Annotated in this window: 44 protein-coding genes and 2 pseudogenes (2 of these 46 only partly in view); 17 read left to right on the top strand and 29 right to left on the bottom strand. The window is 70.9% G+C overall.

Annotated elements, in window-relative coordinates:
- Together RV986_RS08910 and RV986_RS08905 are read left to right on the top strand one after the other, a co-directional pair.
- Positions 1 to 351 carry the 3' end of a class I SAM-dependent methyltransferase gene (locus tag RV986_RS08910; RefSeq protein ID WP_475924221.1) on the top strand. It extends 588 nt beyond the left edge of the window, so 351 of the gene's 939 nt are visible here — the last part of the coding sequence; its start codon lies off the left edge, out of view; its stop codon occupies positions 349 to 351.
- 17 nt (positions 352 to 368) lie between these two features.
- Positions 369 to 1634: pseudogene (locus tag RV986_RS08905) on the top strand (lysylphosphatidylglycerol synthase transmembrane domain-containing protein); the annotation flags it as partial.
- A 164-nt stretch (positions 1635 to 1798) separates the two neighbouring features.
- Here the strand turns inward: RV986_RS08905 and RV986_RS08900 are convergent.
- The gene (locus RV986_RS08900; RefSeq protein ID WP_475916870.1) at positions 1799 to 2614 is read right to left on the bottom strand and encodes a creatininase family protein; all 816 of its coding nucleotides are present in this window, start codon (positions 2612 to 2614) and stop codon (positions 1799 to 1801) included.
- Between the two features lie 37 nt (positions 2615 to 2651).
- Here RV986_RS08900 and ribA point away from each other — a divergent pair, with 37 nt between their 5' ends.
- The 5 genes from ribA to RV986_RS08875 all read left to right on the top strand — a co-directional run bounded on the left by ribA (position 2652) and on the right by RV986_RS08875 (position 7837).
- Positions 2652 to 3341 carry a GTP cyclohydrolase II gene (gene ribA / locus RV986_RS08895; protein WP_475916869.1) on the top strand — a complete coding sequence of 230 codons (690 nt, stop codon included), beginning with the start codon at positions 2652 to 2654 and terminating at the stop codon, positions 3339 to 3341.
- A gap of 90 nt (positions 3342 to 3431) precedes the next feature.
- On the top strand, positions 3432 to 4421 hold the full coding sequence (locus RV986_RS08890) for an ornithine cyclodeaminase family protein (protein ID WP_475916868.1): 990 nt from the start codon (positions 3432 to 3434) through the stop codon (positions 4419 to 4421).
- Positions 4418 to 5563 carry an NAD(P)/FAD-dependent oxidoreductase gene (locus tag RV986_RS08885; RefSeq protein ID WP_475916867.1) on the top strand — a complete coding sequence of 382 codons (1146 nt, stop codon included), beginning with the start codon at positions 4418 to 4420 and terminating at the stop codon, positions 5561 to 5563. Before RV986_RS08890 ends, RV986_RS08885 begins: the two co-directional genes overlap by 4 nt.
- Positions 5560 to 6681: a saccharopine dehydrogenase gene (locus tag RV986_RS08880; RefSeq protein WP_475916866.1), complete on the top strand. Its 1122-nt coding sequence runs from the start codon at positions 5560 to 5562 to the stop codon at positions 6679 to 6681. Before RV986_RS08885 ends, RV986_RS08880 begins: the two co-directional genes overlap by 4 nt.
- Positions 6674 to 7837: a saccharopine dehydrogenase family protein gene (locus RV986_RS08875; protein WP_475916865.1), complete on the top strand. Its 1164-nt coding sequence runs from the start codon at positions 6674 to 6676 to the stop codon at positions 7835 to 7837. The genes RV986_RS08880 and RV986_RS08875 overlap by 8 nt, the downstream gene beginning before the upstream one ends.
- Here the strand turns inward: RV986_RS08875 and RV986_RS08870 are convergent.
- The 4 genes and pseudogenes from RV986_RS08870 to RV986_RS08855 all read right to left on the bottom strand — a co-directional run bounded on the left by RV986_RS08870 (position 7812) and on the right by RV986_RS08855 (position 10680).
- Positions 7812 to 9038, bottom strand: a complete 1227-nt coding sequence (locus RV986_RS08870) for a serine hydrolase domain-containing protein (protein ID WP_475916864.1) — start codon at positions 9036 to 9038, stop codon at positions 7812 to 7814. The two genes, RV986_RS08875 and RV986_RS08870, sit on opposite strands and share 26 nt — an antisense overlap.
- Positions 9039 to 9077: 39 nt before the next feature.
- Positions 9078 to 9287: a hypothetical protein gene (locus tag RV986_RS08865; RefSeq protein ID WP_475916863.1), complete on the bottom strand. Its 210-nt coding sequence runs from the start codon at positions 9285 to 9287 to the stop codon at positions 9078 to 9080.
- A gap of 5 nt (positions 9288 to 9292) precedes the next feature.
- Positions 9293 to 10105: pseudogene (locus RV986_RS08860) on the bottom strand (MFS transporter); the annotation flags it as partial.
- Positions 10102 to 10680, bottom strand: coding sequence for a TetR/AcrR family transcriptional regulator (locus RV986_RS08855; RefSeq protein ID WP_475916862.1), 579 nt, complete (start codon positions 10678 to 10680; stop codon positions 10102 to 10104). The gene RV986_RS08855 and the pseudogene RV986_RS08860, both read right to left, overlap by 4 nt.
- 105 nt (positions 10681 to 10785) lie before the next feature.
- Here RV986_RS08855 and RV986_RS08850 point away from each other — a divergent pair, with 105 nt between their 5' ends.
- Both RV986_RS08850 and RV986_RS08845 read left to right on the top strand, forming a co-directional pair.
- A complete protein-coding gene (locus tag RV986_RS08850) occupies positions 10786 to 11226 on the top strand; it encodes a PPOX class F420-dependent oxidoreductase (protein ID WP_475916861.1) in 441 nt (146 codons plus the stop codon).
- Between the two features lie 92 nt (positions 11227 to 11318).
- Positions 11319 to 13463, top strand: coding sequence for a tetratricopeptide repeat protein (locus RV986_RS08845; protein WP_475916860.1), 2145 nt, complete (start codon positions 11319 to 11321; stop codon positions 13461 to 13463).
- On the opposite strand, the gene RV986_RS08840 is transcribed toward RV986_RS08845, so the two are convergent.
- From RV986_RS08840 to tkt, 11 genes are all read right to left on the bottom strand, one after another.
- Positions 13438 to 14757, bottom strand: a complete 1320-nt coding sequence (locus tag RV986_RS08840; RefSeq protein ID WP_475916859.1) for a hypothetical protein — start codon at positions 14755 to 14757, stop codon at positions 13438 to 13440. The two genes, RV986_RS08845 and RV986_RS08840, sit on opposite strands and share 26 nt — an antisense overlap.
- 946 nt (positions 14758 to 15703) lie before the next feature.
- The gene (locus RV986_RS08835; RefSeq protein ID WP_475916858.1) at positions 15704 to 16042 is read right to left on the bottom strand and encodes a hypothetical protein; all 339 of its coding nucleotides are present in this window, start codon (positions 16040 to 16042) and stop codon (positions 15704 to 15706) included.
- Positions 16039 to 18924: a peroxidase family protein gene (locus RV986_RS08830; protein ID WP_475916857.1), complete on the bottom strand. Its 2886-nt coding sequence runs from the start codon at positions 18922 to 18924 to the stop codon at positions 16039 to 16041. The genes RV986_RS08835 and RV986_RS08830 overlap by 4 nt, the downstream gene beginning before the upstream one ends.
- Positions 18925 to 19197: 273 nt before the next feature.
- On the bottom strand, positions 19198 to 19653 hold the full coding sequence (locus tag RV986_RS08825; protein ID WP_168531046.1) for a tellurite resistance TerB family protein: 456 nt from the start codon (positions 19651 to 19653) through the stop codon (positions 19198 to 19200).
- Between the two features lie 82 nt (positions 19654 to 19735).
- A complete protein-coding gene (locus RV986_RS08820) occupies positions 19736 to 20341 on the bottom strand; it encodes a histidine phosphatase family protein (protein WP_475916856.1) in 606 nt (201 codons plus the stop codon).
- 5 nt (positions 20342 to 20346) lie between these two features.
- A complete protein-coding gene (gene gnd, locus RV986_RS08815) occupies positions 20347 to 21225 on the bottom strand; it encodes a phosphogluconate dehydrogenase (NAD(+)-dependent, decarboxylating) (protein ID WP_475924220.1) in 879 nt (292 codons plus the stop codon).
- Between the two features lie 15 nt (positions 21226 to 21240).
- Positions 21241 to 22890 (bottom strand): glucose-6-phosphate isomerase, encoded by a 1650-nt coding sequence (gene pgi, locus RV986_RS08810; protein ID WP_475916855.1) that lies wholly within the window; start codon positions 22888 to 22890, stop codon positions 21241 to 21243.
- On the bottom strand, positions 22883 to 23818 hold the full coding sequence (opcA, locus tag RV986_RS08805) for a glucose-6-phosphate dehydrogenase assembly protein OpcA (RefSeq protein WP_475916854.1): 936 nt from the start codon (positions 23816 to 23818) through the stop codon (positions 22883 to 22885). The genes pgi and opcA overlap by 8 nt, the downstream gene beginning before the upstream one ends.
- Positions 23815 to 25470 carry a glucose-6-phosphate dehydrogenase gene (gene zwf / locus RV986_RS08800; RefSeq protein ID WP_475916853.1) on the bottom strand — a complete coding sequence of 552 codons (1656 nt, stop codon included), beginning with the start codon at positions 25468 to 25470 and terminating at the stop codon, positions 23815 to 23817. Before zwf ends, opcA begins: the two co-directional genes overlap by 4 nt.
- Entirely contained in the window at positions 25467 to 26612 is a 1146-nt protein-coding gene (tal, locus tag RV986_RS08795; RefSeq protein ID WP_475916852.1) for a transaldolase, read from the bottom strand. Before tal ends, zwf begins: the two co-directional genes overlap by 4 nt.
- A gap of 19 nt (positions 26613 to 26631) precedes the next feature.
- Positions 26632 to 28725, bottom strand: coding sequence for a transketolase (gene tkt / locus RV986_RS08790; RefSeq protein ID WP_475916851.1), 2094 nt, complete (start codon positions 28723 to 28725; stop codon positions 26632 to 26634).
- A 146-nt stretch (positions 28726 to 28871) separates the two neighbouring features.
- On the opposite strand from tkt, the gene RV986_RS08785 reads away from it, so the two are divergent.
- Complete coding sequence (locus RV986_RS08785) at positions 28872 to 29783, top strand: helix-turn-helix transcriptional regulator (RefSeq protein WP_475916850.1); 912 nt, start codon at positions 28872 to 28874, stop codon at positions 29781 to 29783.
- 104 nt (positions 29784 to 29887) lie between these two features.
- Here the strand turns inward: RV986_RS08785 and RV986_RS08780 are convergent, their stop codons facing one another.
- The 4 genes from RV986_RS08780 to RV986_RS08765 form a co-directional block, all read right to left on the bottom strand.
- Complete coding sequence (locus RV986_RS08780) at positions 29888 to 31273, bottom strand: glycoside hydrolase family 16 protein (protein WP_475916849.1); 1386 nt, start codon at positions 31271 to 31273, stop codon at positions 29888 to 29890.
- A 210-nt stretch (positions 31274 to 31483) separates the two neighbouring features.
- A complete protein-coding gene (locus tag RV986_RS08775) occupies positions 31484 to 32761 on the bottom strand; it encodes an Ig-like domain-containing protein (protein WP_475916848.1) in 1278 nt (425 codons plus the stop codon).
- Between the two features lie 503 nt (positions 32762 to 33264).
- On the bottom strand, positions 33265 to 34059 hold the full coding sequence (locus tag RV986_RS08770; RefSeq protein WP_475916847.1) for an IclR family transcriptional regulator: 795 nt from the start codon (positions 34057 to 34059) through the stop codon (positions 33265 to 33267).
- Positions 34056 to 34484: a MarR family winged helix-turn-helix transcriptional regulator gene (locus tag RV986_RS08765; RefSeq protein ID WP_475916846.1), complete on the bottom strand. Its 429-nt coding sequence runs from the start codon at positions 34482 to 34484 to the stop codon at positions 34056 to 34058. Before RV986_RS08765 ends, RV986_RS08770 begins: the two co-directional genes overlap by 4 nt.
- A 273-nt stretch (positions 34485 to 34757) precedes the next feature.
- Between RV986_RS08765 and RV986_RS08760 the strand changes: the two genes are divergently transcribed.
- The 4 genes from RV986_RS08760 to RV986_RS08745 are packed head-to-tail and all read left to right on the top strand — an operon-like array spanning position 34758 to position 38536.
- Entirely contained in the window at positions 34758 to 35675 is a 918-nt protein-coding gene (locus tag RV986_RS08760) for an SDR family NAD(P)-dependent oxidoreductase (protein WP_475916845.1), read from the top strand.
- Positions 35675 to 36568: an amidohydrolase family protein gene (locus tag RV986_RS08755; RefSeq protein WP_475916844.1), complete on the top strand. Its 894-nt coding sequence runs from the start codon at positions 35675 to 35677 to the stop codon at positions 36566 to 36568. Before RV986_RS08760 ends, RV986_RS08755 begins: the two co-directional genes overlap by 1 nt.
- The gene (locus tag RV986_RS08750) at positions 36558 to 38066 is read left to right on the top strand and encodes an acyl-CoA synthetase (protein WP_475916843.1); all 1509 of its coding nucleotides are present in this window, start codon (positions 36558 to 36560) and stop codon (positions 38064 to 38066) included. Before RV986_RS08755 ends, RV986_RS08750 begins: the two co-directional genes overlap by 11 nt.
- Before the next feature lie 14 nt (positions 38067 to 38080).
- Positions 38081 to 38536, top strand: a complete 456-nt coding sequence (locus tag RV986_RS08745; protein ID WP_475916842.1) for a MaoC family dehydratase — start codon at positions 38081 to 38083, stop codon at positions 38534 to 38536.
- A 24-nt stretch (positions 38537 to 38560) separates the two neighbouring features.
- On the opposite strand, the gene RV986_RS08740 is transcribed toward RV986_RS08745, so the two are convergent.
- The 7 genes from RV986_RS08740 to RV986_RS08710 all read right to left on the bottom strand — a co-directional run bounded on the left by RV986_RS08740 (position 38561) and on the right by RV986_RS08710 (position 49565).
- A complete protein-coding gene (locus RV986_RS08740; RefSeq protein WP_475916841.1) occupies positions 38561 to 40231 on the bottom strand; it encodes a PHP domain-containing protein in 1671 nt (556 codons plus the stop codon).
- A gap of 64 nt (positions 40232 to 40295) precedes the next feature.
- Positions 40296 to 42140: a LamG-like jellyroll fold domain-containing protein gene (locus RV986_RS08735; RefSeq protein ID WP_475916840.1), complete on the bottom strand. Its 1845-nt coding sequence runs from the start codon at positions 42138 to 42140 to the stop codon at positions 40296 to 40298.
- Positions 42141 to 42258: 118 nt separating this feature from the next.
- Positions 42259 to 45177 (bottom strand): glycoside hydrolase family 2 TIM barrel-domain containing protein, encoded by a 2919-nt coding sequence (locus RV986_RS08730; protein WP_475916839.1) that lies wholly within the window; start codon positions 45175 to 45177, stop codon positions 42259 to 42261.
- Positions 45177 to 46064: a carbohydrate ABC transporter permease gene (locus tag RV986_RS08725; RefSeq protein ID WP_475916838.1), complete on the bottom strand. Its 888-nt coding sequence runs from the start codon at positions 46062 to 46064 to the stop codon at positions 45177 to 45179. Before RV986_RS08725 ends, RV986_RS08730 begins: the two co-directional genes overlap by 1 nt.
- A gap of 11 nt (positions 46065 to 46075) precedes the next feature.
- Positions 46076 to 47038, bottom strand: a complete 963-nt coding sequence (locus RV986_RS08720) for a carbohydrate ABC transporter permease (protein WP_475916837.1) — start codon at positions 47036 to 47038, stop codon at positions 46076 to 46078.
- Position 47039: 1 nt separating this feature from the next.
- Entirely contained in the window at positions 47040 to 48326 is a 1287-nt protein-coding gene (locus tag RV986_RS08715) for an ABC transporter substrate-binding protein (RefSeq protein ID WP_475916836.1), read from the bottom strand.
- Between the two features lie 201 nt (positions 48327 to 48527).
- Complete coding sequence (locus RV986_RS08710) at positions 48528 to 49565, bottom strand: carbohydrate kinase family protein (protein ID WP_475916835.1); 1038 nt, start codon at positions 49563 to 49565, stop codon at positions 48528 to 48530.
- 125 nt (positions 49566 to 49690) lie between these two features.
- Between RV986_RS08710 and RV986_RS08705 the strand changes: the two genes are divergently transcribed.
- The 3 genes from RV986_RS08705 to RV986_RS08695 are packed head-to-tail and all read left to right on the top strand — an operon-like array spanning position 49691 to position 54880.
- Positions 49691 to 50458 (top strand): DeoR/GlpR family DNA-binding transcription regulator, encoded by a 768-nt coding sequence (locus RV986_RS08705; RefSeq protein ID WP_475916834.1) that lies wholly within the window; start codon positions 49691 to 49693, stop codon positions 50456 to 50458.
- The gene (locus RV986_RS08700; protein ID WP_475916833.1) at positions 50455 to 51792 is read left to right on the top strand and encodes a 6-phospho-beta-glucosidase; all 1338 of its coding nucleotides are present in this window, start codon (positions 50455 to 50457) and stop codon (positions 51790 to 51792) included. The genes RV986_RS08705 and RV986_RS08700 overlap by 4 nt, the downstream gene beginning before the upstream one ends.
- Positions 51793 to 51835: 43 nt before the next feature.
- A complete protein-coding gene (locus tag RV986_RS08695; RefSeq protein WP_475916832.1) occupies positions 51836 to 54880 on the top strand; it encodes an alpha-mannosidase in 3045 nt (1014 codons plus the stop codon).
- Between the two features lie 75 nt (positions 54881 to 54955).
- Here the strand turns inward: RV986_RS08695 and RV986_RS08690 are convergent, their stop codons facing one another.
- Positions 54956 to 56659, bottom strand: coding sequence for a carbohydrate binding domain-containing protein (locus tag RV986_RS08690; RefSeq protein ID WP_475916831.1), 1704 nt, complete (start codon positions 56657 to 56659; stop codon positions 54956 to 54958).
- A 179-nt stretch (positions 56660 to 56838) separates the two neighbouring features.
- Positions 56839 to 57671: the 3' portion of an ATP-grasp domain-containing protein gene (locus RV986_RS08685; RefSeq protein ID WP_475916830.1), read on the bottom strand. Its footprint extends 361 nt past the window's final position; 833 of the gene's 1194 nt are visible here — the last part of the coding sequence; its start codon lies beyond the right edge, outside the window; it ends in the stop codon at positions 56839 to 56841.

Here is a 57671-nt window from a genome sequence, read left to right as displayed (position 1 = left end):
GCCGACCCGCTGGACGCCGAGTTCGCCGAGGCGTTCAACGCCCACCAGCGGCGCGGCGAGCTGCTCGGCCCGGACGCGATCACGGCGGCCTGCGAGGCCTTCGACCGGCACGGCGCGACGGTACGGGTGCATCCGAGTCCCTGGCGGCTCGGCGCCGCCGAGGCCGACCTCACGGCGGAGTGGCTGCGCGGCTGGGTCGGCGCGGCCGTCGAGCAGCGCCCTGCGCTCGCCGCGAGCGCAGAGTCGTATCTGCAGTCCCGTCTCGCGGCCTGCGCCGCGGGTGAGCTGCGTGTGCTGGTGCACCACAGCGACGTACTGGCGCTGCCCAGGCCGACGGGCGGTGCGGTGTGAGCACGGGGGTTGAGGCGATGGGGGCGCCGGTCGGCGTGGACGCGGACACGGCCCGTGCGCACGGCACGGCGACCGCCGTGCTGGTGCACGACGACGCGGACCTGATCCAAGTGCGCGACGAGGTGACCGCGGCGGATCCGGTCCCGGCCGGTGGCGCGGCCGAGCTCATCGGTGCCCGCCCGGCGGCGGACTCCGACCGCGGCAGGCTGGCGGTCATACCGGCGCGCGGCGAGACCACGCGGGGTACGTCGACCTCGGTGCCGGCCGGCACCGAGACGGACTCGACGCCCGTACGGCGCGATACGGAGACGGAGACGGATTCGGCCCCCGCTCGGCGTGACGCCGAGGCGGGCCACGCCTCGCGGGGGTCCGATGTGGGCCACGCCTCGCACGAGGCCGGCCACAGTTCCACTCAGGTCGAGGGGGCGCGCAAGGCAGGGCCCCTGCGTGGCTTCCTCACCTCCCGTCTCATCCGTACCCACCTCGGGTCCGTCGCCGGTGTCGCCATCCTCGGTGTGCTGCTCTGGCGACTGGGCACCGGTGTCTTCCTGGACGGACTGCGGCGGGTCGACGGCCCGACGCTGCTGGCAGGGCTGGGACTCGGGCTGATCACCACGGTGCTCAGCGCCTGGCGCTGGTGTCTGGTGGCACGGGGGCTGCGCATCCGGCTGCCGCTGGGCGCGGCCGTCGCGGACTACTACCGGGCGCTGTTCCTGAACGCGGCGCTGCCCGGCGGTGTCCTCGGCGATGTGCACCGTGCGGTACGGCACGGCCAGAGCGCCGGGGACATCGGCCGCGGTGTACGCGCGGTGGTCCTCGAACGGACCGCGGGCCAGGCGGTGCTGGTGGCCGTCGGCGCGGTGGTCCTGCTCACCCAGCCGTCACCGGTGCTGGCCGACGCCCGCCGGTTCGCCCTGATCCTGGTGATCGTCTCGGTCTGCGCGGTCGTCACGGCGGGCGCGGTCCGCAAGCGCAGGGCGTCGTCGTCCGGCCCGTCCCGGCGGCACCGGGCCGTCCGCGCCGCGCTCACCGAAGCGCGGGGCGCGCTGCTCGCCCGCGGCAACTGGCCGGGCGTGCTGATCTCGTCGGTCGCGGTGCTGGTGGGACACCTGGCGATGTTCCTGCTCGCCGCCCGGGTCGCCGGATCCACCGCGTCCGCGGCCGTGCTGCTGCCGCTGGCGCTACTGGCCCTGCTCGCCATGGGGCTGCCGCTGAACATCGGCGGCTGGGGCCCCAGGGAAGGCGTCATGGCCTGGGCCTTCGGCGCCGCCGGGCTGGGCGCCGGCATGGGCCTGAGCGTCGCCGTGATCTACGGAGTGCTCAGCTTCGTCGCCGCCCTGCCCGGCGTCGTGGTCCTGGTCGTCCGGTGGGTCGCGGCGCTGCGGCGCCCCCGGGAGGAGAACGCAGGAGGACACGATCAATGCCGAGGATCAGCGACCACCGAAGTTCACGCCCCCGAGGTTTCCGTGCCGGTGCCGGTGCCGGTGCCGGTGCCCGAGGCCGCGGGCAGCGTCTTCGCCGTCATCAAGGAGAAGTACGCCCCGAAGGCGTCGGTCAGCCCCGCCAGAAGTTCCTTCCCCTTTTCGGCGGAGGCCTTCGAAGGACGGCCGATCACGCCGGACTCGGTATAGCCGGACATCCCGAGGGTGAGCAGATGACGCCGGTCGTCCGCGATGAAATCGGCGGTCTCGTAACCGGGTTTGACCAATTCCGGATGCGTGTGCAGAAGAATGGAGGTCTCGATTTCCCCGGCGTGCATATCGGTGAGCAACGAGGTCTCCACGCCTGCCCGTTCCCGCGCTGCCTCCCAGTCCTCCATGGCCGGGAAAAGCGCCATACGCGTACCAGTGCCGACGGATTCCTGAACCACGTTTCCCAGCACGTAGTTTCCGCCGTGCCCGTTGACCAGCACCAGGGTGTCGACGCCGGAGTGGCGCAGCGACGCGGCCATGTCGCGTATCACGGCGTGCAGCGTGGCGGCGGAAATGCTCACGGTCCCCGGCCACGCCGCGTGCTCGTGGGAGCAGGAGACCGTCACCGGAGGAAGAAGATGGACCGGATGAGCTGCGGCGATCTCCCGCGCGACGGCGCATGCGACCAGGGTGTCCGTCGCCAACGGAAGGTAGGCACCGTGCTGTTCGAAACTCCCGACCGGAAGCACGGCGACCTCACGGGCGACACCGGCCCCCCGCTCCCGTACATCCTCCGTGGTGTCTGTCGGCAACAGACCGGACACCGCCGAGCGCGTTCCCGAACCACTCATGTTTCACGGCCTTTCGACTCTGCTTAGGAACCAGATCATGACAGATAACTTTGGAGTACTCGCCGGGACCGCACGCCTCACAGGTGTCGAACGAGTCGTGAATGCCCCTTTGCCCACCGTGTACGGCGATTTCCAGGCGCTCGGCTTCCTGGACCACGATCGCGGAGAGGAGCAAGTGGCCCTCGTTTACGGCGAGGTCGGTGACCTGAGCGGCGACGGGAAAGACGCCGCGAAGGAAGGAGTCCTCACCCGGCTCCATTCGGAGTGCCTCACCGGTGACGCGTTCGGGTCCGCGCACTGCGAGTGCGGCGACCAGCTCGCCGCCGCGCTGCGCGCCATCGTCGCGGAGGGGCGCGGCGTCCTCGTCTACCTCCGCGGTCACGAGGGGCGCGGCATCGGGCTGCTCGCCAAGCTGCAGGCGATGAAGCTGCAGTCGGAGGGCCTCGACACCGTCGAGGCGAATCTCGCCCTGGGCCTGCCGGTCGACGCCCGCGACTACCGGGTCGCCGCCGACATGCTGCACGACCTCGGCGTACGGTCCGTGCGGCTGCTCTCGAACAACCCGCGCAAGCGGGAGTCGCTGGTGCGCAACGGCATCAAGGTCGCCGAGCAGGTCCCGCTGCTGATACCGCCGTGCCCGCAGAACATCACCTATCTGCGCACCAAGCGGGAGCGGCTCGACCACTTCCTGCCGCACCTGGACGTGGTGGCTTCCCACTCGTCCTGAGCGCGGGGTGCTCTCCCAGGGGTACGCGGGAAGGTCACCCGGACGCGCCGGCGGTGGTGAGACCGGTGCGCACGGGGAAAGGTACAAGGGATGACCGACGACGTCCTGTACCTCTCCGGGGACCGGGTGACGGAGCTGCTGGACACCGATGCGGCGATCGCCTCGCAGCGCGCGGCGTTCACCGCGCTCGGTGACGGCACCGCCGAGCTCCCCGGCAAGATCATGCACCCCAGCCGTTTCGACGACAGCGTCGTCTTCGCCTACCTGGCCCGGTTGTCCGCGGACACCGGGGCCGTCGCCAAGTTCGGCAGCGTCAACCCGGCCAACGCGAAGGCCGGGCTGCCGACCGTGCACGCCGTGATCAACGCGCTCGACCCGGTGACCGGACAGCTCGCCGCCGTCATGGACGGCACGGCGGTCACGACCCTGCGCACCGCCGCGGCGAGCGCCGTCGCCTTCGACGTACTGGCCACCGCCGACAGCGCGGAGCTCGGTCTCCTCGGCTCCGGCGTCCAGGCCCTCGCCCACGCGCGGGCCGTCGCCCGGGTACGGGAACTGCGCTCCGTACGGGTGTGGAGCCCGAATCCGACCCGCCGGGCGCGGGCGGCGCGGCGCCTCACGACGGAACTCGGCGTCGCAGCCCAGGCGGTCGAAACGGCCGAGGAAGCCGTCGCCGGACTGCCCATGGTCGCCGCCTGCACGCTCAGCAGTACGCCCGTCGTACGGGGTGCGTGGCTGGCGCCGGGGTGCACGGTCGTCAGCGTCGGCTCCTTCGAGCCCACCCGCAGCGAGGTCGACCCGGAGGTCGTACGACGGGCAGCGGCGGTGGTGGTCGACGACTCGGAAACGGCGGCGGAGCACGCCGGGCCGATCGTGGACGCGCTGCGGAACGGAGTGCTCAGCCGCGAGGACCTGATCCCGCTCGGCGGCGTCCTCACCGGCAGCCACACCGCCCGCTCCCCCCGCACCCACGCCGACGACATCGTCTTCCACACCAGCGTCGGGCTCGGCGTCCAGGACGCCGCCGCGGCCTGGGCCGTGATCGCGGCGGCTCGTGCTGCCGACGAGGCGCGCCGATGACCGGGGCGGCGCGGGTCGTCGTCATCGGCGGCGGGGTGATGGGCACGAGCATCGCCTACCACCTGGCCCGCGCGGGCGTACCGGACGTGGTGCTCGTCGAGCGGGACGAACTCGCCTCCGGGTCCACCGCGCGGGCCGCGGGCGGGGTCCGGGCCCAGTTCTCGGACGAGCTGAACATCCAGCTGGGCGCGCGCAGCCTGGAGGCGTTCGCCCGGTTCGGTGAGGAGCTGGGCCAGGACATCGGGCTGCACCGGGTCGGCTATCTGTTCCTGCTCTCCACGCCCGGGGAGGTCGCCGCCTTCGAGGACGGGATACGGCTGCAGAACGCGCTCGGGGTGCCCAGCCGCCTGATCGACCCGGCCGAGGCCCGGCGACTCTCCCCGCTGATCACCACCGACGGACTGCTGGCGGCGGCCTTCTCCCCGGACGACGGGCACTGCACACCCGAGTCCGTCGTCCAGGGCTACGCGGCCGGGGCCCGCCGGCACGGCGCGACCCTGCTGCGGCACTGCGAGGCCACCGGCATCGAGACGCGCGGCGACACCATCACGGCCGTGGTCACCAGCCGGGGCCGGATCGCCACCGACACGGTCGTCTGCGCGGCGGGTGCCTGGTCGCGGGCGGTCGGCGCGATGGTGGGCGTGGACCTCCCGGTCGAGCCGCTGCGCCGCCAGATCGCCGTCACCGAAGCCGTCCCGGGACTGCCGCCCGACCTCCCCATGACCATCGACTTCACCACCAGCCTCTACTTCCACACCGAGGGCCCCGGCCTCCTCCTCGGTATGTCCGACCCCGACGAGACCCCCGGCTTCGCCACCGGGACCCACGACCGCTGGATCCCGCGCCTGTCCGAGGCGATGGAGCGCCGCGCCCCGGCCCTGCTCGACCTGCGCCGCACGGGCGGCTGGGCGGGCCTGTACGAGATCACCCCGGACCACAACGCGCTGATCGGCGAGGCGGGTTCGTGCTCACGGTTCCTGTACGCGACCGGGTTCTCGGGCCACGGCTTCCTGCAGGGCCCGGCGGTCGGCGAGGTGGTCCGCGATCTGTACCTGGGCCGCGTACCCTTCGTCGACATCAGCCCCCTGAGCGTCGAGCGCTTCACCGCCGACGTCCCGCGCCCGGAGGTCAACCTCGTATGACCGAGCTCCACTTGTGGCTGCGCCACGAGACCCGTACGACCGAGCGGCGCACGCCGATCGTGCCCTCGGACGCCCGACGGCTCGTCGACAGCGGAGTGACACTGACGGTCGAGGACTCCCCGCAACGGGTCTTCCCGATCGAGGCGTACGAGGAGGCCGGCTGCCAGGTCGCGAAGGCGGGCTCCTGGGTCTCGGCGCCGCCGGACGCCGTGGTCGTCGGGCTCAAGGAACTCCCGGACGACGCCGCCGAACTGATCCACCGTCATGTCTTCTTCGGGCACGCCTACAAGCGGCAGCCGGGCGCCGAGGCGCTGCTCCGCCGTTTTCTCGCCGGGGGCGGGGCCCTGCTCGACCTCGAATACCTGGTGGACGACGACGGGCGCAGGCTCGCGGCCTTCGGCTACTGGGCCGGATACCTGGGCGCGGCCCTGGCGGTGCTGCAGCACCGGGGCAGTCTGAAGGCCCCGCTGCGGCCCACCTCGAAGGAGGAGCTGGACGCGGAGCTCGCCGCGAGCACGGGGGAGGTACGGACCCTGGTCATCGGCGCCCTCGGGCGCAGCGGCCGGGGTGCGCGGGTCGCGCTGGGGGTGGCCGGGGCCGAGCCCACCTGCTGGGACCTCGCCGAGACCCGTGATCTGGACCGGGCGGCTCTGCTGGAGCACGAGTTGATGGTCAACACCGTGCTCACCACCCGTCCGATCCCGCCCTTCCTCACGGACAAGGACCTCGACGAGCCCGGCCGCCGGCTGCGCACGCTGTGCGATGTGACCTGCGACGTCGGCTCCCCCATGAACGTCCTGCCGATCTACGACACCACCACGGAGTGGACACACCCCGTCCGCCGCATCCGTGAGAGGCCCGCCCTCGACCTGATCGCCATCGACAATCTGCCCTCCCTGCTGCCCCTGGAGGCGAGCGTCGACTTCTCGGCGGCGCTGCTGCCCCAGCTGCTGGACTTCGGGGCCGGCGGACCGTGGGGGCGCTGCCTGGACCGGTTCCACGACGCCTGCCGTGAACTCGCGGCCCGGGAACCCCAGCAGGAAGCCCATGAAGCTCGCAAAGCCGAGAAAGCCGAGAAAGCCGAGAAAGCCGAGAAGGGGGAGTCGCGCGATGTCTGAGGTGACGGCCGTGAGCGGCACCGTGCACTGGATCGGCGCGGGCCTGTCCACCGGCAGTGGTCTCGCCGCGACCTGCGACGCCGCCGCCCGCGTACGGCTGTGGCACCGCACCGAGGAGCGTGCGGCGCGGAGTCTGGCGGCGCTGGGGCTGGCCGGGCGCGCCGAGCCCCGTGCCTTCACGCTCGCGGCCCTGACCGCCGAACTCGCCCCGGGAGACGTCGTCGTCTCCATGCTGCCCGCACCCGAACACGCCCCGCTGCTCGCCGCCTGCATCGAGCGCGGCGCCCACTTCGCCTGCTCCAGCTATGTCTCGGACGCGGTGCTGGCCCAGGTGCCCGCGGCCGAGGCGGCGGGGGTCGTGGTGCTGACCGAGTGCGGGCTCGATCCGGGCATCGACCATCTCTTCGCACACAGCCTGATCGCCCGCGCCGAGGCCGCGATCGGCGCCGAGTCGGCCGCCTCGTACCGTTTCACCTCGTACTGCGGTGGCGTGCCGGCCGTGCCGAACGACTTCAGGTACCGGTTCAGCTGGGCGCCCGCGGGGGTTCTGGGCGCCCTGCGCTCGCCCGCCCGCTACGTCGAGGACGGTGCCGAGACCACCGCCGACCGCCCCTGGGAGGTCACCCGCCCGCATCTGATCGACGGCGAGACCTTCGAGGTGTATCCCAACCGCGACAGCGTCCCCTTCATCGGCCAGTACGGGCTTCCCGATGCCTGGAAGCCGGAGACCTTCGTGCGCGGCACCCTCCGCCTCGACGGCTGGCTCCGGGCCTGGGACGCCGTCTTCGAGGAGCTGAAGGCGGGCGACGACCGGAGGATCGCCGACCTGGCCCAGGAGTTGGCGGCTACGTACCCGACGACCGACGCGGACCGCGACCGTGTCGTCCTCGCCGTCTCGCTGGACGTACGCGGCGCCTCCGGCAGGACCTGGTCCGGTCGCTGTCTCCTGGACCTCGTGGGCACCGCCGAGGAGAGCGCCATGGCCTTCTGCGTCTCCCGCACACTCGCTCTCGGCGTCCGTCACATCCTCGACGGCTCGCTGCCGCCCGGCCTCGGCCGCGCCGCCGAGACGGCCCGGCGGTCCGAGGAGTGGCTGGCCGAACTCGCCCTGGACGGAATGGAGTTCGCCTTCAGTCCTGCACCGCCTCGTGGATGAGCCGCTTGAGCTCGGGATAGATCGAGTGGGACGAGGTCGGGCGGACCTGGGTGTAGAACTGCACCGTCATGTCGTGGCGCGGGTCGACCCAGAAGGTCGTACTGGCCACCCCGCTCCAGCCGAACGCGCCCTCGTTGGACGGTGACCGGGTGATCCCGGAATCGACCACGACGGAGACGCCGAGGCCGAAGCCGAGGCCCGCGTTGCCGGGTTCCCGGTGCAGGGCGCTGCCGAAGGTGCGGCGGTCGGCGCCGCCCGGCAGATGGTTGGAGACCATCGTGTCCACGGTCTCGGGCCGCAGCAGCCGGACCCCGTCGAGTTCGCCGCGGCGGCGGAGCATCTCCATGAAGCGGTGGTAGTCGTGGGCGGTGGCCACCATGCCACCGCTCCCCGACAGACAGCGCGGACGGCCGTGCAGCGGGAGTCCGGCGATCGGGGTGATCCGGCCCTCGGCGTCCTCCCCGTAGAGCTCGGCGAGCCGCCCCGCCTGCTCCTTGGTGACGCAGAACCCGGCGTCCGCCATGCCCAGCGGGCCGAATATCCGCTCGGCGAAGAACTCGTCGAGGTCCTGGCCGGACACCACCTCGATGAGACGGCTGAGGACGTTCGTGGACACGGAGTAGTTCCACTCGGTGCCCGGCTCGAACTGCAGCGGCAGCCCGGCGTACACGTCGCAGGTCTCGGCAAGGTTCGCGCCCGGCGGCACCGACGACTCCAGACCGGCGTCGCGATAGAGCGCGTCGACCGGGTGCGAGTGGTAGAAGCCGAAGGTCAGACCCGAGGTGTGGGTCAACAGGTGCCGGATCAGCAGGGGTTGCCCGGCCGGCCGGGTCCTGGTCCCGGAGCCGGATCCGTCGACGTACACCCGCGGGTCGGCGAAGGCGGGGAGGAAACGGGCCACGGGGTCGTCGAGTCGGAAGCGCCCCTCTTCCAGAAGTATCAGGGCGGCGACCGAGGTGACGGGCTTCGTCATCGAGTAGATCCGCCACAGGGTGTCGGTCTCGACGGGGAGTTCGGCCGCACGGTCGCGGCAGCCGTACGTGGTGAGGTGTGCGACCCTGCCGTGCCGGGACACGGCGACGAGGTACCCGGGCAGCCGGTGGTCGTCGACCAGATGGGCGAAGTGCTGGTCCAGGCGGGCCAACGCCTTCGGATCAAGGCCGGCCTCGCGCGGCTCGACCTCTTGTCGCAGGTGTCCCATGGCTCTCCTCCGGACTGCGGCTCTCGGACTCGCTCGCCCTCATCGTCTCGTACGGGCTTCCGCGGCGTCGTCGGAGGGTCGGCGCGTCGGGGGGATCGGGGCGGCGTCGGGGCCGGGGAGCCGCAGCGCCGACAGGGCGCCGATCGCGGTGAGGGCCGCGAGGACGGTCAGCGCGGGGCCCAGGCCGACGCCGGCCACGCTCATCAGCGTGGTCGCGACGGCCACACCGATCGTCGGCCCGACGTTCATCGCGGCCCCAGCGCGGCGCCGACCGCGGCGGAACCGAGCAGGCGGGGCGGCACCAGCGGGCTCGTGGCGCGCCGCTCGTGCCGTACGAACGCGGCCGCCGCGGCCGTGACCACGACTGCGCCGAGCACGGTCGCCGTCGTCCAGCCGGTCTCCGGCAGCGCGACGAGCGTGCGTACCAGAGCCACCAGGGTCACCGCGAGCAGACACGCGCCGGGCAGGTCGAGTCCGCCGGATGAGTCCCTGTCCCGAGCCGTGTCCCGCACGGCGAGTGCCAGCGCGCCCATGACCAGCGCGGGCACGACGTTGAGGAAGAAGACGGCCCGCCAGCCCACCTGGGTGACCAGCGTCCCGCCGAGCACCGGACCGGCCGCGGCCGCGAGACCGATGGCGCTGGTGCGCAGCGCGATGGGCATGCCGAGCCGGTCGGGCGGATAGGCGGCGCGCAGCATCCCGAGTGTGGCGGGCTGCAGCAGCGCGCCGAAGACCCCTTGGGCGACCCGCAGTGCGACCACCCAGCCGATGCCGGGTGCCAGACCGATCCCCGCCGAGGTCGCGCCGAAGCCCAGCATCCCGGCGGCGAAGACCTGGGGGTGGCCGTAGCGGTCCCCGAGCCGCCCCGCGAACACCAGCAGGCTCGCCACCGCGATGAGATAGCCGGTGCTGGTCCACTGGACCTGGGCGAACGACGCGTCGAGGTCGCGCCGCAGTGTGGGCTGCGCGACCGTGAGGACGGTGCCGTCCAGGGCGACGATCACGGCCCCGAGGACGCTGCCCGCGAGCGTGAGACGACGACGGACGGGTGGGCTGACGGGGTTCACCGCTCCTCCGGCCCGAGATGCGCGTCCAGCGCGGCCCGCAGCAGGGGTACGAAGTCGGTGGCACCCGTGGCGAGCGGGAGGCTGCCCCAGCCCCACAGCTGGGCGATCCCGTGCAGGTTCGCCCACAGCGCGCCCGCGACGACCGGCGCCTCGGCCTCGGGCCGGACCCGGCGGACGAGGTCCACCAGCGTCCCGAACAGCGGCAGACTCGTCTCTCGCAGCCCCAACCGGTCGCTCCTCAGCAGATCATGACGGAACATCAGCTCGTACATGCCGGGGTTGGCCAGCGCGAAGTCCAGATAGACCCGCCCCAGCGTCGTGAGCTGGGCGCGGGGGCTCGCCGCGCCGTCGCCCCGCGCCTTCGCCGCCCTGGCCCCCAGGTCGGCGAAGCCCCGGCGCGCGATGGCGGACAGCAGCTCCAGGTGGGTCGGGAAGTAGCGGCGCGGGGCCCCGTGCGAGACACCGGCCCGCCGGGCGATCTCCCGCAGGGTCAGCGCCTGCGCGCCCTCCTGGGTCACCAGATCGACGCCCACCTCGATCAGACGGGCCTTGAGCCCGGCCTCCTGTTCACTCATAGACACTGTCTACCACCTGCCGTAGACATTGTCTACTCGGATCCGGCGGAGTGTCGGAATGCGGAATGTCGGAATGTCGGACACCCCCGGGGCGTTGGTCACGACATGACTCAGGACGCGACGCAGGACGCACTCCTCAAGCTGCTCTCCGAGTACAAGGGCGGGGTGCTCGTCACCCTCAAGAAGGACGGCCGCCCCCAGCTGTCGAACGTCACCCACGCCTACTACCCCGACGAGCGGATCGTCCGGGTCTCGCTCACGGACGACCGCGCCAAGACCCGCAATCTGCGCCGGGACCCGCGGGCCTCGTACCACGTGACCAGCGAGGACCGCTGGGCGTACACGGTCGCCGAGGGCACCGGCGAGCTGACCCCCGTCGCCCGGGACCCCCACGACGAGACCGTCGAGGAGCTCGTCCGGCTCTACCGTGCCGTCCAGGGCGAGCACCCCGACTGGGACGACTACCGTGCCGCCATGGTCCGCGACCGCCGTCTCGTGCTGCGGCTCCACGTGGAACGCGCGTACGGCATCCCCCGCGGCCGCTGACCCGCTCCGCTCGTTTCGCGGACGGGCCGTCACTTCACCGGAATCCGACTACCGTTGATCAGGACGATGTCGGAAGCGGGGGAGTGCGCCACATGCTGGATCCCATCTCGTTGGCGGCCGTCTCGGCGGTGCTCGGGTCCGTCGGATCGGGAATGGCCAACGAAGCGGGCAGGTGGGCCTGGGAGTCCGCGGGCGGGCTGGTACGCAGGATCGCGGGGCGGGAGGTCGCCGCGCCGACGAACCCCGAGCAGCTGACCGCTGTCGCGCACCTGGTGCACGAAGGGGTGCGCAGCGACCCGCAACTCGCCCACGCCTGGCTCCTGTTCGCCCAGGGGCAGGGAGCGGGCAGGCCCGCGGCGGGGTCCGGAGCCGGGGCTGCGGCCCGGCCACGGTCGGAGCCGCCCCGCCTGCCGCCGTCCGTCCGGTTCTTCACGGACCGTCAGGAGGCCCTGAAGACACTCGACAAGGAGGTCTCACGCGCCTTCGACGGCAGCCCCCGGGTGGCTCTCCTGCACGGCCGGGAGGGCATGGGCACCAGCACGCTCGCCGTGCACTGGGGCTGGCGTCAGGCGGCCCGCTTCCCGGACGGGCAGCTCTACGCCGATCTGCGCGGCCCCGGCGTGCGTGACGCCGGAGCCGTCCTCAGCTCGCTGCTGCGTCAGCTCGGCCTCCCCGACGAGGAGATCCCGCCCGCCGCCGAGGACCGGGCCGACCGCTACCGACGCCACGTGGCAGACCTGCGCCTGCTGCTCGTCCTCGACCACGCCCACTCCGCCGCACAGATCCGGCCCCTGCTGACCTCCGCGCCCGGGATGTTCACCGTCGTCGTCACCCGACACCCCTTCACCGGAGTCGACGCCCTCCCGGTCCAGGTCGGCCCGCTCGCCGAGCGGGACGCGGTCCGCCTGCTCACCCAGCTGGTCGGCAAACCCGCGATCACCGCGGCCAAGGCCGCGCTGCCCTCCGTACTGGACCGCTGCGGCGGCTCCCCGTACGCGTTACGGGCCGCCGCGCCCCGCCTCTCGGGGCTCTCCGGGGAGGTCCCGTCGGTGTCCGACAGCGATCCGGTGCGTGCCGCGGCCGAGGACTCCTACCGGTTGCTGACGCCCGCCGCGGCCCGGGTGTACCGGCTGACCGGCCTGTACGACTGGCCGGCCGTCGACGCCGCGACCGCCTCCCGCGCGGCGGACATCGAGCGGACCGAGGCGGCCGGGCTCCTGGCGGAGCTGGCCGACGCGCTGCTGCTGGAGCGCACCGCCGACGGACGCTACCGCTACCGGCCCGTCGTCCGCGCGCACGCCGAAGCCGCGGCGGCCGCCACCGACGGCATCGCCGCCTGCTCGGCCGCCGTCTCCCGGACCGTCCAGGGATATCTGCAGCTGGCGGTCGGCGCCGCACAGGCGGCCCTCCCGGAGAGCTGGCGGGTCCCCTCCGGAACCTCGCCGGTCTCCTTCACGGACCGGGGCGAGGCCGTCTCCGCCCTCGCCACCGACGCACGCAATCTCGTCCAGGCGGTGCACGCGGCCGAGGAGTTCGGCGATCACGACACCGTCGTACGGCTCTGCCAGACCCTGTGGCCGCTCCAGCTCAAGGCGGGCCACCACGACCTCCTGCTGCCCGCCCTCCGCCTCGGCGCCCGCACCGCCGACGCCCACTTCCCCGGCACCCGCACCGCCGGCGCGCTGCACGCCCAACTGGCGCACACCCTCACCGAGTTGCGCCGCTGGGACGAGGCCGAGCCGCAGGCGCGCGCGGCGGCACGGGACGAACGGGCGGCCGGGCACCTCCGCGGGCACGCCTCCGCCGTCGAGTTCCTGGGCCTGCTCCGGCTCAGGCAATGGCGCTGGCAGGAGGCGTACGACTGCTTCGAGGAGGCGTACGGCATCCTCGACGGCATCGGTCCCGACGACGAGGGCGCTCCCGATCTGCCACGCGCCCGCGCTCTGCTGGAGCGTCACCGAGGGCGCGCCCTGCGCGGTCTCGGCCGCCGCGAGGAGGCGCGGGAGCGGCTGGAGCGCGCGCTGCGCTTCTTCCGGGAGAGCGGGGAGACGTACAACACCGCACGCGCCCTCACCGATCTCGCCGAAACCCACCTGGACGGCGGCGAGTTCGCGGCCGCGCTGCCCCTCGTCGACGAGGCGATCGCGGGCCTCGCACGGGAGAAGGCCGCGTATCAGCTGGCCCATCTGCGGACGGTGCGCGAGCGCTGTCTCAACTCCGGCCGCCCTCAGGGGTGACCCGGACGCGGTGGAGCGTGCGACCGGTGCGCACGGTCAGGACCTCCCCGACCAGCTCGTCGGGCGATTTGCCCGCCGCGAGCCAGGCGTGCAGGGCGGAGGCGTACGCGGCCGGATCGGCGTCCGCCGTGCCCTCCGCCGTCATACCGAGGAGATCGCCGGCGCGGGTGCGGACCGTGCAGCTGTCCGGGCCGGTGACGTAGGCGGCGAGCGCGCACTCCGGGAGGCGGCCGAGGACCTCCGACGTCCACCGCGCCGGGGAGCCGAAGCGTGGGTCGAAGGCATCGGATTGGCGGAACACGACGTCGGCCAGGGCGAGTTGGGCGGGATCGCGGGTGTCCTCGTGCACCGCCGTGTGCACCTCGCCCGTACCGGCCGGCCCGGGTCGGGGGTCCGCGTGCCGTACGACCGAGACCTCGCCCGAGCCGAGCAGCCGCGTCAGGACACGCAACGGCGCGGTCCGGGACGGGGGCTCGTACGGCGGCAGCGGGAGCGGTGCGAGGAGCGCGGGCGCGTCCGGCTCCGGGATGCCGATGATCCCGTAGAAGAGACGGCGCAGCCGGGCCGCCGACTCGCCGGGCACGGAACTGGTGAAGGCGGCGGGGCCCGGCAGCGGGCGGTGGGTGTCGAGCAGCGACTCCAGCTGCGGGAGAAGCGGAGACGTGGAGTCGAGCCGCGGCGCCTCCCGCAGGAAGTCCGAGACGGGTGCGGCGGGGTCGAGCGCCGACAGGGGTGCCGCTCCGAGGAGTACGGGGGTGCCGAGCGCGGCGGCGTAGTAGGTGACCGAGCCGTGGTCGCCGATGACCGCGTCCGCCGCGAGCAGCGCCTGCCGCCAGCCCTCCAGCGGGTCGATCAGTGTCAGTCCCGCGCGACGCGCCCGGTCCAGCCAGGCGCGGAGCTGGCCCGGGCCGTGGCCGTGCCAGATGTTGGGGTGCAGCACGGCCGCGAGCCGGTACTCGTCCGCCGCGAGTTCCGCGGTCAGGCGTGGCAGCAGGGAGGGAAGTACGTCATCGCCGCCGCCGTCCCCGAAGAGGGACTCGGGGTTCCAGGTGGAGTTGAGGACGATCAGCCGCTGGCCGGTCCGGACGCCGAGCGCGCGACGGTAGCGGTCGCGGTACGGGCGGGCCGCCAGCATACGGTCGTAGCAGGGGTCCCCGGCGAGCACGGCGGTCGGCGCCGCCTCGGGGCAGACGGCGCGCAGGCGCTCGTACTGCTCCGGATGCGACAGCACGAGCGCGTCGGCGAGGGGCACCCCGTCCTCGTCCAACAGCCACTCGGGAGCCAGCCCGAACACGGGCACCGGCTTCCGGCTTCCGGCTTCCGGCTTCCGGCTTCCGGCTTCCGGCTTCCGGCTTCGCGAGCCTCTTAGTGTAGCCCACACCATGAGACAATACGGTCAACTTGCCGGAAAATGCCCGGAGTTGGCCGCCGAAGCTGGCCGAGATCGCCAAGGACACCGGTGTCGCGACGGCCTGTTCCCAGGGCAGTACGGGCACCTCGACGTCGGCGAGCAGCTCCGCGATCCCGGACCGGAACGCCGACGAACCGGTGCACGTCACCAGCAGTTGCACCCGGAAGTCGTCGTCGAACAGCGGGAGGACGTCGAGGAGTCGCGTCGCGGAGGTCACGTTGTGCACGACGAGCAGGACGCGCCGGCACTGTCCCCGGGTGGCCCACCGGGCGGCGTCGTCCCCGACCGGCACCCGTATCCACTCGTCCGATCCCACGCCCGTACACCGCCCTCGCACCCGTCGCCCCAGCTCACGGCGGGGATGATCGGGCAAGGATAGTCAACGGGAGCTCCGCGCACACCGGCCGCCCCTGAATCCGGCCGGGATGCGCGGAGTGGCTCTGGGTGACCGTGCCGTTTCTTTCCGCTTGTACCTGGCCGATGCTCTTGCCCGAAACGTCAGCTGTCAACCGTGCCCCCCGGGCACACCTCCGCGGAACGGCCGAGTCCCTGGACAGCGCGGGGCTGTTCAGGGACTCGGCCGACGGGGGGTGAGGGTCAGGCCGTCACGGTCGCCCGTCGCGCGGGACGGCGGGGACAGACACGGCGTGCTCCTTCGAGGGAACTCCGGGGACGGGAGTGGCGGCGGGGAGAGGTGCCGGGGCCCTGGGGGTGTACGGGTCGGCCATGCCGGATGCGCGTCTGCTGGATTGCTGCACCCGGACTTAATTGACCCACTGGATAGTTAGTGGCGGAGGGCTACGGACGGTGCGCCCACGTTTCCCGGGTGTCAAGAGGTCGCGCGGAGGGATCTTCCCGAGAGCGGTTCCGCCTCGGTGTCCGTCCCGGTCCGGGTTCTCGGCCCGTCGACCGTGATGGGTTTGCCGTCCCGCGGGTCCTCGAAGGGCCGGTCGGGCATGGTCAGCCCCGAGGAGCCGGTGAGCGCGATGAGCACCGCCTCCTCCAGCTCCGACAGCGGCTGCGGGGTGTGCGGGGAGCGGTGGCTCATGGACCCGGCGGCCACGGACGCGCCCCGGCTCACACGGTGGGTGCGACGGCGCCAGACGGTCTCCAGCAGGGGCCGCGTGAAGAGGTCACGCAGCCCGGGATGATCCTCGGCCGTGGTCATCCCATGCCGCCGTTGCCGGTCGGCCGCACCGCCCGCCACGGCGCGAACGCGCTCGCCCCGCGCGGCAACAGCGCCGCGAGCTCCGGGCAGTGCCGCAGGATGACGGAGTTCATGCCGCCGTTCTCGACCCAGTCGATGCCCAGCGGGGTGTAGACCTCCGGCCGGTAGTCGACGTTGAGGAAGCGGTCGCTCTGCAGGCGTCGCGTCGCCATCAGGATGAAGATCCGGAAGGCGGTGTCGCTGAAGCCGAAACCCTCCGGCGGGTTCTCCGCGAGCAGCCCGACCATGGTGTCGATCTCGTCGACCGAGCGGTAGACCTCCTTGAGCCGCGCCAGGGTCTCGGCGTTCTCGGTCAGTTCCTCGAAGGAGCGGATGCGCTGCTTGTGCATCCCGGCACGGAAGTCGTTGTAGCGCGGGACACCGCGCCGCCGCGTCCGTACGAGGTCCACGACGGACAGATCGATGATCTCGCCGTCCCGTTCGAACCGCTGCAGCGAGCGCGGGAAGTTGTGCAGGGTGATCGCACCCGGGTGGGCGATGCCGAACGAGTACAGCGTGTTCGCCAGTCCCGTCTTGCGGATCTGCGCCTCGGCCGCGCCGCCCTGGATGTCCAGGAAGCCCACGGTCTGCTGCCGCTGCCCGAAGTGGTGGTCGCGCAGCTCGAAGTCGTCCGGGATCAGCGGATGCATGCGGTAGACGGTGACGAAGTCCTCGGTGAGCGAGTACGGCACCCCGTGATGGTCCGGCAGCGTCTTCGGGATGCCCACCTGCGAGTGCGCCTCGAAGAGCCACAGGCCCAGCTGGTTCAGCCAGTTCTTCGGCGGGCCCTGCCAGTTGGTGTGCAGGCCGATGTCGATCGCCTCGGTGGCGAGGATCGCCGGGGTCCACTCCACCGTGTGGATCTTCGCGATCAGCGCGGAGACGACCAGCCGTGCCGTCTGGTAGATCCGCTCCTCGCTCATCGACGGGTACGTGGCGCGCAGCGCGTCGCACACCGCGTTGTGCTCGCGCGCGAAGAGCGTGTGCATCGCGCTGAGCCCCATCCACCAGCTCTCGTTGAAGCCGGTGAGCGGAATGCCGTTCGGACCCGAGGGAAGATGGCCGTCCTCGAGGCGGAGTCCGGCGCCGCCGTCCGACTCGCGCAGGAACCGTGCGGTCTGCTCGCTCTCGCCGTACACCTCCGAGCCGTCCCACCAGTGCGAGGCGACGTTGCCGAAGAAGAGGGGCGGACGGTTTCCCGGCTGTTCGAGTCCCTTGTCCTCGGCGAACCGCATCACGTTCTCCGGCGGACCGCCGGGCGTGTTGTGCCAGCCTCCGCCGCCGGGCGGCAGCGGCACCTCGACACTGCGCTCACCGGGCCCGTAGCGGCGGTGGTTGACCCAGTCGTGCACCTGGAACTGGATCCACGCGGCCGCGAGGATGTTCAGCGAGGTCGCGGGCACGAAGCTGTCGCGCTGCAGGAGCTGTCGGCTGACCGTGACCGGGTTGGGCGTGTCGAACAGGTCGGGACGGTAGTCCGGCCGCAGATTGCGTCCGAAGGCCGCGCCGACGGCGCCCATCCTCGGCGCGGACAGATCGTTGTACGTCCCGTCGTACGACCGCTCCGAGCGCAGCCGCTCGGGGATGGGCTCCGGCACCGGCTGGGCCCGCGGCGGAGCCTCCCGCGTCTCGGAGTCGATCAGGTTGAAGCGGCGCAGCACCTTGCGCAGGAACACCAGGTTCAGCAGGCTCAGCCGCACCGGCAGGCGGTGCCAGGGCACATACCGGTTCAGCAGCGCGAAGGCGGCACCCGTCGGAGCGGCGAGCAGCCGGTTGCGCAGGGGTTCCTCGGTGACGAAGCGCAGCCCGAGCCGGTGTGCGCTGCCCGCCTCGTACGCGGCCTTGCGCGCCCGGTTGATGTTGCCGAGCGGCCGGAAGTCGTCGGTCGTGTACCAGGGGTTGAAGGCGAGGTCCTCGACGCGCCGGGCGGCGGAACGGGCCTCGGCGGCCGTCAGGTCCTGGCGGGGGACGGTGAGCAGGGCCACCGGCACCGCGGGCGCCACCGCCTCCCGCCACTCCACGGAGGCGTCCTCGATCGGGGTGTGCCACTCGTCGACGTACCGCTGTACGCACAGCTCGAAGACGACGTCCGCCTTCGCCAGCCGCTGGGCGATCTCGCGGTACAGGAAGTCCGGGTCGGTGCGGTCGGGGGTGGCTGCCGGGGGACTCCCGGGAGCCGGGCGCAGCAGATAGCGCACCGGGCCCGCCTCGCCCCACAGGACCGCGCCCCTGCTCCAGTACGTCTCACCGGCAAGGGAGTTGACCGTGTGCCGGGTCGCGGCCCGGACGTTGCGGCGCATCCGGTTGGCGGTGCCGATCCCCACGGCCAGCGGCAGCTTCAGGAAGAGCCCGATGACCGTCCGAGCCCGACCTCGGGCGCCTGCCATCGCCTTGGCGAAGGCCACGAACTCGCGTGCGTCGCGGGCGTGCGAGACGGGATAACTGGTCGCCAGCAAGTCGTGGCTCTCCTGCTCCGACACCCGCACGCGTACGGCCGCGCCCCGCAGGTCGGGCGAGCCGTCGCCCTGCCGGATCCCACTGGAGTTGGACAGCCGGACGGTCGCCGGATAGGTGACGCCGGGCTGGGCGAAACCGCAGCGCAGGGCCTCGGGCAGATCGTCGTGGAAGCGCAGCCGCGCGTTCTCCACGGCCACCGGTGCCTTGGCGTGGAGCGCGCGGGAGATTCCGCCGCCGGCCGCCCGCCGGTTCTTGAGCTGCACCGTCATCAGCTCGCGGGCCAGCCGTTCGAACACCAGCCGTTCCGCCTCGGGACTGCCGCCTTCGTACCGCTCGTACTGCTGTTCGTGCTGTTTGTGCTGTTCGTGCTGTCCGGTCTCGGTCATCGGTTGTTTCCTTCGTGCGGATGTGTACGTGCGCCCGTTGTCACCTCTACGAACAATGAGGCGAAAAGTCGCACATCTGCACGTCAAAACATCGAACACGCATACGGTCGAGGTTCGGTCCGACCCCGGAGGGGGCCTCTCTCGCCCCTGGGGACCCGCGCGGTGTACTCGTACACGGGATTCACCCAGTGGAGTGACACGGCCCCGGCCGCACCACGTCAAGGGGTGCGGCCGGGGCCGTGTCACGCGAAGAGGGACTCTGCCGGTGGGCTGTTAAAGGTCGAACTCGTGCGGCGGCAGGTCGAGCGCGAAGCACGCCTCCCGCACGACCGCCTGCTCGGTCTTGTCGAAGTCGCCGTCGGCGCCACCGATGACGATGCCGATCTGGATGACGGCGCGCGCCTCGGCCGGCTTCTTCTTCGCCTTGGCGATCTCCTGGAGGACGCTGACCTTGCCGAAGGCGAAGTCGGCGGTCAGCTTGTTCAGGTTGTCGTCGAAGCGGCGGCGCAGGTCGTCGGCGTCGAAGTTCTGCAACACCTCGTTCGTGGCGATGAGCTGGGCGACGCGCTGCCGCTCGGACGGGTCGACGGAACCGTCCGCCGCGGCGACGAGCGCGCACATCGCCATGCTCGCGTCGCGGAAGGCACCGCTCTTCAGATCGTTCTTCTTCGCCACGAGCTGGGTCTGCATCGTCGACGCGGACTCCTTGATGCGGTCCCACAGGGCCATGAGAACTCCATACGTTGGGGAAGGTCCGGCCCGCCCCGGAGGGCGGACCGTGACCTCTTCGTTTTCTACAGCACCGTAGAAACTAGTGGACCGCCGCAGAAGTTCCTGTGGTGTTCCACTCGGCGATGACAGGATGCCCGTGCTCGGTGGACAGTCGGCTGACGGTCCCTGTCGCGAGCTGGAACAGCCGCCCGTCGGCGACCGGCAGTCCGAGCCGGCGGGCCGTCAGCACGCGCAGGAAGTGGGCGTGCGCCACGAGGATCACGTCGCCGTCGGCGAGCCCCGCCTCGACGCGGGACAGCACACGGTCGGCGCGCTCTCCCACCTGCGTCGGCGACTCGCCGGAATGGCCGTCGGGCCCGGCCGGCACGCCGTCGTTCCACAGGAACCAGTCGGGCCGGGTGCGGTGGATCTCGACGGTCGTGACGCCCTCGTACGCGCCGTAGTCCCACTCGTGCAGATCGGGATCGGGCACGGCCCCGTACAGGCCCGCGAGTTCCGCCGTGCGGACCGCACGGCCCAGCGGGCTGGTGAGCGCGAGTGCGAAGGTGCGGCCGGCGAGCAGCGGGGCGAGGGACTTGGCCTGTTCCTCGCCGTGCTGGGTGAGGGGCAGGTCGGTCCAGCTGGTGTGCTGGCCCGACACGCTCCACTCCGTCTCGCCGTGGCGGACCAGCAGGAGGTCGCCCATGGTCGTTACTTCGCGGACTCGACGGCGTGGCCGCCGAACTGGTTGCGCAGCGCCGCGATCATCTTCATCTGCGGGGAGTCGTCCTGGCGGGAGGCGAACCGGGCGAAGAGGGAGGCGGTGATGGCGGGCAGCGGGACGGCGTTGTCGATGGCCGCCTCGACGGTCCAGCGGCCCTCGCCGGAGTCGTCGGCATAGCCGCGCAGCTTCTCCAGGTGCTCGTCGTCGTCGAGGGCGTTGACGGCGAGGTCGAGGAGCCAGGAGCGGATGACGGTGCCTTCCTGCCAGGAGCGGAAGACCTCGCGTACGTCGGTGACGGAGTGGACCTTCTCCAGGAGCTCCCAGCCCTCGGCGTACGCCTGCATCATGGCGTACTCGATGCCGTTGTGGACCATCTTGGAGAAGTGACCGGCGCCGACCTTGCCGGCGTGCACGAAGCCGGCGTCGCCCTCGGGCTTGAGCGCGTCGAAGATCGGCTGGACGCGCGCGATGTGCTCGGCGTCGCCGCCGACCATCAGCGCATAGCCGTTCTGCAGGCCCCAGACACCGCCGGAGACGCCCGCGTCGACGAAGCCGATGCCCTTGGCGGCGAGCTCCTCGGCGTGCTTCTCGTCGTCGGTCCAGCGCGAGTTGCCGCCGTCGACGACGGTGTCGCCGGGCTCCAGCAGATCGCCGAGTTCGTCGATGACCGACTGGGTCGGGGCGCCGGCGGGGACCATCACCCAGACCACCCGCGGGGCCGCGAGCGCGCCCACGAGTTCGGTCAGGCCGCTCACGTCCGAGACCTCGGGGTTGCGGTCGTAGCCGACGACGGTGTGGCCCGCGCGGCGGATCCGCTCGCGCATGTTGCCGCCCATCTTGCCGAGGCCGATGAGACCCAGCTGCATGGCAGTCATGTCAGTTCACTTCTTTCGGAGGGTGCGGTACGCGGCCACGAGGGCGGCGGTGGAGGGGTCGAGGCCCCTCACGTCGGCGCCCTCGGTCAGCGCTGGTTCCACCCGTTTGGCGAGGACCTTGCCGAGCTCGACGCCCCACTGGTCGAAGGAGTCGATGTTCCAGATCGCGCCCTGGACGAACACCTTGTGCTCGTAGAGGGCGATGAGCTGGCCGAGGACCGAGGGGGTCAGGTCGCTCGCGAGGACGGTGGTGGTCGGGTGGTTGCCCTTGAAGGTCTTGTGCGGGACCAGTTCCTCGGGCACCCCCTCCGCCCGGACCTCGTCGGGCGTCTTGCCGAAGGCCAGCGCCTGGGTCTGCGCGAAGAAGTTCGCCATCAGCAGGTCGTGCTGGGCGGCGAGTTCGCTCTCCAGCTCGTCGACCGGGTTGGCGAAGCCGATGAAGTCCGCCGGGATCAGCTTGGTGCCCTGGTGGATGAGCTGGTAGTAGGCGTGCTGCCCGTTGGTGCCGGGCGTGCCCCACACCACCGGCCCGGTCTGCCATTCCACCGGGTCGCCGTCGCGGTCCACGGACTTGCCGTTGGACTCCATGTCCAGCTGCTGCAGATACGCGGTGAACTTGGACAGGTAGTGCGAGTACGGGAGCACCGCGTGCGACTGGGCGTCGAAGAAGTTGCCGTACCAGACGCCCAGCAGACCGAGCAGCAGGGGCGCGTTGGCCTCGGCGGGCGCGGTGCGGAAGTGCTCGTCGACGATCCTGAACCCGTCGAGCAGCTCCCGGAACCGGTCCGCTCCGATGGCGATCATCAACGACAGGCCGATCGCCGAGTCGAAGGAGTAGCGTCCGCCGACCCAGTCCCAGAAGCCGAACATGTTGGCCGTGTCGATGCCGAAGTCCGACACCTTCTCGGCGTTGGTCGACAGCGCCACGAAGTGCTTGGCGACGGCCTTCTCCTCACCGTCGAGCCCGGCGAGCAGCCAGGTCCGCGCCGAGGTGGCGTTGGTGATGGTCTCGATGGTGGTGAAGGTCTTGGAGGCGATGATGAACAGCGTCTCCGCCGGGTCCAGGTCCCGGGTCGCCTCGTGCAGGTCGGCGCCGTCCACGTTGGACACGAACCGGACGGTCAGCGAGCGGTCGGTGAAGGCCCGCAGCGCCTCGTACGCCATGGCCGGTCCGAGGTCGGAGCCGCCGATGCCGATGTTGACGACGTTCCTGATGCGCCGGCCGGTGTGGCCGGTCCACTCACCCGAACGGACCCGCTCGGCGAAGCCGGCCATCCTGTCGAGCACGGCGTGCACGCCCGGGACGACGTTCTCGCCGTCGACCTCGATCACCGCGTCCCGCGGGGCGCGCAGCGCGGTGTGCAGCACGGCCCGGTCCTCGGTGACGTTGATTTTTTCCCCGCGGAACATCGCGTCCCGCAGCCCTGACACATCGGTGGCGACGGCCAGTTCCTGGAGCAGGGCGAGCGTCTCGTCCGTGATCAGGTGCTTGGAGTAGTCGATACGCAGATCGCCGACCCGCACGACATAGCGCTCCGCACGGGCGGGGTCGGCGGCGAACAGCTCACGCAGCTGCGGATGGAGCAGACCGTCCGCGCGGTGGTCCTCCAGGGCCACCCACTCCGGGCGCCGTGTGAGCTTGGGGGAGTCAGACATGACGGGGGGTCTCCTTGGTGCCCTCGCCGCGCAGGGCGATGGCGTACATCTCGTCCGCGTCGAGGCGGCGCAGCTCCTCGGCGATCAGCTCGGAAGTGGTGCGCACCTTCAGCGCGAGGGTGCGGGAGGGCTGACCGGGCAACGACAGCGTGGCCAGCGGGCCCTCCGGGCGGTCGATCACGATCTCGCCGTTCGCCGTGCCGAGCCGTACGGCCGTGACCACCGGACCGGCGGTGACGACCCGCTCGACCGGCACGGAGAGCCGGGCGCCGAGCCAGCGGGCGAGCAGTTCGGCGCTGGGGTTCTCGGCCTCGCTCTCCACGGCGGCCGAGATCACCTTCGTACGGGCCTGGTCGAGCGCGGCGGCCAGCATCGAGCGCCACGGCGTCAGCCGGGTCCACGCCAGGTCGGTGTCGCCGGGCGCGTACGAGGTGACGCGGGCGTCGAGGGCGGTGAGCGGGGCCTCGACGGCGTACATGTCGGTGATGCGGCGCTGGGCGAGGGCGCCCAGCGGGTCCTTGGCGGGCACGTCGGGGGCGTCCACCGGCCACCAGACCACGACGGGCGCGTCGGGCAGCAGCAGCGGCAGGACCACCGAGTCGGCGTGGTCGGACACCTCGCCGTACAGGCGCAGTACGACCGTCTCACCGGTGCCGGCGTCGGCGCCCACCCGGACCTCGGCGTCGAGGTGCGAGGCCGTGCGGTCGCGCGGGGTGCGGACGTGCCGCTTGATGACGACCAGGGTGCGCGAGGGGTGCTCGCGGGAGGCCTCCTCGGCCGCCTTGATCGCGTCGTACGCGTTCTCTTCGTCGGTGACGATGACCATCGTCAGGACCATGCCCACGGCGGGGGTGCCGATGGCCCGGCGCCCCTGCACTAGCGCCTTGTTGATCTTGCTTGCCGTGGTGTCGGTCAGGTCGATCTTCATGGCCTGCGCCAGCTCCGTCCGTCTCGTGCGAGCATCTCGTCGGCTTCCTTCGGACCCCAGCTGCCCGAGGGGTACTGCGCGGGCCGGCCGTGGGTCTCCCAGTGTTCCTCGATCGGGTCGAGGATCTTCCAGGACTCTTCCACCTCCTGGTGACGGGGGAAGAGATTGGCGTCGCCGAGCAGGACATCCAGGATCAGCCGTTCGTACGCCTCCGGGCTGGACTCGGTGAACGACTCGCCGTACGCGAAGTCCATCGTGACGTCCCGGATCTCCATCGACGTACCCGGGACCTTCGATCCGAAGCGCACCGTCATGCCCTCGTCGGGCTGCACGCGGATGACGATCGCGTTCTGGCCGAGCTCCTCGGTGGCGGTCGAGTCGAAGGGGGAGTGCGGGGCGCGCTGGAGGACCACCGCGATCTCCGTCACCCTTCGGCCCAGGCGCTTGCCGGTCCGGAGGTAGAAGGGGACTCCGGCCCAGCGGCGGTTGTCGACCTCCAGCTTGACGGCCGCGTAGGTGTCGGTCGTCGACCCGGGGTCGATGCCGTCCTCCTGCAGATAGCCGCTCACCTTCTCGCCGCCCTGCCAGCCCGTCGCGTACTGCCCGCGCACGGTGTGCTCGCCCAGGCTCTCCGGCAGCTTCACCGACTTGAGGACCTTCAGCTTCTCGGTCAGCAGCGACTCGGCGTCGAAGGCGATCGGCTCCTCCATGGCGGTCAACGCCATGAGCTGGAGGAGGTGGTTCTGGATGACGTCACGGGCCGAACCGATGCCGTCGTAGTAGCCGGCCCGGCCGCCGATGCCGATGTCCTCGGCCATGGTGATCTGGACGTGGTCGACGTACGACCGGTTCCAGATCGGCTCGTACATCTGGTTGGCGAAGCGGAGCGCCAGGATGTTCTGGACGGTCTCCTTGCCGAGGTAGTGGTCGATGCGGAAGACCTGCTCGGGGTCGAACACGTCGTGCACGAGCGCGTTCAGCTCCCGCGCGCTGTGCAGGTCGTGCCCGAACGGCTTCTCGATCACCGCGCGCCGCCAGGAACCCTCCGGCGGGGTCGCCAGCCCGTGCTTCTTGAGCTGCTGGACGACCTTCGGGAAGAACTTCGGCGGTACGGAGAGGTAGAAGGCGTAGTTGCCACTGGTGCCCCGGGAGGCGTCCAGCTCCTCGACGGCCTCGCGCAGCTGCTTGAACGCCGTGTCGTCGTCGAAGTCGCCCGGGATGAACCGCATCCCCTCGGCGAGCTGCTGCCAGACCTCCTCGCGGAACTCCGTCCGCGCGTGCTCACGCACCGAGTCGTGCACGATCTGCGCGAAGTCCTCGTCCTCCCAGTCGCGCCGGGCGAACCCGAGGAGCGAGAAGCCCGGCGGGAGCAGACCGCGGTTGGCGAGGTCGTAGACCGCGGGCATCAGCTTCTTGCGGGACAGGTCGCCGGTGACGCCGAAGATGACGAGACCGGAGGGGCCCGCGATCCGCGGCAGCCGACGGTCCCGCGGATCGCGCAGCGGGTTGGTCCACTCCTCGGCCTCAGCGGCCCCGGCACCGGTCCCGGCGGCCTTCACACCGCCCGGTTCCACGGCCGCGTCACCGGATCCCGCCGCCGGGGCGGCCGCTTCCTGCGCAGCGCCGTCGGGAAGCGCTTCATCCGTGGTCATTCCCCCTCAACTCCCTTGCGGCTCAGCGAGGTCGCCACCGCGTCCAGCAGGTCGCCCCAGGCCGCCTCGAACTTCGAGACACCCTCGTCCTCCAGCTGCTTCACGACCTCGTCGTACGAGATCCCGAGCCCCTCCACGGCCGCCAGGTCGGCGCGCGCCTGCGGGTAGCCGCCGGTCACCGAGTCGCCGTGGATGTCACCGTGGTCGGCGGTGGCGTCGAGCGTCGCCTCCGGCATGGTGTTGACGGTGCCCGGCGCGACCAGTTCGTCGACGTACAGGGTGTCCTTGTACGCGGGGTCCTTGACGCCCGTCGAGGCCCACAGGGGGCGCTGCTTGGTGGCGCCGGCCGGGGCGAGGGCGGTCCAGCGGGCCGAGCCGAAGACCTCTTCGTACGCCTCGTACGCGAGCCGGGCGTTGGCGAGCGCCGCCCTGCCCTTGAGGGCGAGGGCCTCGTCGGTGCCGACCTTCGCCAGCCGCTTGTCGATCTCGCTGTCGACGCGGGAGACGAAGAAGGAGGCGACGGAGTGGACGGTGGCGAGGTCGACGCCCGCGGCGGCGGCCTTCTCCAGGCCCGCCAGGTAGGCGTCCATGACCTCGCGGTAGCGCTCCAGGGAGAAGATCAGCGTGACGTTGACGCTGATGCCGAGGCCGATGACCTCGGTGATCGCCGGGAGACCGGCCTTCGTCGCCGGGATCTTGATCATCACGTTCGGGCGGTCGACCAGCCAGGCGAGCTGCTTGGCCTCGGCGATGGTGGCCGCGGTCTCGTGGGCCAGCCGGGGGTCGACCTCGATGGAGACCCGGCCGTCCCGGCCACCGGTCGCGTCGTACACCGGGCGCAGGATGTCGGCGGCGGCGCGGACGTCGGCCGTAGTCATCATCCGGACGGCCTCGTCGACCGTCACACCGCGCTCGGCGAGGTCGGCGAGCTGCTCCTCGTATCCCTCGCCCGAGCCGATGGCCGCCTGGAAGATGGAGGGGTTGGTGGTGACGCCCACCACGTGCTTGGTCGCGATGAGTTCGGCGAGGTTGCCGGACGCGATCCGCTTGCGCGAGAGGTCGTCCAGCCAGATGGAGACGCCTTCGTCGGAGAGGCGCTTGAGGGGTACCGCGGTCGCGGTTGCTTCGGTCACAGTGATCATCTTCCTTCGTGCGAACGGATCAACCGCGCGCGGCGGTGAGGCCTGTAGTTGAATTGAGCACAGCCCGGGCGGCGGCGGCGACGTTCTCGGCCGTGAAGCCGAACTCGGCGAACAGCGTGCCGGCATCGGCGGAGGCGCCGAAGTGTTCGAGTGAAACGATGCGTCCTGCGTCACCTACGTACCGGTACCAAGTCAGACCGATGCCCGCCTCGACCGCCACGCGGGCCTTCACGGACGGCGGAAGGACGCTTTCCCGGTACTCCGGGGACTGCTCCTCGAACCATTCCACCGACGGCATCGACACGACCCGGGTGCCGATCCCCTCGGCCTCCAGCAGCTCGCGCGCCTCGACGGCGAGGTGCACCTCGGAGCCGGTGGCGATCAGGACCAGGTCGGGCGTCCCGGTGGAGGAGTCCCGCAGCACGTAACCGCCCTTCGCCGCCTCCTCGTTGCGCGCGTAGGTCGGTACGCCCTGGCGGGTCAGCGCCAGGCCGTGCGGGGCCGGGTTGGCGGCGTGCCGCTTGAGGATCTCGGCCCAGGCGACGGCGGTCTCGTTGGCGTCGGCCGGGCGGACGATGTTCAGGCCCGGGATGGCGCGCAGCGAGGCCAGGTGTTCGACCGGCTGATGGGTCGGACCGTCCTCGCCCAGCCCGATCGAGTCATGGGTCCAGACATAGGTGACGGGGAGTTGCATGAGGGCGGAGAGACGGACGGCGTTGCGCATGTAGTCGGAGAACACCAGGAAGGTGCCGCCGTAGATGCGGGTGTTGCCGTGCAGGGCGATGCCGTTCATCTCCGCGGCCATGGAGTGCTCACGGATACCGAAGTGGACGGTACGGCCGTACGGGTCGGCCCCCGGCAGCGGGTTGCCCTCCGGCAGGAAGGAGGACGTCTTGTCGATGGTGGTGTTGTTCGAGCCGGCCAGGTCGGCGGAACCGCCCCACAGTTCGGGGATGACCGCGCCGAGCGCCTGGAGCACCTTGCCGGAGGCGGCCCGGGTCGCGACCGCCTTGCCCTCCTCGAACACCGGCAGCTCGGCTTCCCAGCCCGCGGGCAGGGAGCCGGCCAGGATCCGGTCGAAGAGGCCGGCGCGCTCGGGCTGCGCGGTGCGCCACTCGGCGATCCGCTTGTCCCAGGCGGCGTGCTCCTCGGCACCCCGGTCGAGCGCCGCGCGGGCGTGGGCGAGCACGTCCGCGTCGACCTGGAAGGTCTGTTCGGGGTCGAAGCCCAGCAGCCGCTTGGTGGCGGCGACCTCGTCCGCGCCGAGCGCGGAGCCGTGCGAGGCCTCGGTGTTCTGCGCGTTCGGTGCGGGCCAGGCGATGATCGTGCGCATCGCGATGATGGAGGGCCGCCCGGTCTCCGCCCGTGCCGCCGTCAGCGCCGCGTACAGGGCGTGGACGTCGATGTCGCCGTCCGCCGAGGGCTCGATCCGCTGCACGTGCCAGCCGTACGCCTCGTACCGCTTCAGCACGTCCTCGGAGAACGCGGTCGCGGTGTCGCCCTCGATGGAGATGTGGTTGTCGTCGTAGACGAAGACGAGGTTGCCGAGCTTCTGATGACCCGCGAGGGAGGAGGCCTCGGCGGAGATGCCCTCCTCCAGGTCGCCGTCCGACACGATGCCCCAGATCGTGTGGTCGAAGGGCGACTCACCCTGCGGCGCGTCGGGGTCGAACAGACCGCGCTCGTAGCGGGCGGCCATCGCCATGCCCACCGCGTTGGCGACACCCTGGCCCAGCGGGCCGGTGGTGGTCTCCACCCCCGCGGTGTGCCCGTACTCCGGATGCCCCGGCGTCTTCGAACCGTGCGTACGGAACGCCTTCAGATCGTCCAGCTGCAGTTCGTAGCCGGAGAGGAAGAGCTGGGTGTAAAGGGTCAGAGAGGTGTGACCGGGGGAGAGAACGAAGCGGTCGCGGCCGGTCCACTCCGGGTCGGCGGGATCGTGTCGCATCACCTTCTGAAAGATCGTGTACGCGGCCGGGGCCAGACTCATCGCGGTGCCCGGGTGGCCGTTTCCGACCTTCTGTACGGCGTCAGCGGCCAGGATGCGGGCGGTGTCGACGGCTCGCCGGTCGAGCTCGGTCCATTCGAGGCCGTCAGGGCTCTGCGTACTCATCTTCAAGAAGTCCTCACTGGATCTGGAATCGCTGGTGGAACGCCTTCAAAACTAAAAGTCTGACTTTTGCCGGGGAAGGTGTCCGTGTGTCAGCCTTCGGTGAAAGTGGGACACGGAGTGCCGCAGCGAGCCGACGCGAGAGGGACATGACAGACAGAACCACCCAAGGCGGTGCCGGGGGCGAGGGCGGTACCCAGGACGGGATCAGGACCTTCCCCTTCCCGGTCGATCTGAGCCTGTCGGGCGTCGGTATGCAGGTCGGTGCGATGGGGACCGAACGCGTCTGGCACGCGGACGCCCCGCTGGAACGCGTGCACCGCATCGACTTCCACATCGTGATGCTCTTCCACGAGGGCCCGGTCCGGCACATGATCGACTTCGCCGAGTACGAGGTCTCCGCGGGCGACCTCCTCTGGATCCGCCCCGGTCAGGTGCACCGCTTCTCCCGCACCGACCGTTACCGCGGCACCGTCCTGATCATGCAGCCCGGCTTCCTGCCCCGGGCCACCGTCGAGGCGACCGGCCTCTACCGCTACGACCAGCCCCCGCTGCTGCGCCCCGACGCCGCCCGACTGGCCGGTCTGGAGCACTCGCTCGCCCAGCTGGAACGGGAGTACGTCGACACGACCACGCTGCCGCTCAGCCTGCACACCTCGGTGCTGCGGCACTCCCTCACCGCGTTCCTGCTCCGCCTCGCCCATCTCGCGGCCAGCTCCGCCGAGGCGGCCCGCGAGCAGAGCGACACCACCTTCACCCGCTTCCGGGACGCGGTCGAGAAGGGCTTCGCCACCAACCACAGCGTCAGCGCCTACGCCGACGCCCTCGGCTACTCACGCCGCACCCTGGTCCGCGCGGTGCGCGCGGCCACCGGCGAGACTCCGAAGGGCTTCATCGACAAGCGGGTCACCCTGGAGGCCAAGCGCCTGCTCGCCCACACGGAGATGCCCATCGGGCGCATAGGCGCCGCCGTGGGCTTCCCGGACTCGGCGAACTTCTCCAAGTTCTTCCACCAGCACACGGGGACGAGCCCGGTGGCGTTCCGGGCGGAGCTGCGCTGAGACCGTGCCGGGGACGCCGGGGACGCCGACGAAGCCGAGGAAAAGGGGCGGGCCCGTGGGCCCGCCCCTTCGCTCCTCGCGCTGCTCGCCGCCGAACTCCCGTGTCAGTGCCCGAAGTCGAACCAGTTGACGTTCACGAAGTCGGCCGGCTGGCCGCTGGTGAAGGTCAGATAGACGTCATGGGTGCCGGTGACGCCGGTGATGTTGGCCGGGACCGTCCGCCAGCTCTGCCAGCCGCCGCTGTTGCCAATGGCGAAACTCCCGACGGGCGTGTTCGTACGGCTGTCGAGGCGCACCTCGACCAGACCGCTGACCCCGCTCGCCGCACCGCTCGCGACCCGGGCGTAGAACTGCGTGGCCGCCGTGGAGCCGAAGTTCACGCCCTTGTAGAGCGCCCAGTCACCGTTCGCGAGCGAGCCGATGTCCTGGCCGCCGCCGGTGTCCGTGGTGGTCTCGGTGCCGGTGCCCGACTGGCTGTCGTAGGACTCGGCCTGGATGGCGCTGTAGGCGTCGCGGTTGCCGGTCGGGGGCGGTGTGGTTCCGCCTCCACTGGCCTGCAGCACCTGGACGTAGTCCACCACCAGCGGGTGGCCGGGCACGGTGCCGCTGTCCGGACCGCCGCCGAACGCCGCCGGGAAGCCGCCGCCCATCGCCACGTTCAGAATGATGAAGTAGCCGTGGTTGGTGGCGTTCGCCCAGGTGGTCGCGTCGACCTGGTTCGCCCTGACCGTGTGGAAGTTGACGCCGTCGAGGTAGAAGCGGACCTCCTCGGGGCTTGTCGACCGGTCCCACTCCATCGCGTATGTGTGGAAGCCGGCCTGACAGGTCGTGCCGGCGCAGGCGGTGTTCCCGCCGATACCGGTCGTCTCGTTGCAGGGGCCGCCCGGGTTGGTGCCGCAGTGCACGGTGGCCCACTCGGTGTTGAGGCCCTGGACGTTCTCCATGATGTCCAGCTCGCCGACGCTCGGCCAGTTCTGGTAGTTGCCGCGGTAGGGCGCGCCCAGCATCCAGAAGGCGGGCCAGTAGCCCTTGGCGGCGGCGCCGGTGACGTTCGGCATCTGGATCCGCGCCTCGACGTGCAGCTTGCCGCCGGCGGGCGGCTGGAAGTCGGTGCGGTTGGTCTCGATGCGGCCCGAGGTCCAGTTGCCGGAGGCGTCCCGACGCGGGGTGATCAGCAGGTTGCCGTTGCCGTCGAGTGCCACGTTGTTGGTGCTGGAGGTCATCGTCTCGACCTCGCCGGTGCCCCAGTTGGCGGCGCCGCCCGGATAGCTGGTGCCCGTGTCGTACTGCCAGTTGGTGGTGCTGACGCCGGATCCGGCGGCGCCGTTGAAGTCGTCGACGAAGACCTGGGTCCAGCCGGAGGGGGGTGTCGGGGCGGACGCGTCCGCGGGGAGGACTGCGGCCACCGCCAGGGTCAGCGTGCCGACCGCAGCCAGAAGTATGCGCCGCAGGGGGCCGCGTCTGACAGGTGTGCCGGAGGTTTCACTCATGAATGCCTCTTCGGTACGGAGTGGGGGTGCGCGGGTACTGCTGAGAGCGCTCTCACGCAAGGTGCGCGGCCAATGTGCTCTCTGTCACTCCGACCGTCAAGAGGTAAAGCCGATAAACTCCTTTACCTGTGGGGGAGTTCAGGCAATGAAAGGTGGGATGTGCGGGGCCGCGGCCCCGGCATGATCCGCCGGACAGGCCCTGGAGGAGCCCTAGAGGGCGCTCCCCGCCTTCCAGTCCGCCCAGGACACGTTCCAGCCGTTGAGGCCGTTGGACGGCTCGACGGTCTTCTCGCCCGAGTTCTTCACGACGACGACGTCGCCGAGCATCGAACCGGCGTAGAACTTGTAGCCCGCCACGGAGCTGTCGTTCGCGCCCTTGGCGTCGTGCAGGCCGATACAGCCGTGGCTGGTGTTGGTGGAGCCGAAGACCGAGGTCGAGGCCCAGTAGTTGCCGTGCACGAAGGTGCCGGAGGTGGTCAGGCGCTGGGCGTGCGGCACGTCCGCGATGTCGTACTCGTCGCCGAGCCCGACGGTCGAGGACTCCATCCGGGTCTGCGTGAACCGCTCGCTGATCACCATGATCCCGGACCAGGTGGTGTGGTCGGCGTCGCCGCCGCTCACCGGGTAGGTGGCGAGGGTGGAGCCGTCGCGCTCGACGGTCATGGTCTTCTTCGCCAGATCGACCGTGCTGATCTGGCGGCGGCCGATGTGGAAGGTGACGTCCTTGGACTGGGTGCCGTAGACGCCGTCCGTGCCCTCGACGTCCTTCAGCCGCAGACTCAGCGTGATCTTCGTGCCCGCGGCCCAGTACTCCTCGGGCCGGAAGTCGAGCCGGGTGTCGCTGAACCAGTGCCCGACCACCTCGACCGCGGGCTCCGCCGTCACCGTGATCGCCTTCTGCACGGCGGCCCGGTCCCGCACGGCCTCGGTGAAGTTGATCGACACGGGCATGCCGACACCGGAGGTCGAATTCGCCTCGGGCGTGAAATAACCCACGAACGTTTTCGAGGGCTGCTTCGTGACGAAGCTCGCGCTCTGCGCGGCGGCGCCCTTCGGTGTGGCCGTGACCGTGTATTTGGTGCCCGAGTAAGGGTTTTTCGTGGACGTCCATTTCGTACGGGCGTCATTGAAGGATCCGGCCAGGGTGGAGCCGTCGTTTCCGCTGACCTCGACGCTCGCGAGCGTGCCGTCGCTGACGGTGACCTCGACCGGGCTCGTGAAACCGGCCTTCTTCGTGCCGTCGGCCGGGGTGACGGTCACGGTCAGCGTCTTGACCTCGGCTTCCGTGCTCGCCTTCGCCTTCGCCTGCCCGTTCGCTGTCGCTGTCGTCCCCTCGGAGGCGTCCGCCGAGCCGCTGCAGCCGGCCAGAACGCCGACGGCCGGCACGGCACCGAGGACGGCGAGCACCCCGCGCCGCGACCACGCCTGCCGCTCGGACCGGTTCGGTATCTGAGGCTCGGACCGGTTCGATGTGTTCGGGACGCTCACGGCACGCCTTTCCTGGATGACCACCACGACTGCTGGTGCATCCTGCGCCGCCTTCCTGGGGTGACTCTTTGAAACCCGGGGCCGCCGTCTGAGATTTGCGTGAAGAGGGCCTGAGAATCGGCCTGAAGGAACGGAGCGCGGCAAGGTGTGAGGCGCCGTCCGAGGGAACGGGGAGTGCCGTGGAGAGGGGCGGGGAGGCACGGCTCGTGCATTCGGCCGACGTGACCCACGGTGATCGTCGGCAACGGCAGCGACGGGCAGAACGTCGCCATCTGGGCCTACGGCGTCCCGGCCGCCCTGGAGCGCGGTGGGAACGCGCTCGTCTACGACGGGCCGGGGCAGGGGCAGTTGCTTTTCGCGGACCGGGTGGTCCGCACGCTGACGGCTCCCAAGGATTACGTGGGCCGCCGACCGTCCGGCGGTCCACCCCGCGGGGAGGCCGACCGTGCCGCCCCGCCCCGCTACGGCCCGGCGCGGGCGTTCGGTCCGGCGCGGGCGTCGGCTCAGGTGCCGGCCAACGGCCGGGTGCCCTCCGTGCCCGGCTCGGTCCGTGTCCGTGGCTGCCAGCCGAGTGCCCGGGAGATCCCGCGTGCGGCCAGCCGTACCGCCGGGACCAGCGTGGGGACCTGGGCGTCGTGCTGGGGGACCACGACGGACACCGCGGCGACCACCGTGCCGCCCGCGCCGCGCACCGGAGCGGCCACCGACAGGGCGTCGTCGGTGACCTGACGGCTGCTCACCGCCACTCCGGTGCGGCGCACTTCGGCGAGCGCGCGGCGCAGCCGGACCCCGTCGGTGAGGGTGTGCGGGGTGAACGCGGCCAACGGCCCCGAGCAGTAGGCGTCCTGGAACGCCGGGGTGTCGTGGGCCAGCAGCGCGAGGCCCACTCCCGTCGCGTGCAGCGGCCAGCGGGCGCCCACCTGGATGCGTACGCCGACCGCGGAGCGTCCGGAGATCCACTCGATGTAGACGACCTCGGAACCGTCCCGGACCGCCATCTGCACGTTCTCGTGCGTGGCCTCGTACAGGTCCTCCAGGTACGGCAGCGCGGTCTGGCGCAGGGCGAGCCCGCGGGGGGCGAGGACCGCGAGCTCCCACAGGCGCAGCCCCACGTGGTAGACGCCGCCCGTGTCCCGTTCCAGCGCGCCCCAGCCGGTGAGGGCGGTCACCAGCCGGTGGGCGGTGGTGAGGGTGAGTCCGGCCCGGCGGCTGATGTCCGTCAGGCAGAGCGCCGGGTGCTCGTGGTCGAAGGCCGCGAGCACGGCGAGCAGACGGTCGGGCGCGGACCGGGTGGTCATGAGTTCAGTTCGGTTTCCGCGACCCGTTGCAGAAGCGCGTGCAGGGTGGCCCGCTCGGCGGGGTCGAGGGGCTGGAGCAGGTCGTTCGTGACCCGCAGACCGGCCTCGTCCGTGCCGCGCAGGAAGGCGCGGCCCTCCTCGGTCAGGACGACGATCCGGCTGCGGCGGTCGTCCGGCGACGGGCGGCGCTCGGCGAGACCGAGCTTCTCCAGATCGTCGACGAGCCCGACGATCGCGCTGGGGTCGTAGCCGAGCCGCGAGCTCAGCTCCCGCTGGAGGGCGCCCTCGGAGGTGGCGAGGAAGCGCAGCAGCGCGTAGTGGCGCAGCCGTAGTCCCGACTCCTGGAGGAAGGTGTTGAACAGCTGGCCCGAACGCAGCCCCAGCCGGTACAGCAGATAGCCGGTGTCCGCGTGCAGTCCGCGCATCCACGGCTCCTGGGCGTCGATGGGGGCGGGACTGGCGGCCGGGCTGGTGGCGTGCTGCTGGCCTGCGATGACGGGCTCCCTGGGCCGGGCCCCGGGCGGGGCGGTTCCTTCGTACTGCGTACGGCATCGCGCCGTACTCCGCACAGCATGCCGCACAGGCGAGTCGGCAACAACTATTGACGTCAACAATTATTGTCCTTAGCTTCGATCTCGTAGCCGCAGCTCGGCATCGCACGCCGCGCTCCGGACCCTCAGCGTTGAAGGGACCCCCTCGTGCCCAGCATCGATCTCACCGGCAAGGTGGCCGTCGTCACCGGCAGCGGCCGTGGTCTCGGCCTGGCCTACGCACACGCCCTCGCGGCCGTCGGCGCCCGCGTGGTCGTCAACGACGTCGACGAGGCCGTGGCCGAGCAGGCCGTGAAGTCCCTCACCGCCGCGGGCGGCAAGGCCGTGGCCGAGGTGGTCCCGGTCGGCACCACCGAGGCGGCGGACCGGCTCGTCGCCCGTGCGGTGGAGGAGTTCGGACGGCTCGACATCCTGGTCACCAACGCGGGCATCCTGCGCGACAAGGTGCTGTGGAAGATGACCGACGAGGACTTCGACGCGGTGCTCACCACGCATCTGAAGGGCACCTTCACCTGCGCCCGCGCAGCCGCGGTGCGCATGCGCGAGCAGGGCGAGGGCGGCTCCCTGATCCTGGTCGGCTCGCCGGCCGGGCAGCGCGGGAACTTCGGCCAGACGAACTACGCCGCCGCGAAGGCGGGCATCGCCGCCATGGCCCGTACCTGGTCGATGGAGCTGGGCCGCGCGGGCATCACCGTCAACGCGATCGTGCCGGTCGCCGCCACGGCGATGACCGAGACCATCCCCGCCTTCGCCCCGTACGTCGAGGCCATGCGGAACGGCGAGCCGCTGCCCGACTTCCTCCGCAAGGGCGAGGGCTTCGGCACCCCCGAGGACTGCGCCGCCCTCGTCCCCTTCCTCGCCTCCGACGCCGCCCGCGGCGTCACCGGCCAGGCCATCGGCATCGGCGGCGACAAGGTGGCACTCTGGTCGCATCCGCAGGAGATCAGGGCGGCGTACGCGGACGGCGGCTGGACGCCCGACACCCTGGCCGACGCCTGGGCCGGTTCGGTGGGCGCCGAGCCGCAGACCGTCGGGATCCCCGCGCCGAAACTTCCGGAGGCGTGATGGACCTGACCGAACTCGTCGCGATCGACGTCCACACCCACGCGGAGGTGTCCTCGAAGGGCCACGCCTCCCTCGACGACGATCTGCACGAAGCGTCCAGCGCCTACTTCAAGGTCGAGGGCAAGCGGAAGCCCACCCTGGAGGAGACGGCCGCGTACTACCGCGAGCGGAGGATGGCCGCCGTGATCTTCACGGTCGACGCCGAGTCCGCCACCGGCACCGCGCCCGTCCCGAACGAGGAGGTCGCCGAGGCCGCCGCCGCGAACCCGGATGTGCTGATCCCCTTCGCCTCCATCGACCCCTTCCGCGGCAGGGCCGGCGTCCGGCAGGCCCGGCGGCTGGTCGAGGAGTACGGGGTGAAGGGCTTCAAGTTCCACCCCAGCATCCAGGGCTTCTTCCCCAACGACCGGTCGGTGGCGTACGCGCTGTACGAGGTGATCGAGGAGACCGGCACCATCGCGCTCTTCCACACCGGGCAGACCGGCATCGGGGCGGGGGTCCCGGGCGGCGGGGGCATCCGCCTGAAGTACTCCAACCCCCTGCACGTCGACGACGTCGCCGCCGACTTCCCGCACTTGAAGATCATCCTGGCGCACCCGTCCTTCCCCTGGCAGGACGAGGCGCTGGCCGTCGCCACGCACAAGCCGGGCGTGCACATCGACCTGTCCGGCTGGTCGCCCAAGTACTTCCCGCCGCAGCTCGTGCAGTACGCCAACACGCTGCTCAAGGACAAGGTGCTCTTCGGCTCCGACTATCCCGTCCTCACCCCCGACCGCTGGCTCGCCGACTTCGACAAGCTGACGATCAAGGACGAGGTCAAACCGAAGATCCTCAAGGAGAACGCCGCCCGGCTGCTCGGGCTGACACCCCAAGGGGCCGGAGATGCGCAATGAGGGACTGGGTTCGTGGCCCGCACGCCGGGCCCGCAAGACCCCGCACCGCACGGCCCTGATCCACGGCGACACCAGCATCGGCTACGCCGAGCTGTACGCCCGCACCACCCGCCTCGCCCACGCGCTGCGCGCGCTCGGCCTGCGCCGCGGCGACCGTGTCGCCTATCTCGGCCCCAACCACCCCGCGTACCTCGAAACGCTCTTCGCGGCGGGCACGCTCGGCGCGGTCTTCGTGCCGCTCAACCCCCGCCTCGCCGGCCCCGAGATCGCCTACCAGCTCAGCGACTCGGGCGCCAAGGTCCTCGTGTACGCGCGGGGCACGGCGGGGCTCGTCGCGGGGCTGCCGGGCAACGCGGACGTGCGGACGTTCATCGAAGTGGGCGCCCGGTACGAGGAGTTGATCGAAAGGGCCGCCGACGAACCGATCGACCAGCCGGTCACCGCCGAGGACATGTGCATCATCATGTACACCTCGGGCACGACGGGCCGCCCCAAGGGCGCGATGCTCACCCACGGCAATCTGACCTGGAACGCGGTCAACGTCCTCGTCGACCACGACCTGATCGCCGACGAACGCGCCCTGGTCTCGGCCCCGTTGTTCCACACGGCCGGGCTGAACATGCTGACCCTGCCGGTGCTGCTCAAGGGCGGTACCTGTGTGCTGGTCGAGTCCTTCGACCCGGCGGCCACCCTCGACCTGATCGAACGGCACCGGATCACCTTCATGTTCGGCGTGCCGACCATGTTCGACCAGGTGGCCCGGCATCCCCGGTGGGCCGACGCGGACCTGTCCTCGCTGCGCATCCTCACCTGCGGCGGCTCACCCGTACCGACCCCGCTGATCGCCGCCTACCAGCGGCGCGGGCTCACCTTCCTGCAGGGCTACGGCATGACCGAGGCGGCGCCCGGCACCCTCTTCCTGGACGCGGACCACGCGGTCTCCAAGGCGGGCTCGGCGGGTGTGCCGCACTTCTTCAGCGATGTACGGGTCGTCCGGCCCGACTTCACGCCGGTCGACATCGGGGAGACGGGCGAGGTGGTCGTCCGCGGACCGCACGTGATGCCCGGCTACTGGGGGCTGCCGGACGAGACGGCCGCGGTGTTCGCCGACGGCTGGTTCCGCAGCGGGGACGCCGCCCGGGTCGACGAGGACGGCTATGTCTTCATCGTCGACCGCATCAAGGACCTGATCATCTCGGGTGGCGAGAACATCTATCCCGCCGAGATCGAGGACCTGCTCCTCGGCCACCCCGGCATCGTCGAGTGCGCCGTCATAGGCGTCGCCGACGACAAGTGGGGCGAGGTGCCGCGAGCGGTCGTCGTGCCCCGCGAGGGCGTCGAGCTCGACCCCGACCAGGTGCTCGCGTCGCTCTCCGGACGCCTCGCCAAGTACAAGATCCCGAAGTCGGTGGTCGTGGTGGACGAACTCCCGCGCACCGCCTCCGGAAAGCTCCTCAAGGCCCGTGTCCGTACGCGGTACGGCACCACCCACTCGTAAGCAGGGACGTACGTATGAGCATCACCGTGAACGGTCTCGACGAACTGAAGAAGCTCGCCGGCGGCGACCTCGGCACCAGCGAGTGGATCGAGGTCACCCAGGAGCGGATCAACACCTTCGCCGACGCCACCGGCGACCACCAGTGGATCCACGTGGACCCTCGGAAGGCGGCCGAAGGCCCCTTCGGGGCGCCCATCGCGCACGGCTATCTGACCCTCTCCCTCTTCATCCCGCTCTTCACCGGGCTGCTGGCGGTCGAGGGCGTGTCGACGAAGGTCAACTACGGTCTGAACAAGGTGCGTTTCCCCTCCCCGGTGAAGGTCGGCTCGCGCATCCGGCTGGTCGCGAGGCTCGCCTCGGTCGAGGACGTGCCGGGCGGGGTGCAGATCGCCGTCGACGGGACCATAGAGATCGACGGCGGCGGGAAGCCCGCCGCCGTCCTCCAGAGCCTGTCGCGTTTCTACGCCTGACGGTCCACGTCGGAGACGGTCCTGCTACCGGCCGCCCACCACGTCGACGAACACGGGGTTCGCGTAGAACCACGTGTCGACCCACGGGTCACCGTTTCCGGGCACGTGCGGAATCGGGCCGTGCGGGTCGATCGAGGCGCCCAGGTAACCCGTGCCGTTGCGGTTGCCGTCGCTGCCGCGCAGCCGCAGGTAGAAGGACTCGTCACCGGCGACCAGCGGGATGCGCAGGGTGTACGTGCCCTTGCGGCCGCTGACGTCCACCGTGCGGACGACCTTCGTGTCGGGCGCGCGCCAGTCGTCGCGGTCGGCCGCGGAGCCGCGCACCGCGCCGCGGATCACGTCCACGTGCGCCAACTCCGGCAGGATTCCATGGGGGTTGGCTCGCGAGGCGGTCGTCACGGTGACCGACAGGGTGAGCTTCTCGCCCTTGCGGACCCGGATCCGGCCGCCCATGGTGACACCCGGGCCGTGGTCGCAGTCCCGCTTCACGCGGACGTCGAGCCCGTCGAGCAGATGCCCGTGGTCGAGCCAGACGCGGCCCGCGCGCAGGCCCGCCATCACGGCGCGGTAGCCGTAGCGGGTCACCCCCACATGGGTGCGGCTGAACTGGCCGGGCCAGAAGTCGCCGCCCGGCTGCTGGGAGTCGGTGTTGACCGGGTCGGGGAGGTGCCCGGTGTTGTCGAAGTTCTGCCCGGGCGCCCAGTCGCCGTTCTTCCAGGTGTCGAAGACGACGCGGTGCACATCGGAGTTGGTGGTGATGGTGAACAGCCGGCCCTCGGCGAGCATCGCGTCCCACATGCCGCCGACGGTCGCCGTCATCCAGTCGAAGCCGCCGTACAGGACGTACGCGTTCTCCGGGTAGCCCGCGAAGGAGTCCGCGGACGGCTTGTTGGTGTACTCGCCGCGCTGCTGGCCCGAGCCGACCCAGCCGGGGATGCCGCCGCCCTGGGCGCCGGGCGCGCCCTCCATGCCGATCATGATCTCGGGCGCCGCGTCCCGCCAGTTCCGTATCTCGTGCGGGGAGTCGATGCCCAGGCGGGTGGGGTGGTTGGCGAGGACGAGCACGTCGTCGACGTAACCGGTGCGGCGCTGCTCGGCGAGCCACTTGATGGCCTTGACCGCGTGGGCCTCGTTGCGGGCCGTGTCGGGGTTGGTCGGGGAGCCCGCCGTGTAGCCCAGCAGCTTGCCGTCGTAGGCGAGTTCGAACTTCGTGAGCAGATCCACCTCGTGCCGGCCGGGCGCCGCGAAGACCGTGGCGTGCTCGGCGCCCGGGATGTACCACTCCAGACCCTGGAAGATCAGCTGACGCGGGTTCGCGGCGCGCGCCTTCAGGATCTCCTGGTGCTCCAGCTGGGCACCGTAGCCGGCGTGCCCGAAGTTGGAGTGCTCGTTGAAGACCATCCAGTCCAGGCCGTACTTCGCGCTCGCCTGCGCCAGTTGCGAGAACGTGTACTTCGCGTCGTGGCTGTACACGGAGTGGACGTGGTGGTCGCCGACGAGATAGGCGAGGCGCGGGTCGTCGCCGCCGAGGTGCCGGGAGTCGGCCGCCGCGGGGGTGGCGAGCGAACCCACCGCGAAGGCCGCCCCGAACAGGCCGGCGCTGCGCAGCAGCCCACGCCGTGACATGCCCTGCGGGTCCAGCGCGGCGGGGGAGACGGATGGATCGGCCCAGGCGGGCAGTTGCTGCTCGGACATGCGGAGGTTCTCCAACGGGGGGTCAGAAGGTACGCGGAGGTGGTGCCGGAGGTCGACCGCTGCGTCAGTGGTTCATGAACTGCGCGACGGACAGGGCCCGTTCGACGATGCGTACGTCGCCGAGCCGTCCGTGCAGGATCTGGTCGATCCTGCCCGCGTACTCGTAGCCGCCGAGCAGCCAGGGCAGTCCGAGCGAGGTGAGACCGACGGCGACGGTGTGCGGGTTGCGGGCGACCGGGCAGCCCTGGACGTACATCGTGGTGTGCGAGCCGTCGTTGACGACGGCGACGTGCCACCACTGCTCGCGGACCGTCTCGTCGCCCCAGTTGGTGACGATGCCCTGCTGGTTGAGCGGCCGCGCGGCCCACTGCGGGCCGGGCCCGTCGGAGAGGGAGAGCGTGGCGAGCGGCTCGTCCGGGTCGTCGGCGGTCTTGCCCGCGCCGCCGCCCGTGCCGGTCCGGCTGATCAGCGAGGCCCAGGCGTTGTGCGAGGCGTCCCAGTCGGCGGGAACCTGGTAGAAGGCCTCGATGGTGTAACCGCGCTTGAAGGTCGCCGAGTTGAGGGGCGCACCGTCGACCGTGCGCAGATACGCGCCCTTCAGCGGGGGCTTGCCGCCCTCGAAGACGAGACTGCCGTGGCCCGGCTGGTCCGGGTGGTGGGCCGAGGACCAGGTGAGGGCGCTGTCGCCGACCTTGACCACGGTCAGGTCGTTGCCGTGCCCGGACTGGTCACGGACCGTGCCCTCGGCCGCCGTACCGTCCGCGTGCCCGTCGAAGCGCCAGTACGCGACCGTGCCCCGGACCAGCATCTCCGACACCGGCCGCGCAGGCCGGGCGGCCACGGGGGCGAAGCCCGCGAAGCGCTCTTCGAAGTCGACCGGGACCGAGAACCGGTCGGCGTCGCCGCTGAGTTCGATCTCCTGCTTCTCCAGCTCGTTGAGCCCCTTGGCCGCCCGGCCCAGGATCCACGGCGAGATGGTCTCGACGTCGATGGTCTTGCGGTCGAGGTCGAAGCGGTAGAGGCGGATCATCGCCGCGCCGCCGTAGTAGCGGTTCTGATAGTTCGTCAGGTGCAGGTGGACGTCGTGGCCGGCCGCGTTGGTCCGGGTGGCGCGCGCGGCGGGCCAGTAGTGCCCGTTCAGGGTCAGGAAGATCTGGTCGTGGTCGTGGATCAGCTGGTCCCAGAGCTGCTGCCCGTACGAGGACAGGGTGTCGTCGCCGACGACCAGCTCGTGCGTGGTGAGGATGACCGGCGTCTTGGGGTGCCGGGCGATGACGTCCTTCGCCCACGCGTAGCCCTTCGCCGACAGCCGCCAGTCCAGCGCGAGGACGAGCCACTCCATGCCCGCCGCCCGGAACAGGTGGAAGGTGTGGTAGCCGTCGGGCGAGGCGCCGCCGAAGGTGCGCCTGCCCTGGAAGCGCTGCGGGCCGAAGACGTCCAGGTAGGGGGTCGCGCCCCGCTGGTCGTCCGTGGACGACCTGATGTCGTGGTTGCCCGCGAGCACGCTGTAGCCGACGCCGCGCCGGTCGAGCAGCTCGAACGCCTTGCCCGCGGCCGCGAATTCGGCCTGGCCGCCGTTCTCCGTGATGTCGCCCAGGTGCGAGAGGAAGACGATGTTCTCGTCCTTCCCGTGCTCCAGGAGATAGCGCAGCGAGGCCTCGATCGGCGCGGGGTTGATGCTCGCTCCGTCGAAGAGGTACTGCGTGTCGGGCATGACGGCGAGCGTGAAGCGGCGGCTGTCGGCGTCGGGCCGCCAGTTCGCCTCACGCGTCGTCGCCTGTGCCGTCACCGCGGGCAGGGCCACCGTGGTGGTGGCCGCCGCGCCGATCAGGGCCGTGGCCCGCAGGAAGTTCCGTCTTCCGGCGCCGGCCTGCTCGGCCTCCGTCGCCTGGTCATGCGAAGTACACACGTCTGCTCCATGAAGGTGCGAAAAAGGTCAGTGAGGAGGTCGAGTCAGGTCGAGCGTCGAGTCGGGTCGAACCGGACGAACAGGTCGAGCAGGTGGAGAAAGCGGCGCCGCGCGCGGGTCAGAGCACGCGCAGCGTCCAGGACCAGCGATGGGTGCCGGCCGGGACGAGATAGCCGGGCGAGGTGTCGGGCCCGCACGAGGCCGTGCCGACCCCCCGGTGCGCGGCGTCGAGGTGCACCACACAGCCGGGCCGCGGCACCAGCTGGTCGTGGTGGGTGGCGGCCGCCAGATCCGCCGCCCGGTACCGGGTCACGGTCACCTGGCGCGGTTCGTCGAGAGCGACCGCGAGGCCCGTGGCGTCCGGCGCCGAGAGGGTGAACCGGCGTACACCGTGCCGCCCGCCGCTCTCCTGCGGACGCAGATAGGGAGTGAACAACTCGTCCACGGGAAGGCAGTGGTGGCCCACCGGGGCGCCCCCGCTGCGGTCCGGGTAGGACTCCCAGGGGCCCTGCCCGTACCACTCCAGGACATCGAGCCCGGCGACCGTCTCGAAGACGGATCCCACCCGCGGTACGTCGTCGAGCGCGGCCGGCAGCTGCGCCGTCTCCTCGACCCGCACGCCACCCTCGACACGGGTGAACACCTGCTCGTGACGCACGGCGCCCGCCAGGGTCGCGTACTCGGCGACCACGGTGACGCTCCCGCTCTCCCGGCGTACGTCCACGACCTTGCGCTCCAGCGCGTCGAGCCCCCACGCCCGCCAGCGCACCGCCATGCCGCCGATCTCGTCGTTGTCGGTCGGCGTCCGCCACAGCGACAGCACGGGGGCGGCGGTGAGCAGCGGATGGACGAGCAGCCCGTCCTCGTCGACCTCGACGGGGGAGTCCGGCAGCGCGTCGTGCCGGGCGGGAGCGGCGGCGCGCAGCCGCACCTGCGGCACACACACCTCCGTGCCGCGCGGCGCCCACGCCTCCTCCTCCGCCGTGGTCACCCGCAGTGTCAGCCAGGCCTCGCCGCCGTCCTCCGGGAGGGTGAACGGCATCGGTACGGCCACCGACTCACCCGCCCGTACGTCGGGCAGCTCGGCCGCGGCCGTCAGCGTGCCGCCGTCCGCGAGCGACAGCTCCCACTCGGCGGTCAGCCACTCAAGGCCGCGGAAGTGCTGGTGATTGGTGATGCGCAGCCCGCCCCCGATGTACGCGAGCCGCACCGGCGCCGCGATCTCCCGGTGCTCGTACATCACCGGCTTGGGCGTGCGGTCGGGGAAGACGACCCCGTCGGCGATGAAGGCGCCGTCGTGGATGGTCTCGCCGAAGTCGCCGCCGTAGGCCCAGCGGTGGCCCGGTGCGGCGACACCGTTGTCATACAGCCCGGCGCCACCGCGCCCGGCCGGTCTTCCGTCGTTCACGCGTTGAAGAATGCCGTGGTCCCAGAACTCCCAGATGAAACCGCCCTGAAGCCCTGGGGTTGACTCGATGGCGGCCCAGTGGTCGGCCAGTGTGCCGTTGCTGTTGCCCATGGCGTGCGAGTACTCGCACTGGATCAGCGGCTTGGTCTGCTTCCCGGAGAGGGCGTGCGCGACACAGTCCTCCAGCGGCGCGTACATGGGACACGCGATGTCGGAGGCGACCTTCGGGTCGGCCCAGCCGAGCTTGGCCGCGCCCTCGTACTGGAGCGGCCGGGTCGGGTCGTGACGGCGTAGCCAGCCCGCGGCGGCATCGTGGTTGGCGCCGTAGTCGGACTCGTTGCCCAGCGACCAGATGATCACCGAGGGGTGGTTCTTGTCGCGCAGGACCATGCGCGAGACGCGGTCCACGAAGGCGCCGAGGTAGCGCGGGTCGTCGGCGATCTCGTGCGCGTGGTCGTGCGTCTCGATGTTCGCCTCGTCCACGACGTAGAAGCCGAGCTCGTCCGCGAGGTCGAGCAGGGAGGGGTCGTTGGGGTAGTGGGCGGCCCGGATCGCGTTGAAGCCGAAGCGCTTCAGCGTCACCAGATCGGCGCGCATGTCGTCGTACGACACCGTCCGGCCCGTCAGCGGGTGGAAGTCGTGCCGGTTGACGCCCCGGATGTAGACCCGCTCGCCGTTGACCAGCAGATCCCGGCCGCTGATCTCGACCTCGCGGAAGCCCACGCGGTGGTGCGAGGTGTCGGCGACCGAGCCGTCGGCGCGGTGCAGCCGTACGGCCAGGGCGTACAGCTCGGGCGTCTCGGCGGTCCAGGTGCGGACACCCTCGACGACCGTGGTGAGGCGGGCCTCCCCGAGGAAGTCGGAGACCCGCTCGTCCTCCTCCTTGAACCGCTCGAACGCGGCGTCCTGGGTGAGCAGGTGGCCGTCCAGCTCTCCGGTGACGTACCAGCCCTCCGGCAGCGCGCCCCCGGCGTCCCGCACCTGGCAGTCGACCCGCAGCCCGCCGTCGCGGCGTGTTCGCACGGTCACGTCGGCCAGCCGCAGGGGATCGGTCGCGTACAGCAGCACCGAGCGGGTGATCCCCGCGTGCCACCACTGGTCCTGGTCCTCGATGTGCGAGGCGTCCGACCACTTGACGACGGTGAGCCGCAGCGAGGCACGCTCACCGGGCCGTACCACGTCGGAGAGGTCGAACTCGGCCGCGAGGTGCGAGTCCTTGGAGATGCCCACCGGCCGCCCGTCCACATGGACCAGCAGCACGCTCTCGGCGGCACCGACCTGGAGCACGATCCGGCGGCCGGCCCACTCGGCCGGGATGTCCACCTCACGCTCGTACACACCCGTCGGATTGGCGTCCGGCGAGGCGGGCGGGTACTCGCCCCAGGGCATCCGGAAGTTGGTGTACTGCGGCAGGTCGTCGGTGTCCTGGGTGGTCCAGGAGCCGGGCACCTGGAGCGAGGACCAGGCGAGACCGGGGGCCGAGGTGGGCGTGGGCAGCAGCTGGAAGCGCCATGAGCCGTCCAGCGAGAGGGCACCGGTCCGGCGGTCGACGGCGTTCATGGGCAACCGCCCCCAGGAAGTCACCTCAGGTGCTTCCCAGGGGCGGAGCGCGAGCAGCGGGTCCGTCATCAGCGGATGGCTCCCTTGCCGAGGTCGGCGATGATCTGCTTGGCGCCGATCGCGAAGACGATCAGCAGCGGGACGAGGGCGAGAAGCGCGCCGGTCATGACCATTCCGTAGTCGGTGGTGCCGTGGACACCGTTCAGCTGGGAGAGCGCGACCTGCAGGGTCACGTTGTCCGGGTTGGTGAGGGCGATCAGGGGCCAGGCGTAGTCGTTCCACTGGCCCATGAAGGTGAAGATGCCGAGGAAGGCGAGGCCCGGCCGGACCACCGGGAGCGCCACGTGCCAGTACTGGCGCAGGAAGCCCGCCCCGTCCAGCTTCGAGGCGTCGATCAGCTCGTCGTGGATCGCGCTCTTCATGTACTGGCGCATCCAGAAGATGCCGAACGCGTTGGCCGCCGCCGGGACGATCAGCGCGGTCATCGAGCCGATCCAGCCCAGCTTCGCCATGATCACGAACTGCGGGATCGCCTGGAGCTGCGCCGGGACCATGAAGATCACCATCATCAGCGCGAACAGCACCCGGCGGCCCGGGAACTCGAACTTGGCGAACACGAACGCGGCCAGCGAGTCGAAGAACAGGACGAGGACGGTCACCGAGCACGCGACCAGCAGCGAGTTGAACATCGACCCGAAGAAGTCGACGTTGTCGAAGAGGTGGCGGGCGTTCTCCAGGAAGTGCGTACCGGGCAGCAGCTTCGGCGGGTAGGAGAAGATCTCGGTCGACGAGTGCGTCGACATGATCACGGCCCAGTAGAACGGGAAGACCGAGAGCAGCAGACCGATGATCAGGGAGAGATGGAGGGCGATGCCCCGGCGCTGTGTCCCCTTGATGGACGAGGTGCGGCCCGCCGCCCGCTTCGTGGAGGCCGTCGAATCCTTGAGAATTGCCATGGTGGGGCCTCCTAGTCTTCGCCCCGGCGCTGCACCAGCCGCCAGTTGATGATCGAGAAGATGATGACGACGAGGAAGATGCCCCAGGCCACGGCGGCGCCGTAGCCGAAGTCGTTGTTGTCGAAGGTCTGCTGGAAGAAGTAGAGGACCATCGTCTGGCCCGAGTGGCCGGGACCGCCCGCGAACGACGAGTTGTTGTCCGTGGTCTGCAGCAGCACCTGTGGTTCGGAGAAGGTCTGCAGGCCGGTGACCGTCGAGATGATGAGCACGAACAGCAACACCGGACGCATCAGCGGCAGGGTGATCCGGAAGAAGGTCTGGACGGGCCCCGCGCCGTCCATGCGCGCCGCCTCGTACAGCTCGCCGGGAATCGTCTGGAGCCCCGCGAGGAAGATGATGGCGTTGTAGCCGGTCCACTGCCAGGTCATCAGGGTGGCGATGGCGACCTTGATGCCCCACGGCGTGTTCAGCCAGGCCACCTGGTCCAGGCCGATCGCCTGCAGGAACGCGTTGACCAGGCCGAAGTTGGTGGAGAAGACCGAGCCGAAGATGATCGCGACCGCGACGATGGAGGTGACGTTCGGCAGGAAGTAGGCGAAGCGGTAGAGGTTCTTGAAACGGACGGCCGAGTTGAGCATCACGGCCGTGACCATCGCCAGGAAGATCATCGGGAAGGTGGCCAGCGCCCAGATGATGATCGTGTTGCCGATCGAGGTCCAGAACTGGGTGTCCGACACCAGATAGCGGTACTGGGACAGTCCCGCGTACTCCATCGAGCCGAGGCCGTCCCAGCGGTGGAACGACAGATAGAGCGAGAAGCCGACGGGTATCAGACCGAAGGCCAGGAACAGCAGATAGAAGGGGGAGATCGCGGCGTACAGCCGCCAGTAGCTGCGTATACCCTTCTTGGGGTGGGTCACGGGGGTCTCGGCGAGGGCCGCGTGAGGCGTGTCGACCACGGGTGCGGTAGCCATGTCAGTAGCTCACCCCCAGGTGGTCCGCGATGCGCCGGCACTTGCTCATGGCGTCCCTCCAGGCCTTCTCCGGGTCCTTGCCGAGCACCGAGAAGTTCTTCAGTTCGTCGTCGATCGGGGTCTTGAGCGCGACGTCGTACGGGCTGTTGAAGGCGACCGGGATGTTCTGCGCCGCCGGGCCGAAGACGTCCATGGTGATCTGGTCGCCGAAGAAGGCGTCGGGCTCGCGCAGCTTCTTCATCGCGTACGACGCCGGGGTCGACGGGAAGAGCACCGAGTCGACGAAGCCCTGGGCCTGGTTGTTCGCGTCGAGCATCCAGGTGATCATCTCGAAGGCCTTCTCCGGCTCCCGGCACGCCTTGGTGATCGCGAGGAACGAGCCGCCGATGTTCGAGGGACCGCCCGGACAGGCGGCCACCCGCCACTTGCCCTTGGTCTTCGGTACGTTGAGTTTGATGTCGCCGGCCGCCCAGGACGCGTTCAGCTGGCTGGGCAGCAGACCCCGCTCGGTGGCCGAGGTGTTGTCGGCCGTACCGTTGATGATCTTCGAGACCAGGCCGCGGCGGGTGGCCTCGACGGCACGGTCCCAGGCGGTGCGCACATGCTCCTGGTCGCCGATGAAGTGCCGGTCCTTGTCGACGAACCGCTTGGTCGACTGGTTGACCGAGATCCCGTAGATGCTGAGGGCGTCGGTGAGGATGAACGCGCCGGGGACGCGCTTCTTGAGCTGCTCACCGGCCGCCATGAACTGGTCCCAGGTGGCCAGCTCCTTGGAGACGTCGGCCGGCTCGTACGGCAGTCCGGCCTTCTGGAAGACGGCCGGCTGGTAGTAGTGCGCGACCGGACCGCAGTCGATCGGGAAGCCGATCATCGAGCCGTCCTCGGCGATGCCCTGTTCCCACTTCCAGGGCAGGTACTGGTCCTTCAGTTTGTCGGCGCCGAGTGTGCGCAGGTCCACGAACTGGTCGGAGTTGGGCAGGTACGAGGCCATGTCCTCGCCCTTGAGCCCGGCGATGTCCGGGATGTGGGCCCGTCCGGTCATCGTGGTCAGCAGCTTCGAGCGGTAGTAGCCGCCGATCTGGATGGCCTGCAGGTTCACCGCGCTGTCGTAGCGGGTCCTGGCGTCCTGGACGACCTTCGGGCTCAGCCCGCCGCTCCAGTACCACAGGACCATGTTCCGCCCGGTCGAGCCGGTCGGAACGCCGCAGCCGGTCGCCAGGCCGCCCAGCGCCGTGGCGGCCGTACCGGCCAGGCCGGCGCGCAGCAGGCCCCTTCGTGAGAGCCGCACAGCTCCCACCGCCTTTCGGATCTTTTCGGTCTTCGCGTACAAGGGGTCAAACAAGGGGTCGTGGGGGTCGTGAAACGGGTTGTGCGTGGGGGGGCAAGAGATGCGATGCATGGGGTCCCACGGGTCACGTGGGGGTTTTACGCGTCATGCGTGGGGGTCGTACGGGGGTGCGGGGTGGTGCGGGTAGGGCTCATCGGGGGGTCATCGGGGTGTGCCCGGCCGACGCGTGGTGTCGGGCGGGGTCACCGGCGCGTGGTGGACGGGCGGGCCCGGGTCCGCCGGGACGCGGTCGGCCAGGAAGCCGTACGCACGCCGCAGCCCAGGGTCCCGCAGGGAGCGCCACCAGCGGTCGATGCCGTACCAGCCGGGCGCGGCCAGCGCGCCGCCGTGCCTGCGCACCGACAGGCCCGCGGCCAGCACCGCGAAGCGCAGCCGTTCCTCCAGCGGCCAGCCGCCGAGCGAGGCGGCGACGAAGCTCGCGCCGAAGACGTCTCCGGCGCCCGTCGCGTCCAGGACCTCGACGTCGAGGGCGGGGACCTCCGCGTACTCGCCCGTCGTCTGGTCCACCGCGACCGCGCCGTCGCCGCCCCGGGTGATCACGGCGACCGGCACCAGCTCGGTCAGTGTGCCCAGGGCCGCGGCAGCGCTCTCGGTACGCGTGTACGCCATCGCCTCCGTCTCGTTCGGGAGGAAGGCGTGGCACAGGGAGAGCTGGTCGAGGAGGTCCCGGGACCACTGCTGGGTCGGGTCCCAGCCGACGTCCGCGTAGATCTGCGTACCGTTCGCGGCCGCCTTGGCGAGCCAGCCGCGCGGCTCGGCCTCGATGTGCACGAGGGCCGTGCGCGCCTGGGGCGGGTCGCCCATCAGCTCGTCCTGCGAGTACGGCGGCTGCCGGCCGTGGGTGACCAGGGCCCGGTCGTCGCCGTGCGCGAGCGAGACGGTGACGGGGGTGTGCCAGCCGTCCGCGGTGCGGGAGAGCGCGAGGTCGATGCCCTCCTGTTCGGCGAGGACCTCACGGCAGTACGCGCCGTAGTAGTCGTCGCCGAAGACCGTGGCCAGGGAGGTGCGCAGGCCGAAGCGCGAGGCCGCGACCGCCAGGTTGGCGATGCCGCCAGGGCTCGCCCCCATGCCCTCGGTCCAGATCTCCTCGCCGGCTGTCGGCGGCTTCCCCAGTCCGGTGAGGACAAGGTCGTAGAAGAGCAGCCCGGTCAGCATCACATCGGGCCGTTCGTCACCCACGAGCGCATCCTCTCGTCAAAACTCTGCAAGCGGTGCACAGGATCGTGCGCGCATCAGAAGAATTTGGCAAGAGTTGAGCAGAGCTGAGCATGGAAATGATGGGGAATGACGAGTACTGTTCAGTTGTGCTGGCAGAGCGACGACATCAACTCATCCTGCGGGCCCTGCGCTCCGGCGGGCCCGCGGCCGTGACCGATCTCTCCGAACAGTTGGGTGTGAGCCCCGCCACGGTCCGCCGTGACCTGCTGAAACTGGAGGAGGAAGGCCTGCTCACGCGGGTGCACGGCGGGGCGGTCGTGGAGGAGGGCGACCAGCCCTTCGCCGAGGTCGCCGAGGTCCGTGTGGCCGAGAAGGACGCCATCGCGGCGCGCGCCGCCTCGATGGTCCAGGACGGCCAGTCCGTCCTGCTGGACATCGGCACCACCGCCTACCGGCTCGCCCGGCAGCTGCACGGCCGCCGGATCACCGTGATCACCAGCAACCTGGTGGTCTACGAGGAGCTGGTGGACGACGAGGACATAGAGCTGGTGCTGCTCGGCGGGATGGTCCGCCGCGAGTACCGCTCCCTGGTCGGCTTCCTCACCGAGGACAACCTGCGACAGCTGCATGCCGACTGGCTGTTCCTCGGCACCAGCGGGGTGCGGCCCGGCGGGCAGGTGATGGACACCACCGTCGTCGAGGTACCGGTCAAGCGCGCCATGATCGAGTCGGGGGACAAGGTCGTCCTGCTCGCCGACCGCGCGAAGTTCCCGGGTACGGGGATGGCGCGGGTCTGCGGCCCCGAGGAACTGGACGTGGTGGTGACGAACGGCCCGCTGGACCCGGCGACGCGGTCCTCGTTGGAAGAAGCGGGTGTGCAAGTGGTTGTGACAGGAAAGGCGGAAACGGCGTGAAGCTGACGATTCTGGGTGGCGGCGGGTTCCGGGTGCCGCTCGTGTACGGGGCACTCCTCGGGGACCGCGCCGAGGGCCGCGTCACCCATGTCGTGCTGCACGACGTGGACGCGGGGCGGCTGGCGGCCGTCGCCCGGGTACTGGCCGAGCAGGCGGCGGGAGATCCGGACGCCCCCGCGGTCTCCTTCACCACCGACCTCGACGAGGCCCTGATCGGCGCCGACTTCATCTTCTCCGCGATCCGCGTCGGCGGCCTGGAGGGACGGGCCGAGGACGAGCGGGTGGCGCTCGCGGAAGGCGTCCTCGGCCAGGAGACCGTCGGCGCCGGCGGCATCGCGTACGGTCTGCGCACGGTCCCCGTGGCCGTCGACATCGCCCGGCGGGTGGCCCGGCTCGCCCCCGACGCCTGGGTCATCAACTTCACCAACCCGGCCGGTCTGGTCACCGAGGCCATGTCCCGCCACCTCGGCGACCGGGTGATCGGCATCTGCGACTCGCCGGTCGGCCTCGGCCGCCGCATCGCCACCGTGCTGGGCGCCAACCCCCGCGAGGCCTGGATCGACTACGTCGGTCTCAACCACCTCGGCTGGGTGCGCGGACTGCGCGTCGAGGGCCGCGACGAACTGCCGCGGCTGCTCGCCGACCCGGAACTGCTCGACTCCTTCGAGGAGGGCAAGCTCTTCGGCGTCGACTGGCTGCAGTCCCTGGGCGCCGTCCCGAACGAATACCTGCACTACTACTACTTCAACCGGGAGGCCGTCCGGGCCTACCAGCACGCGGAGAAGACCCGCGGCGCGTTCCTGCGCGACCAGCAGGAGCGGTTCTACGCCGAGATGAAGCGCCCGGACACCGCCGCGCTGACCGCCTGGGACCGTACGCGCGCCGAGCGCGAGGCCACCTACATGGCGGAGAACCGGGACGCGGCGGGCGCCGGCGAGCGTGACGCCGACGACCTCTCCGGCGGCTACGAGAAGGTGGCGCTCGCCCTGATGCGGGCCATCGCCCGCGACGAGCGCACCACGCTCATCCTCAACGTCCGCAACCGCGGCACGCTGGGCGTGCTGGACGCCGACGCCGTCATCGAGGTGCCCTGCCTCGTCGACGTCAACGGCGCCCACCCGGTCGCCGTCGACCCGCTGCCCGACCACGCCAGTGGGCTGGTCTGCGCGGTCAAGGCGGTGGAGCGCGAGGTCCTGTCCGCCGCCGAGTCCGGCTCGCGCACGACCGCCGTGAAGGCCTTCGCCCTGCACCCGCTCGTCGACTCCGTGAACGTGGCCCGTCGTCTGGTCGAGGGGTACACCGCGGTCCACCCCGGTCTGGCGTACCTTAAGTAAGCGCTTACCCCCTTCTTGGCTTCTTGGCTCCTGGAGACCCTTCATGCACGACGAACGCCGCCGCATCGAGGAGCGCGTCGCACGCGTCCACGACCAGCGCATCAAGCCCGCGATCTACGCCGCCTCGGTGCCCTTCGCAGTCGAGGCCTGGCAGGCTCCCGGTGAGCCGGTCCCCTTCGAGGAGGCCGCCGCGGCGCCGTACAAGCCCTTCGCGATGGACACCCCCTGGGGTCCGCCGTGGGGCACCACCTGGTTCCGGATGAGCGGGTCGGTTCCCGCGGACTGGACGGGCAAGCGGGTCGAGGCCGTCTTCGACCTCGGGTTCGTGGGCGACTGGCCGGGCAACCAGGCCGAGGCGCTGGTCCACCTCCCGGACGGGGTCCCGCTGAAGGCGGTCAACCCGCAGAACCAGTACGTGCCGATCGCCCACCCGGCCACGGGCGGCGAGGAGATCCACTATCTGGTCGAGGCGGCCTCCAACCCCGACATCCTCGCCAATGACTTCGCGGGCCCGACCCCGCTCGGCGACCGCCTCACCGCCGGTGACAAGCCGCTCTACACCTTCAAGCGCGCCGACATCGCCGTCCTCGACGAGAACGTCTGGCACCTCGACCTCGACATCCAGGTGCTGCGCGAGCTGATGCTGGAGCTGGGCGAGCTCGACCCGCGCCGGCACGAGATCATGATCGCGCTGGACCAGGCGATGGACGCCCTCGACCTGGACGACCTCTCCGGGACGGCCGCCGCCGCCCGCGCGGTGCTGGCCCCCACCCTGGCCAAGCCCGCCCACGCCAGCGCTCACACCCTCTCCGCCGCCGGGCACGCGCACATCGACTCCGCCTGGCTGTGGCCGATCCGCGAGACCAAGCGCAAGACCTCCCGCACCTTCTCGAACGTCACCGCGCTCGCCGAGGAGTACGAGGAGCTGGTCTTCGCCTGCTCGCAGGCCCAGCAGTACGAGTGGGTGCGCGACAACTATCCGCACGTGTGGGAGCGCATCAAGAAGGCCGTCGCCGACGGGAACTGGGCGCCGGTCGGCGGTATGTGGGTGGAGGCCGACGGCAACCTGCCCGGCGGCGAGGCGCTGGCCCGCCAGCTCATCCACGGCAAGCGGTTCTTCATCGAGCACTTCGGCATCGAGACCAAGGGCGTCTGGCTGCCGGACTCCTTCGGCTACAACGCGGCCTACCCGCAGCTCGCCAAGCTGGCCGGCAACGACTGGTTCCTGACCCAGAAGCTCTCCTGGAACCAGACCAACAAGCTGCCCCACCACAGCTTCTGGTGGGAGGGCCTCGACGGCACCCGCATCTTCACGCACTTCCCGCCCGTCGACACCTACAACGTCGAGTTCTCCGGCAAGGAGATGGCGCACGCCGTCCGCAACTACCAGGACAAGGGCCGCGGTACGACCTCCCTGGCGCCCTTCGGCCACGGCGACGGCGGTGGCGGCCCCACCCGCGAGATGATGGAGCGCGCCCGCCGGCTCGCGAGCCTGGAGGGCTCGGCGAAGGTCCGCATCGAGCACCCGGACGCCTTCTTCGCCACCGCCCGCGAGGAGATCCCGGGGGACCAGGTCTGGTCGGGCGAGCTCTACCTGGAGCTGCACCGCGCCACCTACACCTCGCAGGCCCGCACCAAGCAGGGCAACCGGCGCAGCGAACACCGCATGCGCGAGGCCGAGTTGTGGGCGACCACCGCCGCCCTGAACGCGCCGGGCTACTCCTACCCGTACGAGAAGCTCGACCGGCTCTGGAAGACGGTCCTGCTCCACCAGTTCCACGACATCCTGCCCGGCTCGTCCATCGCCTGGGTGCACCGGGAGGCCGAGGCCGAGTACGCGCGGGTGGCGAAGGAGGTCGAGGCGATCACGGCGGAGGCCGTGGCCGCGCTGGGCACGGGGGAGACCCGGGTGTTCAACACCAGCCCGGTCGACCGCGCCGAGGTGGTCCGCACCTCCGTCGGCATCCCGATGTACGCCGAAGTCCCCGCGAACGGCAGCGCGTTGCTCGGCGCGGGCGAACCCCCGCGGCCGGTGACCGTCAGCGGCCGCGTCCTCGACAACGGCCTGGTACGCGTCGAGCTGGCCGAGGACGGCACGCTGGCCTCCGTACGGGACCTGACGGCCGACCGCGAGGTCCTCGCGGACAAGGGCAACCTGCTCCGTCTGCACAGCGACCTCCCGAACTACTGGGACGCCTGGGACATCGACAAGCACTACAAGAACCGCTACACCGACCTGCTCGACGCCGAGGCCGTCACGGTCGTCGAGGAGGGCCCGCTGCTCGGCGCGCTGAAGGTGGAGCGCGCCTTCGGCAAGGGCTCCCGGATCGTGCAGACGATCACCGTGCGGGCCGGCAGCCGCCGGATCGACGTCGAGACCGAGATCGACTGGCACGAGGCGGAGAAGATCCTCAAGGCGGCCTTCCCGGTGGACATCCGGGCCCCGCACTCCTCCGCGGAGATCCAGTTCGGCCATGTCCAGCGGCCCACCCACACCAACACCAGCTGGGAGTCGGCCCGCTTCGAGGTCTACGGCCACCGCTGGGTGCACATCGCCGAGCCCGGCTACGGCGTCGCGGTCATCAACGACTCGACGTACGGCCACGACGTCTCCCGCACGGTCCGCGAGGACGGCGGTACGACCACGACCGTACGCCTGTCCCTGGTGCGCGCCCCGCGGGTGCCGGACCCCGAGGCCGACCAGGGCAAGCACCGCTTCACGTACGCGCTGCTGCCGGGGGCGAGCATCGAGGACGCGATCGCGGAGGGCTACGCGCTCAACCTGCCGCTGCGGGTGGCGGATTCGGCCGGTCCGGCCGAGCCCGTCGTCTCCGTCGACGGGGAGGGCGTGACCATCGAGGCGGTCAAGCTCGCCGACGACGCCTCGGGCGATGTCGTCGTACGCCTCTACGAGTCCCGCGGCGGTCGCGGCGCCGGCACCCTGCGCACCGGCTTCCCGCTCGCCGGGGCCCAGGTGACCGACCTCCTCGAACGCCCGCTGGGCGAGGTGGACACGGACGGGAACGCGGTGGCGGTGTCGCTGCGGCCGTTCGAGGTGCAGACGCTGCGGCTGGCGCGCCGGTCGTAGCCGCCTGCGCAGGAAGGGGTGCCCGGTCCGCCGCTGCGGGCCGGGCACCCCTCGCTGTTGCTCGTCGCTCGGTTCTCAGCCCGTGAAACCGGCGGTGATGGACGTGAACTGCCAGGTGTTCTGGCTGATGCCGGAGCAGTTGCTCACCACACCGCCGCCGGGGCAGGGCCGGTCGCGGTTGACCGCCCAGTAGGCGAGCCGGGCGATGTGGTGGGAGTTCGCCCAGTCACGGATCGAAGTCCAGATGGCCGGGGTGGTGTTCTCCTGCTGGTCGGACAGACCGTTCATGCCGGAGATGCCGATGTGGGAGTACGCGGTGGCGTCGTCCCAGCCGAAGGTCGACTTCAGCTTGGCCTTCAGCCCTTCCGTGGCAGCCACCGTGTTGCCGTACATGTCGGAGCCGCCGCCGAAGTCGAACGGCATGATCGTGAAGACGTCGATGCCCGCGTTGAGCGACTGCGCCTGCTCGATGAGCCGGTTGCCGTAGTAGGTCGGGCCGGTCGTCGAGGTACCGAAGGTGACGATCGTGCGCAGGCCCGGGTTGTTGGCCTTCACGGTCTTGAGCGCGGTCAGGATCCTGGCCTGGACGGCCTCGTTCTCGAACTCGTCCGTGTTCTCGATGTCCATGTCGATCGCCTTCAGGCCATAGGCGTCGATGACCTTCTGCAGGGCCCCGGCCAGCGCGCTCGCCGAGGAGCAGTTGGCGCCGAGCTTGCTGCCCTGCCAGCCGCCGAACGACGGGACGATGTCACCGCCCGCGGAGCGGATCTGGTTGATGGCCGTCTGGTCGACGCCGCCGGTCAGCGCACGGCTGCCGTCCCAGGCGGGGTTGCAGCCGCCGGAGTCCAGCACGAACGCCATCGTGAACCACTTGATGCCGGTCGCGTTCATCACCGTGGTCGGGTTCGGCGGGTCGCCCCACCCTTCGAACAGATAGGGCGCGGCCTGTTTGAAGCCGGTGTCGCCGCCGCTGCCCGCGTTCGTGGTGACGCTCACGGAGTTCGAGGCCGCGGAGGTGTTCCCGGCCGCGTCCCGCGCCTTCACGCTGAACGTGTAGGCGGTGCTCGCCGACAGCCCGCCGACCGTCGCGCTCGTCCCCGAGACGGTCAGCACCTGGTTCGAGCCGCTGTAGACGTCGTACGAGGTGACGCCCACGTTGTCGCTCGACGCACCCCACGACAGGGACACGCTGGAGGAGGTCTTGCCGGTGGAGGTCAGGCTCGTCGGCGCGGTCGGCGCCTGGGTGTCGGAGCCGCCCCCGCCACCGCCCGGACCGTCCAGGCTGATGTCGTCGGCGTAGTAGGTGCCCTGTGCGTACCAGCCGTGGACGTAGATCTTGGCGCTGGTCTGCGAGGCACTTGTCGTGAAGGACACGGAGAGCTGGCTGTACGCCGAGGGGGACGTCGTCCAGGTCGAGGCACCGCCGTCCACGCCGAGGTAGACGTAACTGCCGCGCACCCAGCCCGAGAGGCTGTACGTCGTGTTCGGCTGGACCGACACGGTCTGGCTGCACTGGGCGGTGTCGCTGGAACTCACGGCCCCGGCAAGGGCTTTGGATCCGCCGTGCACGGGGCTGGAGACCACCGAGCCGAGGCTGCCGGTGCACGTCCAGGGGGAGAGGGCGCCCGACTCGAAGCCGGGGTTGGTCAGGATGTTGGCCGCCTGGGCCGTGGTGGGGAGGGCGACCGCCCCGGCCAGGGCCAGGGCGGCGGTGCCGAGCAGGGCGAAGAGGCGATGTCCGGAACGCCTGAGGTCTGTTCTGAGGTCGGTGATGCGCACGCGATCTCCCTGAAGAAATGGGGGTGTTCGGGAGTGCTTCGGGAGTGCAGAGGGGTGCGCAACCAAGTTGGTATGGACCAATCTCGCTGTCAAGGCATTGCGCGGAATTGGTCCAGACCGGTGGTGTGGACGGGGGTGGAAGGAGTGTGGAAGGGGTGCGTAGGGGGTGCCGTGTGGGCTCAGGCGGGAGCGATGGCGGCGTCGGCGGCGGTGGGCGCGCCGGTGGGGGCGGTCTCCGTCACCGGCGATGCCATCGGCGTCGGCGTGTGGACGGCCTCCGCGATGGGGGCCGGGGCGGCCACCACCGGCAGTACGGGCGCGGGCGTGTCCGTACGCTGCTGCGGCAGCGACACCGGGCGCACCGGACGGGGGCCCGCGATCACGGTGTAGTCCTGCCCGAGCAGCGGCGGCACCAACTCGCCCGTCTCCTCGCCGAGCGCCAACTGCACCGCGGCCCAAGGAGCGTTGATGCCGCACTGCGAGAGCTGGTGCAGACCGCCCGCGGGACGGGTGTTGACGTCCATGAGGACCGGGTCGTCACCGAGCATGCGGAACTGAATGTTCGTCAGATAGTGCAGTCCGAACGCCTCCGCGAGCAGCCGCGCGGGCTCGATCCAGGAGGGGTGCAGTGTGAAGCCGCGCCGACGGCCGTTCTTGGTGCGGCCCACCGCCATGCGGACCCGGCCGTCGGGGCCGGTGAGGCAGTCCACGGACACCTCCGGCTGCTCCAGGAGCGGCATCACCAGCCAGTCGACGGGCTTGCCCGCCGTCCGCAGCGCCTGCACGATCAGATCGAGCGGCATGTACGGGCTCGGGAATCCGTTGAGGTGCACGAGCGAGAAGGGGGCGCGCGTGATCACGCGGAAGCCCACCCCGCCCGCGCCGGCGGCGGGCTTGAAGCAGGCCTTGTGGCCCTGGGCCTCAAGTGCCTCGACCGCCACGAGGAGTTCCTCCTCGGTGCGCACCCGCCACCACGGCGGCACCGGCACGCCCACCGCCTGCACCGCCTGGT

This window comes from Streptomyces sp. RLA012 (genome assembly GCF_056270325.1).
The sequence above is the reverse complement of the archived record's forward strand: the minus strand, read 5'-3'. Positions and strand labels throughout refer to the sequence as shown.

Excerpts from the sequence above, each read along its gene's own strand:
- RV986_RS08745 (WP_475916842.1), top strand. The coding sequence starts at position 38,081 with ATGAGCATCACCGTGAACGGTCTCGACGAACTGAAGAAGCTCGCCGGC.
- RV986_RS08865 (WP_475916863.1), bottom strand. The coding sequence starts at position 9,287 with ATGAACGTCGGGCCGACGATCGGTGTGGCCGTCGCGACCACGCTGATG.
- RV986_RS08730 (WP_475916839.1), bottom strand. The coding sequence starts at position 45,177 with ATGACGGACCCGCTGCTCGCGCTCCGCCCCTGGGAAGCACCTGAGGTG.
- RV986_RS08755 (WP_475916844.1), top strand. The coding sequence starts at position 35,675 with ATGGACCTGACCGAACTCGTCGCGATCGACGTCCACACCCACGCGGAG.
- RV986_RS08765 (WP_475916846.1), bottom strand. The coding sequence starts at position 34,484 with ATGCGCGGACTGCACGCGGACACCGGCTATCTGCTGTACCGGCTGGGG.
- RV986_RS08850 (WP_475916861.1), top strand. The coding sequence starts at position 10,786 with ATGACTCAGGACGCGACGCAGGACGCACTCCTCAAGCTGCTCTCCGAG.
- RV986_RS08875 (WP_475916865.1), top strand. The coding sequence starts at position 6,674 with ATGTCTGAGGTGACGGCCGTGAGCGGCACCGTGCACTGGATCGGCGCG.
- tkt (WP_475916851.1), bottom strand. The coding sequence starts at position 28,725 with ATGAGTACGCAGAGCCCTGACGGCCTCGAATGGACCGAGCTCGACCGG.
- RV986_RS08785 (WP_475916850.1), top strand. The coding sequence starts at position 28,872 with ATGACAGACAGAACCACCCAAGGCGGTGCCGGGGGCGAGGGCGGTACC.
- RV986_RS08900 (WP_475916870.1), bottom strand. The coding sequence starts at position 2,614 with ATGAGTGGTTCGGGAACGCGCTCGGCGGTGTCCGGTCTGTTGCCGACA.
- RV986_RS08880 (WP_475916866.1), top strand. The coding sequence starts at position 5,560 with ATGACCGAGCTCCACTTGTGGCTGCGCCACGAGACCCGTACGACCGAG.
- ribA (WP_475916869.1), top strand. The coding sequence starts at position 2,652 with ATGACAGATAACTTTGGAGTACTCGCCGGGACCGCACGCCTCACAGGT.
- RV986_RS08720 (WP_475916837.1), bottom strand. The coding sequence starts at position 47,038 with ATGGCTACCGCACCCGTGGTCGACACGCCTCACGCGGCCCTCGCCGAG.
- zwf (WP_475916853.1), bottom strand. The coding sequence starts at position 25,470 with ATGACCACGGATGAAGCGCTTCCCGACGGCGCTGCGCAGGAAGCGGCC.
- RV986_RS08825 (WP_168531046.1), bottom strand. The coding sequence starts at position 19,653 with ATGGCCCTGTGGGACCGCATCAAGGAGTCCGCGTCGACGATGCAGACC.
- RV986_RS08890 (WP_475916868.1), top strand. The coding sequence starts at position 3,432 with ATGACCGACGACGTCCTGTACCTCTCCGGGGACCGGGTGACGGAGCTG.
- RV986_RS08820 (WP_475916856.1), bottom strand. The coding sequence starts at position 20,341 with ATGGGCGACCTCCTGCTGGTCCGCCACGGCGAGACGGAGTGGAGCGTG.
- opcA (WP_475916854.1), bottom strand. The coding sequence starts at position 23,818 with ATGAAGATCGACCTGACCGACACCACGGCAAGCAAGATCAACAAGGCG.
- RV986_RS08725 (WP_475916838.1), bottom strand. The coding sequence starts at position 46,064 with ATGGCAATTCTCAAGGATTCGACGGCCTCCACGAAGCGGGCGGCGGGC.
- RV986_RS08780 (WP_475916849.1), bottom strand. The coding sequence starts at position 31,273 with ATGAGTGAAACCTCCGGCACACCTGTCAGACGCGGCCCCCTGCGGCGC.
- RV986_RS08750 (WP_475916843.1), top strand. The coding sequence starts at position 36,558 with ATGCGCAATGAGGGACTGGGTTCGTGGCCCGCACGCCGGGCCCGCAAG.
- RV986_RS08835 (WP_475916858.1), bottom strand. The coding sequence starts at position 16,042 with ATGACCACGGCCGAGGATCATCCCGGGCTGCGTGACCTCTTCACGCGG.
- tal (WP_475916852.1), bottom strand. The coding sequence starts at position 26,612 with ATGATCACTGTGACCGAAGCAACCGCGACCGCGGTACCCCTCAAGCGC.
- RV986_RS08770 (WP_475916847.1), bottom strand. The coding sequence starts at position 34,059 with ATGACCACCCGGTCCGCGCCCGACCGTCTGCTCGCCGTGCTCGCGGCC.
- RV986_RS08855 (WP_475916862.1), bottom strand. The coding sequence starts at position 10,680 with ATGAGTGAACAGGAGGCCGGGCTCAAGGCCCGTCTGATCGAGGTGGGC.
- pgi (WP_475916855.1), bottom strand. The coding sequence starts at position 22,890 with ATGTCTGACTCCCCCAAGCTCACACGGCGCCCGGAGTGGGTGGCCCTG.
- RV986_RS08870 (WP_475916864.1), bottom strand. The coding sequence starts at position 9,038 with ATGGGACACCTGCGACAAGAGGTCGAGCCGCGCGAGGCCGGCCTTGAT.
- RV986_RS08830 (WP_475916857.1), bottom strand. The coding sequence starts at position 18,924 with ATGACCGAGACCGGACAGCACGAACAGCACAAACAGCACGAACAGCAG.
- RV986_RS08740 (WP_475916841.1), bottom strand. The coding sequence starts at position 40,231 with ATGTCCGAGCAGCAACTGCCCGCCTGGGCCGATCCATCCGTCTCCCCC.
- RV986_RS08845 (WP_475916860.1), top strand. The coding sequence starts at position 11,319 with ATGCTGGATCCCATCTCGTTGGCGGCCGTCTCGGCGGTGCTCGGGTCC.
- gnd (WP_475924220.1), bottom strand. The coding sequence starts at position 21,225 with ATGCAGCTGGGTCTCATCGGCCTCGGCAAGATGGGCGGCAACATGCGC.
- RV986_RS08885 (WP_475916867.1), top strand. The coding sequence starts at position 4,418 with ATGACCGGGGCGGCGCGGGTCGTCGTCATCGGCGGCGGGGTGATGGGC.
- RV986_RS08695 (WP_475916832.1), top strand. The coding sequence starts at position 51,836 with ATGCACGACGAACGCCGCCGCATCGAGGAGCGCGTCGCACGCGTCCAC.